This is a genomic window from Methylobacterium sp. 77, from assembly GCF_000372825.1.
Lineage (GTDB): Bacteria > Pseudomonadota > Alphaproteobacteria > Rhizobiales > Beijerinckiaceae > Methylobacterium.
This window is the reverse complement of sequence record NZ_KB910516.1, coordinates 3,891,857-3,946,699: the sequence shown is the minus strand read 5'-3', so window position 1 is coordinate 3,946,699 and position 54,843 is coordinate 3,891,857. Positions and strand designations below refer to the sequence as shown.

Genomic DNA, 54,843 nt, shown 5'->3' with positions numbered 1-54,843 from the left:
GACCGTCCCAGCCGTCCGGATCCCGTCTCCGTCGAGCACAAGGCCGCCTTCGACCTCTATGTCCGGGCGGGCGAGAGCGGCGGCCTCAAGCGGCTGGAGGAGAAGGCGCTCTCGGCCGGCTCCGGTCCCGATGGCGGCTATCTCGTGCCGCAGACGATTGAACGGGACGTGCTGCGGCGCCTCGCCAACCTCTCGCCGATCCGGGCGCTCGCCACAGTGCGGACCATCTCCGGCGGGCTCTACAAGCGCGCGGTCTCGGCGAGCGATGCCGTCTCCGGCTGGGTCGCCGAGACCGCGGCGCGGCCCCAGACCGACGCACCGACCCTGACGGAGCTGAGCTTCCCGGCCATGGAACTCTACGCAATGCCGGCGGCGACCCAGACGCTCCTCGACGACGCCATCGTCGATATCGACGCCTGGCTCGCCGACGAGGTCGAGACCGCCTTCGCCGAACAGGAGAGCGTCGCCTTCGTCACCGGCAACGGCGTCAGCCGACCGCGCGGCTTCCTCACCGTCGACACTGTGGCGAACGCGGCCTGGGTCCCCGGCAAGCTCGGCTTCGTCGCCACCGGCACGGCCGGAGCCTTCCCCGCCGCCAGCCCGTCCGACGTGCTGTTCGACCTCGTCTATGCTTTGCGCGCCGGCTACCGCCAGAACGCCAGCTTCGTCATGAACCGCAAGGTCCAGAGCACGATCCGCAAGATGAAGGATGCCGACGGCAACTACCTGTGGCAGCCGCCGCTCTCGGCCGACCGCGTCGCGACCCTGCTCGGCTTCCCCGTGGCGGAAGCCGAGGCGATGCCCGACGCGGCAGCGAACAGCCTGTCGATCGCCTTCGGCGATTTCAAGCGCGGATACCTGATCGTGGACCGTGCCGGACTCCGCGTCCTGCGCGATCCCTATTCCGCCAAGCCCTACGTGCTGTTCTACACCACCAAGCGCGTCGGCGGCGGCGTGCAGGATTTCGACGCGATCAAGCTGCTGAAGTTCGCCTGAAGACCGTCGTCCCCGGCCTGGAGAGTCCGGGGGCGGCCTTCCTGCCTGACGCTACCGCCGTGCCGGCCGCGCCATCCAGTCGGAGCGGTTGGAGCGGCGGAAGCCGCCGGTGGCGTCGCCCGACTGGAGTTGGGCCATCTCGGCGGCACGCGATGTAATCCAACTCGCATGCTCGCCGGTGGGCGTCACCGCCGTGAAGCCGCCGCAGGCGGTGCGGGCGCGCTTGTCCTGGCGCATGGCGCCGCTCGACCAGCTGACCACGCCGACGATCTGATAGCCGCCCGGGCCTCCGCGCAGGATCGGCCCGCCGGAATCGCCGAGGCAGGCGCCGGCTCCCGCCGTCTCGGCGAGTTTGCGGCGGTCGGTCACCACGGTGACCGTGTTGGCGACCTGGAGCGAGCCGATGGAGACGAGATGCGCCTGGCGCAGGGTGCGGGCGGTGTTGCGGCGGTTCTCGGCCACCACGCCGAAACCGGCGATGTCCACCGTCTCGCCGGTGCTGATGGCGCCGCCGCCGCGCGGGTCGAGGGGCTGGAAGTCGGCACCCAGCGGTTCGGACAGCTTGATCAGGGCGAGGTCGATCCCCGGCTGGTCCTCGGGTGTGGTGCCGGGCACGAAATCGGGGTGCATCGACGCGGCGATGGCGAGGATGCGGCGCTGGCGGAACGCGCGGTCGACGGCGACCACGCTGTAGCCGGCCTGATGCATGACGCAATGAGCGGCGGTGAGGACGAGATCGGGAGCGATGAGCGTGCCGGAGCAGATTTCGCCCTGGGTGCTCTCGATGCGCACCACGGACGCGCGCAGGCCATTGGGATCGCGCGAGACTTCGCCGTTGATCACGGCGAGCGCCGGAGCCGGAATCAGCCCGACCAGCGCCGTGACGACGGCCCTGCGGAGCGCGGTCGCGAACATCGTGTCTCTCCCGCGCCGGGCTTCAGTCCCGGACGTACATGAAATCGAGGCAACAAGTGGAAATCGAGCCTAGCGTAAGGCAATCACTCGGCCAAGCTCTGGGTTCCGTCGCGTCGGCGCCGCGTCCTCACGGCGTCTGCCAGCGGGCGGACGCCCCCCATCCCGCGAGCGTCCGGTCGATCCAGTCGCGCTGCGGCCCGAGCAGGACGCCCTGCGAGACGCCGCCGCAGGCTCCGCCCCCGACCCAGGCGGAGACCGCGAGCGGCGCGGCGCCGGCCTCGGCCGCGATCGGCCCGCCGGAATCGCCCTGGCAGGCTCCTGATGCCGCGCCGGACGGCTTCATCCAGACCAGGATCCGGCTCTGCCCATAGGGCTCGACCACGGGAAGGACGGCGTTGCGGAAGGTGCCGGTGGTGCGCGCCTCGCCGGGCTTCGACACACCGTAGCCGGCTAACACGAGGATCTCGCCGGCGCGCGGCATCGCCTCGCTCAACGCGGTCGGCCGGAAGCGGCCGGGCAGCGGCGTGGCGGTGCGGACGAGCGCCAGATCGATCGACCGCCGACGCCCGGCGATGGCCCCGGCATCGTAGCCGGGATGGACCGCGCGGGCCGCGAGATCGACCAGCACCGGCTGGCCCGCCTCGTCGCGAAAATGCACCCGGTGCTCAGCGCCGCCCTTTCGGGAGCCCGCCGCCACGCAATGGCCCGCCGTCAGCACCGCATCCTGCGCGATGACGATCCCGGTGCAGACGCCGCCCAGGGACGACAGCACCATCACGGCCGAGCCGGCCGATTCCGGCGCCTCGCGGCCGCCGACGACGGCATCGGCCGGCGCTCCGGCGAGCACCAGCATCAGCGCAATGCCGATCGAACGCGTGTCGAGACCCATTCCGCCCGCTCCCCTCCACCTCCCCACCCGGAGACGACGATGATTCCGATACGCGTCGATGCCGCCATCGTCGAGCCGGTCACCCTGGCCGAGATGCGCCGTCACCTGCGCCTCGACCCCGACATGACCGCCGAGGATGCGCTGGTGGAGAGCCTGATCGCCTCGGCCCGCGCCATGGTCGAACTCGCGACGCGGCGCGTCCTGGCACCGGGCCGCTACCGGATGATGCTCACGGCCTGGCCGGCGGATGGCTTCGTGCCCCTGCCCCTGAGCCCGCTCGTCGCCCTGGCGAGCGCCGGATCGGTGGATGCGACGGGCACCGTCACGGCCTTCGCCTCCGGCCTCGTTCGTCTTGGCGCCGACACGGTCGAGGCGCCGGGGTTGGTCGTCTCGCCCGCCATTCCTTCCCTGGCCCAGGCCGCCGCCCTCATCGAGGTCGATGCCGGCCATGGCGGAGCGGGGCCGCCCGTGCCCCCGGGACTCACCCAGGCGATCCGGCTCATCGCGGCACACGGGTTCGAGCATCGGGGCGACCTGCCCGTCACCCTTCCGCCGATGGTCGAGGCGCTGATCGCGCCGCACCGCCGGATGCGCCTCTAGACCCACGATCCCCGGAGCTTTGCCATGACGCATCCGCCCATCGGCGCGCGGCGGCGCCGCTACGTGCTCGAACGCTTCGTCGACGACCCGGACGGGTTCGGCGGGCAGCTTCGCCGCTACGTCGCCGGCCCGCTTCTATGGGGCACGCTGGACCCGACCGGCTATGCCGAGCGCGCGCGCGGAGGCCGCTCGGATGCGGTGGCGACACACCGCATCCGCATCGCCTACCGGGCGGACATCACACCCGCGATGCGGCTCGCCTCCGGCCCGCGCCGCTTCGTGATCCGCGCGGCGGGCGATCCAGACGGGCGCGGCCGCGACCTCGTCTGCGAGGTCGAGGAGCTGATCGACGCGGCGGCGATGGGGGAAATCCAGCCATGAGCGAGGCCCTGTCCCTCCCGGCCAACCCCCTGCTCGCCCTACGGGCCGCGATCCTGACCGCCCTCGCACCCGATGCCGAACTCGGCCGGCTCATGGGCGGCAACGTCCGTATTCACGACGAGCCGCCGCGCGGCGCCGCACCGGTCTACGCGCTGTTCGGGCCGGCGGAGATGCGCGACGATTCCGTGGACGGCGCCCTCCGTCACACCCATCGGCTCGGGCTGATCCTGTTCGCCAGGCCCGGTTCCAGCCGCGGTGCCATCGAGGCCGCCGGCCGCGCCGCCACTCTCCTGCACGAGGCCATCCTCGCCCCGGCCGGCCACGCCCTGTCGATCCTGCGGGTCGAATCCCTGGCCTGCGCACGCGACGAGCGCAGCGGCGAGACCCGCGCCACCATCACCCTCCAGGCCGTCACCGAGCGGCTGCCGACCTCGAACGGAGCGACCCCATGAGTGCCCAGAAAGGCAAGGACCTCCTCATCCGGATCAGCGAGGGAGCGGGTTTCGTCGCGGTGGCCGGCCTGCGCGCCCGGCAACTCGCCTTCAATGCCGAGACCGTGGACGTGACCTCGGCCGAATCCGTCGGGCGCTGGCGCGAACTCCTCGCCGGGGCGGGGGTGCGCCGCGCGGCGGTCTCGGGCTCGGGCGTCTTTCGCGACGAGGCGTCGGATGCGCGCCTGCGGCAGATGTTCTTCGACGGCACCGTCGACACGCTGCAGATCGTGGTGCCGGCCTTCGGCACGATCCAGGGCGCGTTCCAGATCACCAGCCTCGAATATCGCGGCGACCATGCCGGCGAGGTGACCTTCGACATGGCCCTCGACTCGGCCGGCCCCCTCACCTTCGCGAGCCTGTGATGGCGAACCGCAGGCGCGGAGAGGTCTCCGTCGAGATCGGCGACCGGCGCTACATCCTGTGCCTCACCCTGGGAGCCCTGGCCGAGCTGGAGGACGCGCTCGGCGCCTCCGATCTCACCGGCCTCGCGGCGCGGTTCGCCGAAGGCCGGCTCGCCAGCCGCGACCTCATCGCCCTGCTCGGCGCGACCCTGCGCGGCGGCGGCCACGACCTCGACGACGACGCGGTGGCGCGGCTGCCGCTGTCGGGCGGGATCGAGCCGATCGCGACGGCGCTCGGCGAGGCCCTCGCCGCCGCCTTCGGGGCGGACATGCCGGACCCTTGAGCCCTGCGGGAGGGACGGCGCCGGAGGCTCCCTCCGCCTTCCCGTGGGACGAGGCGATGGCGTTGGGCTTGAATGCCCTCGGCTGGAGCCCGCGCGACTTCTGGGCGGCGACGCCCCGCGAACTGACGGCCGCGCTCGGCCTCGACGGCCGCCGCGACGCCGCCACCGCCGCCGACCTGCGGCGGCTGATCATGGCCTTTCCCGATTCCTGAACGGAGGCTCGCATGGCCGAGACCGAGATCGACCGCGCCAACGCGGAGCGGGCCAAGCAGCTGACCATGCTGGACCGCCTCGCGCAGAAGTTCGGCGACAGCTTGAGCAAGGCGTTCACCAGCAATGTCGGCGCGGCCAAGCAGCTCGAAGGGGCGCTGGGCTCCCTCGTCTCCAAGCTCGCCGGCATGGCCGGCAAGGCACTGCTCGACCCGGTGAAGGGTGGCATCGAATCCCTGGTGCGGAGCCTCATCGGTTCCAGCGCATCGAGCGCGGCCTTCGCCAAGGGCGGGGTGTTCTCAGGCGGCCGGGTGCGGCCCTTCGCCAGCGGCGGCGTGGTGGCGGCCCCCACCTACTTCCCCATGCGCGACGGGATGGGCCTGATGGGCGAGGCCGGGCCGGAGGCGATCCTGCCGCTCACGCGCGGCAGCGACGGCAGGCTCGGGGTCGCGGGCGGCGCCTCGGGGCGGCCGGTCTCCGTCTCCGTCACCATCGCGACGCCGGATGTGGAGAGCTTCCGCCGCTCCGAGGCGCAGGTCGCCGCCGCCCTCGCCCGCGCCGTGGCCCGCGGCCGCCGCGCGTCCTGACCCCCCTTTCAAGGAGGCCCGCGATGGCCGGCGATTTCCACGACATCCGCTTTCCCCTCGACGTGGCCCTGCGCGGCAGCGGCGGGCCGAGCCGTCTCACCGAGATCGTCACGCTGGCCTCGGGGCGCGAGCACCGCAACAGCCGCTGGGCCGATTCGCGCCGGCGCTACGATGCGGGGTTCGGCATTCGCACCCTCGACGCGCTGCATGCGGTCCTCGCCTTCTTCGAGGAACGGCGCGGACGCCTCTACGGCTTCCGCTACCGCGACAGGATCGACCATCGCTCGGGACCTCCGAGCCAGGCGGTCGGTCCGGGCGACCAACCGCTCGGCCTCGGCGACGGCGCGACGCGGGTGTTTCCCCTCGCCAAGACCTACGGCACCGGGCCGTTGCCCTATCGCCGGCTCATCGCCAAGCCGGTGGCCGAGACAGTGCGGGTGGCGGTGGCCGGCGTGGAGCGCCCCTCCTCGGCCTTCACCTGCGACGCCACGACGGGGCTCGTCACCCTCGCGACGGCGCCCGTCGCGGGCGCGGCGGTGACGGCGGGGTTCTGGTTCGACGTACCCGTCCGCTTCGACACAGACGACCTCAGCGTGGACCTCTCGGCCTTCACCGCCGGCGAGATCCCGACCGTGCCGCTGATCGAGATCGTGCCCTGACCGGAGCGGCCGTTCGATCGAAGGACCGATCTCGAAGGAGCCCGCCATGCGCGACATCCCGCCCGCCCTCGCCGCGCATCTCGCCGGCGGGTCGACGACCCTGTGCCATTGCTGGTCGCTGACCCGGCGCGACGGACTGACCTTCGGATTCACCGACCACGACCGCGACCTCACCTTCTCCGGCATCACCTTCGCCGCGCGCTCAGGACTGGAGGCGGCCGAGGCGAGCGCTGAGCTCGGCTTCGCGGTCGGCGGCGGCGAGGTAGCCGGGGCACTGACTTCGCTCGGCATCGCCAATGACGACGTGGCGGGCGGGCTTTACGACGCGGCCAGCGTCGAGACCTGGCTCGTCGACTGGAGCGACCCGCAGACCCGCCTCCTCCTCGATCTCGGCACGATCGGCGAGGTGCGCCGGGCCGGAACCGCCTTCGTCGCGGAGCTGCGCGGCCTGATGCACCGCCTCGACGAGGAGCGCGGCCGGACCTATCGCGCCACCTGCGGCGCCGATCTCGGCGATGCGCGCTGCCGCGTCGATCTCGCCGATCCGCGCTTCCGCACCACCGGGACCGTTCTGGCGCGCGCCGCGCCGGGCGAGATGCTGGCGGAACTGGCGGGGTCCTTCGCGGAGGGCAGCTTCACCGGCGGGCGGCTCACCTGGATATCGGGACCGAATGCCGGGCTCGCCAACGACATCCGGGCCGAGCGGCCGGCCGATGGCGGCACCCGGATCGAGTTCTGGCAGGAGCCGCCCCACGCCGTCGCGGCGGGGGACGGCTTCACCCTGAAGGCGGGTTGCGACAAACGCTTCTCCACCTGCTCCGGCCGCTTCGCCAACGCGGCGAACTTCCAGGGCTTCCCGCACATGCCCGGCAACGACTTCGTCATCCGCACCGTCGCCGGGTCCGGCGCCGGCCTCGATGGCGGCAGCCTGTTCCGTTGAGCCGGCAAAGGAGAGCGGGATGCACGGCTCTGACCGGATCGTCGCGGAGGCACGTGGCTGGATCGGCACGCCCTACCGTCATCAGGCCTCGCTCAAGGGCGTCGGCTGCGATTGCCTCGGCCTCGTGCGCGGGGTCTGGCGCCACCTCCTCGGACCCGAGCCCGAGACGGCTCCGCCCTATTCCGCGTCCTGGGCGGAATCCGCTACCCATGGCACCGACCCGATGGCGGAGGCGGCCCGGCGCCACCTCATCGCCGTGCCAGACCGGTTGGTCGGATACCAGCCGCTGGCGGGCGACGTCCTGCTCTTCGCCTTCCGCGCGTATTTGCCGGCAAAGCATTGCGCCATCGCCTGCGGCGGCGGGACGATGATCCACGCCCATGACGGCGCGGCCGTGACGGAAGTGGCCCTGACGCGGTGGTGGCGCCGGCACTTGGCGCATGTGTTCCGGTTTCCGGGTGCCGTCACTCCGGCGAAACCTCACGCTGCCTTGCTGATGTGCATCTCCACATGAAGGCCGGCCGCACCGAGCATGTTGACCAGGGTATCGATCGCGAACAGGTCGATCTTGCCGCGCATCAGATCCGATACGCGTGGCTGCGTCACGCCGAGAATTTTTGCAGCTTCGGTCTGGCTTAAGCCTTCGCCCGTGATGTGGTTCTGCAAGGCAATCATGAGCGACGAGCGAATCTTCATGTTCTCGGCCTCGGCCGAACTGTCCTCGATCGCGTCCCAGACGCTCGTAAACGGCTGTGCACTCATCGTGTCATGTCCCTGATTAGACTGTCGTACCGGGTCTTTGCGATTGCGATGTCCCTTGGACTTGTCTTCTGCGTCGTCTTCTTGAAACAATGCAGGATGAAGACTGCATCCGCCAACTTCGCGATGTAGATCACCCGGTAGGCGCCGGTTGCCTCGTGCAGGCGAATCTCTCGGACACCGCCCCCAATCGAAGCCATCGGCTTCCAATCATTGGGGTCGTAGCCGGCCTGCACCCTGTCGATCTGGTGTCCGGCCTCGCGCCGCGCAGAAAGCGGAAACGCTCGAAGCTGATCGAGCGAATTTCCCACGAACACAACGTCTTTGGATCGCTCTGCCACGCCTTGTCATACAAGATTTTGTATGGCCGGCCAAGGCGGACGACAGACCGCACATCCCCTCCCGCCCGGAGCCCCGACCCATGGCCACGCTGATCCTGCAGACGGCCGGGGCGGCCTTGGGCACCGCGCTCGGCGGTCCGATCGGCGGGGCCGTGCTCAGCACCCTCGGCGCCGTGGCCGGGGGGGCGATCGACAACGCCCTGTTCGGGTCGCGCGCCGGCCCGCGCTTCGTGGAAGGGCCGCGCCTCGGCGACGTCGCCGGGCTCGCCTCCACCGAGGGCGAGCCGATCAAGCGGGTCTACGGCCGCGCCAAGGTCGGCGGGACGCTGATCTGGGCGACGCGGCCGCTGGAGGTCGCCAATACCAGCGTCCAGCGCGCCGCCTCCGGCGGCAAGGGCGGTTCCGGCCAGAAGACGGTGACGACGACCTATGCCTATTCCGTCGATCTCGCGGTGGGCCTGTGCGAGGGCGAGATCGCCCATGTCCGCCGGGTCTGGGCCGATGGGCGCGAGATCGACCTGACGACGCTCGACTATCGCCTGCACCGCGGCGGCGCGGACCAGGAACCCGACCCGCTGATCGTCGCCAAGGAGGGCGCCGACAGGGCACCGGCCTATCGCGGCCTCGCCTACATCGTGTTCGAGCGGCTGGCGCTCGCCGATTTCGGCAACCGGGTACCACAACTGGCCTTCGAGGTGATCCGCCCCGTCGAGGGGCTCGCCGGCATGGTCCGCGCCGTCTGCCTCATCCCCGGCTCGACCGAGTTCGGCCTCGATCCCGGCCTGGTCACCGAGGATGCGGGGTTCGGGACCACGCGGGCGGCCAACCGGTTCCAGTTCCAAGAGGCGACGGACGTCACCGCCTCCCTCGATGCGCTCCAGGCCCTATGCCCGCGTCTCTCGCGGGTCTCGGTGGTGACGAGCTGGTTCGGCAGCGATCTGCGCGCGGGCCATTGCACGGTCACGCCGAAGGTCGACCGGCCGAAGAAGGCGACCATCGGCGATACGTGGAGCGTCGCCGGCCTGACCCGCGATCAGGTCGAGACCGTCTCGACCGCGCCCGCCGGGGGGCCGGCCTATGGCGGCACGCCCTCCGATGCCGGGCTCGGCCGCCTCGTCGCCGAGTTGCGCCGCCGCGGTCTCGAGGTCGTGCTCTACCCGTTCGTGATGATGGACGTGCCTGCCGGCAACACCCTGCCCGATCCGCGCGACGCGGGCGCCGGCCATCAGCCGCCCTATCCCTGGCGCGGCCGCATCACCTGCACGCCGGCGCCCGACCATCCGGGCAGCCCGGACGGAACCGCCGCCGCCGGCGCGCAGGTCGCGGCCTTCTTCCACAACGCCGCCGGATACCGCCGCTTCCTCCTGCATTATGCCGATCTCGCCGCCGGGTGGGCGGCCGATGGCGTTCACCTGTCCGGCTTCCTCATCGGCAGCGAGTTTCCGAGCCTCACCCGCGTGCGGGCCGAGGCCGGCCGCTATCCGGCGGTGGAGGCGTTCAAGGCCCTGGCGCAGGAGGTGCTCGCCCGCCTCGGAGCCGGCGTCGCCCTGGTCTACGCGGCCGACTGGACCGAGTACGGCGCCCATGTCCGCGACGGCGGGGCCACGGTGCGGTTTCCCCTCGACGCGCTGTTCGCCGACCCCGCCATCGCGGCCGTCGGCATCGATTACTATCCGCCGATCAGCGACTGGCGCGACGGCGCGAGCCATGCCGACCTCGCCGAGACCGACAGCCTCTACGATCCGGCCTATCTGAAGCGCCGCCTCGGCGCGGGAGAGGCGTTCGACTGGTACTATGCCGGCGAGGCCGACCGGCGCGCGCAAATGCGCACTCCGATCACCGACGGTGCCGCCGGCAAGCCCTGGATCTACCGGGCCAAGGACCTCGTCTCCTGGTGGTCGAACCCGCATCGTGAGCGCGACGGAGGCGTCGAGACCGGTCAGACGGCCTGGATCCCGCAATCGAAGCCGATCTGGCTCACCGAGATCGGGGTCCCGGCGGTGGACAGGGGCACCAACGGCCCGAACGTCTTCCCCGACGCGAAATCCTCCGAGAACGCGGCACCGCCCTTCTCGACGGGTCTGCGCGACGACCTGATCCAGGCGCGCGGCCTCACCGCCATCCTGACCCGTTTCGACGCCGCCCTGCCCGGCTTCGAGCCGGCTCACAACCCGGTCTCGGCGGTTTATGGCGGCCCGATGGTGGCGCCCGGTTCGGTCTTCGTCTGGTGCTGGGACGCGCGGCCGTTCCCGGCATTCCCGGATTTCGACACGGTCTGGACCGATGCGGAGAACTGGTCCCTGGGTCACTGGATCACAGGACGGATCGAGGGTCTGGAACTCGACCGCCTGATCCGCACGATCCTCACCGATCTCGGCATCACCGCGCCGGCCCGGATCACCGCCGATGCCTGGCTCGACGGCTACGTCATCGACCGTCCCATGTCCGCGCGTGGTGCCTTGGAGCCCCTCGCCCAGATCTACGGGCTCGACGTCTCTGCGGTGGGCGGTAGGCTCGACATCCTCGGCCCGCGCCGCGAGAGCCCCGTCGTGCTCGCGGCCGGAGATCTCGTGCTCTCCGACCGGGAGCGGGCGCCGCTGAGTGTCGTCCGTGCCGAGGAATCCGAACTGCCCCGCGCCCTCACCCTCGCCTTCTGCGACGGCGAGAGCGCCGATTACAGAACCGCCAGCGCCTCGGCGATCCGCCCCACCGGGATGAGGCGGCGCGAGAGCAATGCCGAGGCGCCCATCGTCACCCGCCGGGAGAGCGCGGAGGCGCTCGCCGAAGCGCTCCTCGACACCGCCATCGCCGGGCGCGACAGCGCCACTTTCGGGGTGAGCCCGCGCCGGATCGAACTGGTGCCGGGCGACCTCCTGTCCCTGCCCGGCGCCCGCCAGCCCCATCGCATCGTGCGGATCGCCGACAGCGCCGGCGCGCGGCGGGTGGAGACGCGCGCCGTCGCGGTTCACGGCTTCCGGCCCGGCGCCTATCGCAACCCGGACGAGAAGATCCACAGGCCGCCGCCCTCCATAGCCGGGCCGCCCTTCGCCCGCGTGCTCGACCTGCCGGTGGACCGGGGCAATCCGACGATCCTGCAATACCTCGCCGTCTCCGCCGATCCCTGGCCCGGCGAGGTGGCGGTCTGGCGCTCCACCGGCACGGACGGGCCGCTCGGCCTGCATCGCATCGTCGATTATCCCGCCTGCCTCGGCGAGACGCTCACCGCCTTGCCGGCCGGGCCGCTCTGGCGCTTCGACCGGGGAGCCCGGCTCGACCTGCGCCTGCGCCATGCCGGCGCCCTGTCTTCGATCGAGGAGGTCGACGTGCTGGCCGGCGGCAACCTGTTCGCCCTGATCGGCACGGATGGCAGGGCCGAGATCATCGCCGCGGCTGGCGCCGAGCTGATCGGCCCCGGCACCTATCGCCTCAGCCGCCTGCTGCGCGGCCTGATGGGCAGTGAGGATCTCGCCACGCGCGAGAATCCGGCCGGCTGCCTCGTCGTGCGCCTCGACGACGGGGCGGTCGTGCCACTGGTGGAACGCCTCGACGAGGCCGGCCGGCCGTTCCGCTACAGGATCGGCTCTGCCAGCCGCGACCCGGCCGATCCGGGCTTCGTCGAATTGCAGGCGAGCGCGAACCTGATGCCGCTTCTGCCGCTCGCGCCGGTGCACGTGACCGCACGGCGCGAGGCCGGTGGGATCAGGCTCGCCTGGCTTCGCCGCGCAAGACGGGACGCGGATGGCTGGGAGCCGGTCGACATCCCGCATGACGAGGCGAGCGAGACCTACCTCGTCGCCATCCATGCGGCGGGCGGCTCCGTTCTGCGGACCGTCAGAACCGACGAGCCGGCGCTTCTCTACGCCGCCGCCGACGAGGCCGCCGATTTCGGCGCGCAGCAGATCCTGCTCGACGTGAGCGTCGCCCAGGTCGGGGCTCTCGCCGGACCCGGTCCGAGCCGCCGCGCCATCCTGCCCGTGCGCTCCGCCTGAGCGACCCACCGATCCGGAGCCCCACCATGTCGCAAACGACAGCCAACCTCGCTTTGCCGCTGATCGCGGCGGCGCAGGCGGGAAAGCACGTCACCTATAACGAGGCCCTGGCCGCCCTCGACACGCTCGTGCAGCTCGCCTGCCTCGACAAGGACCTGACGGCACCGCCGCCCTCACCGGTCGAGGGAGCCCGCTACCTGATCGCCGCCGCCGCGCCCACCGGCGCCTGGACCGGCCTGTCCGGCCGCATCGTCCACTTCCGTGACGGGGTCTGGGAGGGGTTCGCACCCAGGGCCGGGTGGCTCGCCTACGTGGCGGACGAGGACGCGTTCTACCATTTCGACGGCACGGGCTGGACCGGCCTCGCCCGGACGATCTCCGCGTTGCAGAATCTCGGACTCCTCGGACTGGGGACGAGTGCCGATGCGGACAATCCGTTCTCGGCCAAGCTCAACAAGGCTCTGTGGACCGCGCGCGGCAGCGGCGAGGGCGGCAGCGGCGATCTGCGGACCGTCCTGAACAAGGCGAGCGCGGCCAACGTCCTCTCGCTGCTGATGCAGAGCGGGTTCTCGGGCCGCGCCGAGATCGGCCTCGTCGCGGACGACAGCCTGACCGCGAAGGTCTCGGCCGACGGCACGAACTGGACCCATGCCTGGAGGGTCCAGCCGGGCAACGGCTATGTCGGCTTCGGTTCGGCCGCCGCGCCGGGCGGCCCGGTGGCGAGCGCACCGCTCTTCGTCTCGGGTTCGTCGAACGCCGCCTTGTTCCAGCTCGAATGCTACAGCGGCACGGGCTCGCCGGTGGTCAACATCACCACGCGCATCGCCCGCGGCACTCCGGCAGCCCCCACCGGCATCCTCGCCGGAGACCGGTTCTTCGGATTCTTCGGTCGCGGCTACCAGGCGACCGGCGGTTTCTCCAGCAACATGGTGACCTTCAACGGCGTCGCCGAGGAGGATTTCACCGCCACGGCACAGGGCACGCTCGTCGACTTCCAGACGACGGATATCGGCACGACGACGCGGCGATCGGTGGTCAAGTTCAGGGGAACCGGCGCCCTCGAACTCGTCAGCCGCGCCGGTACGCCCACCCTGGGGCTCGCGCCCGGCCAGATCGTGTTCGACGGCACGGCCGGCGCCTTCAAGGGCTATAACGGGACGCGCTGGTCGCGCCTCACGAACCTGCCGCGCTTCTCCGCCTCCATGAGCGCGGACGCGACGATCCCCGCCGCCACCTGGACCAAGGTGGCGTTCAACAATGCCGACGTGAACGACCAGAACGCCTTCGTGCCCGCGACGAACCGGTTCGTCGCGCCGGAACCGGGCACCTACACGTTCGGCGCGGGCCTCGCCTTCCGCAAGATCGGAAGCGCTTCCCCCAGTGCCCTCCAGGCCCGGTTCTACCGCAACGGCGCAGTGGCACCGCGCCATCGCGCCGGCGTGACCGGCCTCGTCGACGGCATCTCGACACTGGCCCTCACGGCGACGCTCGCCCTCAATGCCGGCGACACGGTGGAGGTGTTCGCCCATTTCACCGGCGCCGAGGGCGGAATCCTCGCCGCCGACAGCGCGTTCTGGGGCCTCGCCGTGCCCTGAATCGCCGGGGAGGCCTGCCTCCTCCCCGGTCTCACACCTCGCATCTCGCGGCGCCGGCCGGCGCGCATCCCCGTCTCAGCCCCGGAGTGAACCATGGACCTCAGCGCCATTGGCAGTGCCGTGCTCGTCGCCCGAGAGGGGCGGCGGTTGGAGGCCTATCGCGATGCCGTCGGCATCTGGACCATCGGCGTCGGCCATACCAGTGCCGCGGGGCCGCCCGCCGTGACGCCGACCTTGCGCCTGACGGCGGAGGAATGCGACGCCGTATTCGCCCGCGACGTAAGCCGCTTCGTCCGCATCGTCGGCGCCGTGGCGCCCCTCGACCTGCCCGAGCATGCCGTCGATGCCCTGGTCTCGCTCTGCTTCAATATCGGCGAGGGCGCCTTCCGCCGCTCGACGGTGGTGCGGCGCCTGAAGGCGGGCGACCGGGACGGGGCCGCCGAAGCGTTCCTGATGTGGAACCGGCCCGCCTCCCTGATCCCGCGCCGGCGGGCCGAATACGACCAGTTCCGCACACCCTATGCCCTCTCCCTGCCGCGCGCCCGCTCCACCGATCCCACGCCGATCCCGCGTCCGGCCGCAACGCCCCGATCTCCATCTGTGCGGATCGAAGGCCCTGCGGGGATCGTTCCGGGCCCCACCGCCGGTTCCGATCGCCGCCCGCTTCCCCGCGCGCCTTCGCTGCGGACCGGATCGCCCCAGCGGATCGGAGCGCCCGCTCCCGCCGGGACCTGGGCGCGCCTCAAGGCGTCGCTTCAGGCGCTTCTCGGCCTCGGCGCCTGACCGGACCGGCCAACTTCCCCCTGCCTCGTCTTGAAGTTTCCCGTGAAAATCCCGGAGACAACCATGAAACGCCGGTTCTTCATCCTCGGCGGCCTTGCCGCGATCCTCTCTTCCTGCGCCGCCTCGCCCTGCATGGCGTCGCCCGCCGAACCCGTCATCCTCCTGCCCTGGGGTGACGCGTTGATCGCGGTGGCGCAGGGCATCACCGCCATCCTGGTGCCCCTGGCGATCACCGCGGCGACGGCCGCCACCGCGCGGATCGCCGGTCCCCTGCGCATCCTGATCACCACCGCCCTCGTCGAACGCCTCGTGCGCAATGTCGGCGATTACGCGATCAATGCGGTGGCCGGGGCGGTGCGCGGGCGGGTTCTGTCCGTGCCGGTGGGGTCGGTGGTGATTGCCCGCGCGGTTCAGCGGGCGCTCGACCAGGCACCGGCCTGGTTGGTGACGGCTGCGGGCGGGGTCGACGGGCTCGCGGAAAAGGTCTTCCGCAGCCTGCCCCTCGATGAGGATGCCACCACCGCCAACACCCTGGCTCGCGCGCTCGACGCCGTGCGAGCGCGCGGCGACCAGACATCGCCCGCGTGAACTGCCCTCAGGGAGCAGCGAGAGGGAGGTCGGTCCCATGGACAGAATCGCTGTTGAAGGCATCCGCCTCCTGTTCTCGGAGGAAGGCGCGGGCTGGATCGTGGCCGCGTTGCTCGGCTTTTCCTGCCTGCACCTCTACCGGGAAACCGTGCGGTCGCAGGAAGCCCGGATCGGTGACGCCGGCGCCACCGCGACGGCTCTCGAACGAGCGTCCCAGGCGAACTCGGCCGTGGCCCTCGCCATCGAGAGCCGCACGCGGGTGCTCGAAGACCTCTCGCGCCTGGCGAGCGAGATCTCCCGCGGGGTCGACCGCAGCGACGAGCGGGCGCGGGAGAAGTTCGACGAGATCCTGCGCCGCCTGTCCGAGCCGCGCCACGAGGGGCGGTGAAGAGTGGCGGTGACGCCCCGTGCCACAGCATTCGGAGTTCCTGCCGATGACGCGCCTCGCCTGCCTGTTCCCGCCCTCGTCCCGGATGCTCGCCGCCTCCGGCCGCCTCCAGGCCGCCGAGACCGGGTTCGAGCGCTCGATGACCGCCCTACGCAAGGCGGCCCTTGACCATATCGACTGCCAGCACCTCCTCTGCATCGCCCTGCAGGCGACCTTGCGGCGTCTGGTTTCGCACGGTGCGGACAGCCCTTGATGCCGGATGGCGGGAACCGGACGGTCCGCCGCCGGCTTGCTCGCTGACGGCGTTTCACTCTGCCATCCGATCATCCCGGACCAACGTCCGGTCGAGCCCGCATTCAGGGCGCATTCAGTGCTCGAAGACCATTGACGTTATCCATGCGCATCCTCCTCGCCCTGCTGTTCATCGGTTTGACCGTCGCGGCCTTCGCGACGGGGCCGATTCGCACACTGGCGGAAGAGAAGGCGACGACCGGCACGGCCGAGGTCGCGGCACCGCTTCATCCGGTTCCGCCAAGCGAGAGTTGCCTCAGCCCGGCGGATCTGCGCGAGGCTGTGGCGGACAAGCGGGTGATCGAGCCGGTGGCCGCGATCCGGGCTGCACGGACGGTGATTCTCCGGGCCGAGATTCAGCGCGCCAGGCTGTGCCGGCACGAGGACGGCCTCGCCTATCTACTGACGGCCTTGCGCAGGGACGGGCAGTTCGTCCACGTGATGGTGGATGCCACCACCGGTCGGGTCATCGGCCAGTGACGACGGCGGACGTCACGGGTCTCCGTACCCGGTGCCTGACAGCCGCCTCATCTTGGGAGTGAATCGCAGTGCGTCTGCTCGTCGTCGAGGATGACCGGGATATCAACCGGCAAGTGGTGAACGCGCTCGAGGAGGCCGGCTACGTCGCCGACAAGGCCTTCGACGGCGAGGAGGGCGGCTATCTCGGCGAGAGCGAGCCCTACGACGCGATCATCCTCGACATGGGCCTGCCGAAGGCGGACGGCGTCAGCGTGCTGCAGAAATGGCGCCGCGCGGGGATCAAGACGCCGGTCATCATCCTCACCGCCCGCGACCGCTGGTCGGACAAGGTCGACGGCTTCGATGCCGGGGCCGACGACTACGTGACCAAGCCCTTCCACATGGAGGAGCTGATGGCCCGCGTGCGCGCGCTCCTGCGCCGCGCCACCGGCCATGCCACCAGCCAGATCTCCTGCGGGCCGGTCGTGCTCGATACCCGCTCGGGCCGCGTCTATGTCGACGGCAACCCGATCAAGCTGACCAGCCACGAATACCGCCTGCTCGCCTACCTGATGCACCATACCGGCCGCGTCGTCTCACGGGCCGAGTTGACCGAGCATCTCTACGACCAGGATTTCGACAGGGATTCCAACACGATCGAGGTCTTTGTCGGCCGTCTCAGGAAGAAGCTCGCGGTGGACCTGATCCAGACCGTGCGCGGCCTCGGCTACCTCGTCGACCCGAACCAGCCGCCGTCGCGGGTGTAGCGTCGGCGCGGTTCAGGCCAGAGCCTGGGCGATGTCGGTGTGGACGAAGTCCCGGCCATTGAAGAGGAGCGGGACGCCGTGGAGATCAGCCATGGCGTAAGAGAAGCAATCTCCCATGTTCAGCTGAGCGGGATGGCCAGTTCCTTTGCCAAATTGTTCAAAGGCGCTCAGGGCCCGATCCGCCGCCGAGCCAGGAACCGAAACCACCCGTGTATCCGTCGCGTCCAAGAACATCGCGATGTCGGCCTGGATCGTCACCATCGGCCGAAGCCGCTTGCGACGGATGGCGAGTGCGGCTTCGTATATGGCGAGCGCCGACGTGATGCGGTGAGTTGCTGCTTCGAGATGCTCTGATAGTCTCCGACCTTCCGGTTCGTCGGTCATCATCGCGACGATCGCAGAGGAATCGACGTACATCAGATGTCGCCACTGAGTTCGTCGTAGAACGCTTTGTCCGCCTCCAGACCCGTCGAGGGGGATTGGGCGATGCGCTCACGAATCGGGCGAATACGCTCCCACAGCGAGAGCTTCTCGTCCTCGCGCTTGAGCTCGTTGCCCACGCCGAGCTTGATGGCGTCCGTCAGCGAAATGTGCTTGCGCTCGGCGAGAAGCCGCACGAGGCGATCCGCTTCCTCGTCGCGAATATGAAGAGCCATGGTCCGTTCCCCTTCCGCGAGATGTGTACATAATATGGACAGGCCGTCTACACCAGCGCCGTGCTTCGCGCAGAGCGCGTTGCCGGCCTCTCTCACGCACCAGGGCACGGCCCCCATGACCGACACGCCGAGATGACCGCCTTTCCGTCCTGGCTGCCGTTCCGGCGCCGCTCCATCGCCGTGCGCCTGGCGGGCTCCGCGCTGCTCGCGAGTTCGGCGATCCTGCTGATCGCGGCCTGGATCCTCACCACGCTCTATCGCGAGAACACCGAGCGCTCCTTCGACAGCCGGCTTCTGGTCTATGCCAACAACCTCGCCACCGATCTCGTCTCGCCCAACGACCCGGAGAGCCGGTCCTTCAACCTGAGCGATCCGCGCTTCGACCTGCCGCTCTCGGGCTGGTACTGGCAGGTGGGACGGCCGGAAGCGCGCCCGCGCGACCTGCGCACCTCGCGCTCCCTCGTCGGCGTGCCGCTGAAGCCGGCGGGGACGCCGGACACCAATGCCGGGATCGGCCAGATTCGCCAGGGCTACGGCAAGGCCCAGGACGACCGCCCCCTGCGCATCATCGAGCGCGATGTCGATCTCGGCGAGGAGGGGCGCTACACCGTGCGCGTCGCCGGCCCGGCCGACGAGATCGAGAACGATGTCGGCCGCTTCCGCTTCTCGCTGATGGTGACCTTCGGCCTGCTCGGCCTGTTCCTGGCGCTGACGACGCTGCTGCAGATCCGCTTCGGTCTGGCCCCCCTGGCGAAGCTGCGCACGGCCCTCGGCGCGATCCGCCGGGGTGAGGCCGACCGCATCGGCGGGGAATACCCGCGCGACATCGCCCCCCTCGCCGGCGAGGTGAACCTTCTGATCGAGACCAACCGCGAAATCCTGGAGCGCGCGCGGACGCAGGTCGGCAACCTCGCCCATGCCCTGAAGACACCGCTCTCGATCATCGTCAACGAGGTCGGCGCCAGCGATGCGCAGGAAGACCTCGCCTTCAAGATCCGCGAGCAGGCGGCGGTGATGCGCGACCAGGTGAACTACCACCTCGACCGGGCGCGGGCGGCGGCGCTGGCCGGCACGCTCGGCACCTCCACCGAAGTCGAGCCGGCCCTCGCCGGCCTGGTGCGCACCTTCGGCAAGATCTACCGCGACAAAGACATCGCCTACGAGGTCCACGTGCCCGCCGGCCTGCGCTTTCGCGGCGAGCGCCAGGATTTCGAGGAGATGATCGGCAACCTCGTCGACAACGCCTCGAAATGGGCCCGCAGCCGCGTGTCGATCCGGGCGGAGACGGTGAGCGAGCACCATTATCCCCATCTCCTCGTTTCCATCGAGGATGACGGACCGGGGCTGCAACCCGAGGATCGCGCGGCGGTCCTCGGTCGCGGGCGGCGGCTCGACGAGACCAAGCCGGGCTCGGGCCTCGGCCTCTCCATCGTCGCCGATCTGGCGACCCTCTATCGCGGCCGCTTCCGCCTGGAGGACGCGACCCTCGGAGGCGTCAGGGCCGTGATCGAGGTGCCGGGCGACGCGCCGAATGCCAGCGTCGGATGATGCTTGCGACGGGCGGTACCCCTCCCCGCACTTCCCGAAACGCCGCGAATGGTGTTTCAAACGAGGGCGCCGCCGATGTCGGGGTCGGTCTTCGCCGTCTGAAACCGCACGGACTCGCGTGACACCGTGTCGCCGGACCGATCCCTGCGCTCAGGCCCGTCCGGCGTTTACATGCTGTGTTGTGATTCTGGGGTACGATGACGGCGATCTGGTTCATTCTGGCGGCGATGACGGGCGGCACCGTATTGGCCCTGCTCTGGCCGATGTCACTGTGGTCTAAGGCACGGCGGGCGAAGTCCGTCGCACAACCTCAGGCTGAGGCGCTCTCCACCGAGACCAGCTTCTACGAGGATCAGGTCCGCGAGATCGAGCGTGACCTCGCGCGCGGGCTGATCGCCCCAGGAGAGGCCGAGGCCGCCCGGACCGAAGCCGGCCGCCGCCTCCTGCGCGCCAGCCGCGAGAGCCCCGAGGCCGCCTCCGACGGCATGGCCGAACCCGCCTTGCGCCAGCGTCGCGCGGCATCGGCCTTCGCGCTCTCGACGATCCCTCTCGTCGCGCTCATCGCCTACGGCCTCTACGGCTCACCGCACATGCCGTCCCAGACGGCGGCGGACCGGCAGTCGGCGCAGGCCGGCGGCCAGGACATGCTGAAGGCCATCGGTCAGATCGAAGCGCGTCTCGCCAGCGACCCGAGCGACGGTCGCGGCTGGTCGGTTCTGGCACCGGTCTATGTCCGTCTCGGGCGTTTCGACGATGCGGCGCATGCCTACGAGGCGGCGACCCGCGTGCTCGGCGAGACGCCGCAGCGGCTCTCCGACTGGGGCGAGGCGCTGGTGGCCGGCGCCAACGGAACCGTTACGCCCCGCGCGAAGGAGATCTTCGAGCGCGCGGCGGAGCTCGATGCGAGTGCGGCCAAGCCGCGCTTCTATCTCGCGCGCGCCGCCGAACTCGACGGCGACATTCCCGGCGCGATCCAGCGCCTCTCGACCCTGTTGGACAGCGCTCCGGCCGATGCGCCCTGGCTGCCGCTGGTGCGCGAGACCCTGACCCGGCTCAAGGGCGAGCCGGCTCCGACGGAGAAGCCCGGCGCGCAGGGCCCCGACATCCCGCGCGCCAAGACTGCCGAATCCGGCCCCGCCGCCGCCGAGCCCGGCCCCGCCGCCGCGTTGCAGGCGATGCCGCCGGCCAGCCGTGACGCGGCGATCCGCGGCATGGTCGAAGGCCTCGACCGGCGCCTGTCGGAGAAGGGCGGCACGGCCGACGAGTGGGTGCGCCTCGTCCGTTCCTACGGCGTGCTCGGGGATCGCGAAAAGATGAAGGCGGTGCTCGACCGGGCTCGGACGGCGCTCGGCAGCGACGCGGACGCCACCGGCCGGCTCGACGAACTCGCCCGCGAGTTCGGCCTCGCCTCGGCGCCCGCGCCGACGACACCGCCGATCACCGCGGCGGACGCGGCCGAGCGCGCCGGGACGGATGCGGCCGTGGCCGCCGTGAAGGCGATGCCGGCGCCGGAACGCGACGCCGCCATCCGCAGCATGGTCGCCGGCCTCGACCGGCGCCTCGCCTCGAAGGGCGGCACGGTGGATGATTGGCTGCGTCTCGTGCGTTCCTACTCTGTGCTCGGTGAGCGCCAGCAGGCGAGCCATGCCCTCGATCGCGGGCGCATGGCCTTGAGCCCCGATCCCCGAGCCATGGAAAAGCTCGACATCCTGGCCCAGGAGCTCGGCCTGCGCGGAGGCAACGGCACGCCCTGATTCAAGCCGCGAGGAACGGCGCCCCTGACAATCCGCCCCGGCCGCGGCCCTTGACCCGGACTGCCATGGGGCCGAAACCCGAGACACGCCAGACGACGGGACAACCGGAACGAGACTTCCGCACGGCCTGAGCGCCCGATCATGAGGCGCGGACATAGAAACGGGACGAAACTCGTGACTCGCAAGAGCCGCCGCCTGATCCTGATCGCCGCCTGCGGCGCCGTGCTCGCTCTGGCGCTCGGCCTGATCCTCTCCGCCATGAGCGGATCGATCGTGTTCTTCCGGTCGCCGACCGAGGTGACCGCGCAGGGCGTGGCACCGGGCACGCGCTTCCGCCTCGGCGGCCTCGTGAAGGAGGGCTCACTCCAGCGCGGCCCCGACCAGAATATCGACTTCGCCGTGACCGACACCAATGCCACCGTGCAGGTGCAGTATCGCGGATTGCTCCCCGACCTCTTCCGCGAGGGACAGGGCATCGTCGCCGAGGGCCGGCTCGAACCGGGCGGCATCTTCCGCGCCGACACCGTGCTCGCCAAGCACGACGAATCCTACATGCCCCGCGAGGTCGCCGACGCGCTCAAGGCGCAGGGGCGCTGGCAGGAAGGCGGCTCCAAGGGCGCCGCTGCCGGCAAGCCGGGCGCCCCCGGCAAGGAGAGTCCGGCCGGCGTGACGACCGCCGACGGCGAGACCGGTCTCGGACGACGCAGCGAACGATGAGCCAAGTGGCTGCCAGGCAAGTCGCCATAGGGAAGGACAATCCGACGTGCTGATCGAGGTCGGACATTTCGCGCTGGCGCTGGCGCTGGCGCTCTCCCTCGTCCAGGCGGTGATGCCGGTCTGGGCCGCCCGCTCGGGCGACGCGGCCTTGCGCGCCGTGGCGACGCCGGCGGCGCTGGGCGCCTTCGGCTGCATCCTGTTCTCGTTCGCGGCGCTCACCTACGCGCACGCCACCTCGGACTTCTCGGTCCAGAACGTGGTCGAGAACTCGCATACGGCCAAGCCCTTCCTCTACAAGCTCTCGGGCGTGTGGGGGAACCACGAGGGCTCGATGCTGCTCTGGGTCCTCATCCTCGCCCTGTTCGGCGCGCTGGTCGCCGTGTCGAGGAATTCGGTACCGCCGGTGCTGCGGGCCAACACCCTGGCGGTCCAGGGCCTCATCACCTTCGTCTTCGTGCTGTTCATCATCACCACCTCGAACCCGTTCACGCGGATGAGTCCGGCGCCGGTGGAGGGCAACGACCTCAACCCGCTGCTGCAGGATTTCGGCCTCGCGATCCATCCGCCGCTGCTCTACGTCGGCTATGTCGGCTTCTCGATCACCTTCGCCTTCGCCATCGCCGCGCTCATCGACGGGCGGATCGACGCGGTCTGGGCGCGCGCGGTGCGGCCCTGGACGCTGACCGCCTGGAGCTTCCTGACGCTGGGCATCGCGATGGGCTCGTACTGGGCCTATTACGAGCTCGGCTGGGGCGGCTGGTGGTTCTGGGATCCGGTGGAGAACGCTTCGCTGATGCCCTGGCTCGCGGGTACGGCGCTGCTGCATTCCACCGTGGTCATGGAGAAGCGCGACGCGCTCAAGGTCTGGACGGTGCTGCTCGCCATCCTCACCTTCTCGCTGTCGCTGCTCGGCACCTTCATCGTGCGCTCCGGCGTCCTCACCTCGGTGCATTCCTTCGCGACCGACCCGACGCGCGGCGTCTTCATCCTCGCCATCCTGATCCTGTTCATCGGCGGCTCGCTCAGCCTCTTCGCCTGGCGCGCGCCGATGCTGCGGCAGGGCGGCCTGTTCGCGCCGATCTCGCGCGAGGGCGCGCTGGTGATGAACAACCTGTTCCTCGCCGCCGCCTGCGCCACCGTCTTCGTCGGCACGCTCTACCCGCTGCTGCTCGAATCCCTGACGGCGGAGAAGATCTCGGTAGGCCCGCCCTTCTTCAACTACACCTTCATCCCCCTGGCGATCCCGCTCCTCCTGATCGTGCCCTTCGGCCAGACCCTGGCCTGGAAGCGCGGCGACGTGCACGCCGCCTCCCAGCGCCTGTTCGCCGCCATGGGGGTCGCGCTCGTCGTCGGCCTCGCCGTTCTGGCCTGGACCTGGGGCGGCCCGATGATGGCGCCCATCGGCATCGGCCTCGGCGCCTACCTGATCATCGGCTCGGTGATGGAGATCGTCTCGCGCGCCCGCGGCTATGGCAACAGCCGCGCCCGGACCGCCAGCGCCGTGTTCCGCCGTGCCATCGGCCTGCCGCGCTCGTCCTGGGGTACGGCCCTGGCCCATGCCGGCGTCGGCGTCGTGGTCCTGGGCATCGCCGCGCAGGGCTGGGCCACGGAAGGATTGAGCACGGTGAAGCCGGGCGAGTCCCTCGCCTCCGGCCCCTATGTCGCCACCCTCGACCGGGTCGGCCCGCGCGCGGGCGAGAATTACGAGGAGACGACGGCCTTCCTGACCATCCGCAACGCCGCCGGCGACTTCGTCGGCACGGTGGAGACGGGCAAGCGCTTCTATCCCAGCCGCAAGATGACTGTCACGGAATCGGGCCTCCTGACCCTCGGCGTGAGCCAGGTCTATGCCAGCCTCGGCGAAGTCGTTCCCGGCGGCGCCATCGGGCTGCGGCTCTACTACAAGCCCTTGGTGCTGCTGATCTGGCTCGGCGCCGTGGTGATGGCGCTCGGCGGAGCGGTGTCGCTCACCGACCGCAGGATGCGTGTCGGGGCACCGGCGCGGGCGAAGGAGAAGGCCAAGGCCTTGCCGGGCAACATGGCACCGGCCGAATGAGCGCCGGGGCTCTTCCTCGGGCGTGGCTCGCCTTGGCGCTCCTCGTCACCTCTTCGGGTCACGTCCTCGCGGTCCAGCCGGACGAGGTGCTGCCGGATGCCAGGCTCGAAGCCCGGGCGCGCGACATCTCCTCCGGCCTGCGCTGCCTCGTCTGCCAGAACCAGTCGATCGACGATTCCGACGCCCCCCTGGCGCGCGATCTGCGGCTGATCGTGCGGGAACGGCTCAAGGCCGGAGATGACGACAAGCAGGTCCAGGCTTACGTCGTCGGTCGCTACGGCGAGTATGTCCTGCTGCGCCCGGTCCTCGCCTTGCACACGCTGCTGCTCTGGCTGACACCTCTGGCGGCGCTCGGCCTCGGCGTCTTCGGGATCTGGCGGCTGTCGCGTCGTCGGGCCGATGGCGAGGCCGCGCTGACCGCGAGGGAAGAGGCCGAGATCGCGGCGCTGACCCGTCGCGACTGACGCGACCTTTTATATTGCACCGCAACATGACGGCGACGTGGCGTCGCGGCGCTGGCCGAAACGCGCCTGTGCCCGTCGAGGTCTGACGATCAGGCGGGCTTGAGGGTCGTAAACTCACCGCCTTCATGATCTGTCGGCATATCTAACCGGATAAATCCCACAGACATGCATTCAGCGCATTTATGCGTTGCAATATTTCCATCTTCGCAGCGCAGCATGAAATCCGCATATGTCGGTCTCCCGGTGCAACCGGCTCTCCGAACGGGCACTCCCGGCGGACAGTAACCGCACAGGTTCTCCTCATCATGCGCATCTCGTCCAAAACTCCCCTCGCCACCGCCCTCATCGCTACCGCCCTCACGCTCGCTTCCGCCACCGCCTCGATGGCGACGGAGCTTCAGCCGGCGAGCGCCCGCAGCGTCGATCTCGGCGCGTATCGCGGCTCGGCCTATTACACGGTCGAGAACGGCCGCTACCGCGTCGTCGCGACCCTGGCCAGCGTCAATTCCGGCAGCGATCAGCCGCAGGTGATCCGTCTCGTGACCACCCTCAACCCCGAGCAGACGGTGCATCTCTCGGTGCCCGGCACCCTCGGTTCCGATGGGCGCGAGACCACCATCGCCTTCTCGCGCAATGGCGACCGTGTCGACGTCGCCTCGGCCGACGCGACGGCCTACTGAGCTGACGATCGGGCGGCTCCCGGTTCCTCCGGGAGCCGCCACTGCTTTTTAGACTGCCTCCGGAGTGCGGCTCCGAGCAATCTTCGTTAGACATTTCAATCTGTTAGCCGCCTCGATTTAAGCTCCCCGCAAGGTTCGGAACGTCATCAGCATCGCAAAAGCGACAGATGACGGACCGGATCGATGCGGCTCTCCCTCGGTAACAAGCTCGCGGCGGTGATGGGGCTTCTCGCCCTCGGCGCCTGCGCTCTGTCCCTGCTCCACGACCGGGTCGTGCTGCATCGGCAGACACGGGCGACGGAGATGGATGCGGTCTGGGAACGGGCCCTGTCGGCGCAGGGCCTCGCCCTCGCGATCGAACGCACGGTCGTCGCGGCCAATTCTGTCTACACCGCCGAGAATACCGAGGATGCCAAAGGCAGGTTCGGCGCTCTGAAAGGCGCTCTCGCCGCTGTCGGCCGGCAGAGAGAGGCCTTCCTGGCTCAAATCCAGGGGCATGTCCCCGACACGGAACGCCTCACGCTCGATCTCATGCTGAAGGAGTTCCTGGCCTATCAGACCGATACGGCGGAACTCGGCCTCACCATTTCCCCCAAAGCCGCCCTCATCCAGGGCACGGACGAAGCGACCGTGGCGAGCCGCATCGGGATGGTATCGGCGATCACGCGCATCGGCGAGAACACCTTGGCTCGCCTGGCCGACGAACGGACCGAGGTCACGGCGGAAATCCGGCGGACACGCATCGTCAGCCTCGCCGCCTCCGCCGTCGTGATCCTGTCGACCCTCGCTTTGGCCCTCTGGCTGGTCCGGAAGGAAATCCGCCAGCCGCTGGCTCGTCTGGGTTCCGCGATCGACGCCCTCGCCGCCATGGATCTGGCGCGTCCCATTCCGCTGACGGACCGCCGCGACGAGATCGGGACCATGGCCCGCTCCATCGCCGTGCTTCGGACCGTCCTCGTCGAGAAGGTCGACGGAGACGCGACGGCACTCGCCCGGTCCGCCTTGGACACGGAGCGGGCCACCCGCCTCGAAGCGGCGGCCCAGGCCTTCGAGGAAGACGCGCGCCTCGTAGCGCAGGATCTGTCGAGCGCCGCGGACGCCATGGCGGGGGCCGCCGAGGCGGTCTCGGACGCCGTGCGCCTCACGCGGGATCAGACCACCATCGTCTCGCACGGGGCCGCCGGCGCGGGTCGGCAGGTGCGCAGGGCCGCGGCGGCCAGTGCGGAGGTCGCCGAGGGTGGCGAGGCGATCGACCGGCAATCGCGCATCCGCGACGGTCTCGGCGATCTGGCGCAACGCGACGTCACGGCCACGCGCCGGGCTGCCGTATCGCTCACCGAGGCAGGACGCGAGATCGGCACGGTGGTGGAAACCATCGCCACCGTGGCCGCGCAGACCAACCTCCTCGCCCTCAACGCCACCATCGAGGCGGCCCGCGCCGGCGAGGCTGGACGGGGTTTCGCGGTGGTCGCCGGCGAGGTGAAGGCGCTCGCCGCCCAGACCGCTGGTGCCACGGAGGCGATCAAGAGGCAGATCGAGGCCATCCGTGCCGCTGCGGACGACACCCTTCGGGCGGTCGAGGCGATCGGCGGGACGATGGAGCAGATGGCGGGCGCGGATGCCGCCGTCGCCCTCGCCCTCGACGCCCAGCGGATCGCGGGCGGCCGCGTCTCGGAGAGCGTCGCCGATGCCGAGGCCAGCGCGGATGCGGTGTCCGGGGGCATCGCCACCGTCGAGGAGGCGGCCGCTTCGAGCGCCAGGGCAGCCGAATCGGTGAGGATCATCGCGGGACGCGTGGCAGCGGCGAGCCTCGCCCTCGATGCACGGATCGCCGGGTTCCTCGCCAGCGTCCGGGCCGCGTGATGCGGGGACGCGCCTCGCTTTCGCCCCAGTGACATCGGAGGAGATCGAAGCGGTGGGCGGTGTTTCCGTCGGCAACGCACCACGTGTTGAGATTTTCTTTACCTTGAATCGCGAGCGTCCAGCATGGCTTCGCCGATCGCTCGTTCCCTCGCATCCCCCTGTGCAGCGGCTCTCGCTCTCAGCCTGGGTCTGGCCGCTCCGGCGCAGGCCCATCCCCATGTCTGGGTGACCTCGAAGGCGGAGATCGATTACGGCGAGGGTGGCAAGGTCACCGGCATCCGCCACGCCTGGACCTTCGATGCGAACTATTCCGCCTTCGTCACGCAGGGCCTCGATGCCAATGGCGACGGCAAGCTGTCCCCGGACGAACTCGCCGGGCTGGCGGCCGAGAACACCACGAATCTCGCCGAATTCGCCTATTTCACCAAGCTCAAGGTCGGCGGCAAGGAGCAGAGCTTCGGTGACCCGACCGAGCCGCGCATGGCGATGAATGGCGACACCCTGACACTCAGCTTCCTGCTTCCGCTGAAGTCGCCAGTGGCGCAAGGCCGGGGCGTCGCGGCGCTGGAAGTGTACGATCCGAGCTATTTCGTCTCGTTCAGCCTCTCCGAGGATGCGGATACCGCCCGCCTCGTCGGCGCGCCGGCCGGCTGCGCCGCCACGGTGACCCGGCCCAAGGCCGAGCAGCCGAAGACGGCGGACGCCAAGCCCGGCATGTCGGAGGCCTTCTTCGAGGCTCTCACCAGCGCTTCGAATTACGGCGTCCAGTTCGCCAACCGGATCATCGTCGCATGTCCGTAGGCACAGCCATCGCCGGCCCCGACGGCACGCGCGCCCGGCTCGCATGGCAGGTGGCGCTCGCAGTCGCGGCGGTCGGCATCGTCGCCCTGGTACTCACCGGGCTGATGCTGTGGCTCGGCTCCGGTGCGGTTCCGCCGCCGTCGCGCTCGCCCTTCGGCATCGGCTTTCGCGAGGCCGCGCCCTCGGCCAATGGACTCGGCGGCTGGCTGCTCGCCATGCAGTCGAGCTTCTCGCGCAGCCTGCAGGCCACCGTCGCCGCGATCAAGGATGGCGGAAGCTGGGGGCCGATGATCCTCATCGGCTTCAGCTACGGCGTGTTCCACGCAGCAGGGCCGGGCCACGGCAAGGCGGTGATCGCCGGCTACATCGTCGCCGGGGAACGGGCGCTCGTCCGTGGCTTCTCCCTCAGCGCCGCCGCCGCGCTGCTTCAGGCCATCGTCGCCATCGCCATCGTCGGGATCGGCAGCCTGCTCCTCAACGCCACGGCCGCCGGCATGACGCGCGCGGGCACGCTGATTGAGACGGTGAGCTTCGCCCTCGTAGCCCTCCTCGGCCTCTCGGTGACGTGGAGAAAGGCCGGCCGCCTCGCCGCCCTGGCACTGGCCGGCGAGCCCGCCACCTGCGCCCCCGGCTGCGGACATGTCCACCTCACCGACGCCACCGTCATCGGCCGGCTCGAATCTTGGCGGGAGCGGGCCGGCGTCGTGATCGCCGCCGGGTCCCGCCCCTGCGCCGGGGCGGTGCTCATCCTCGTCTTCTCCGCCTCGCAGGGCATCCTCGCGGCCGGCATCGCGGCGACCTTCGCGATGGCGCTCGGGACCGCCCTCACCACGGGCGCGCTCGCGAGTTTAGCGGTCTTTGCAAAGGCGATGGCCCTGAAGCTCGCCGGCGGACGCGGCTCTGCGGGAGCCCTCGCGGTGGGTGGACTCGAACTCCTTGCCGGCGCGTTCGTCCTCGTGCTCGGCCTCGCCATGCTGTCGGGCCTCGCTGTCGGGGTCGGCGGATAAGATTTCCCTCGTCAGGCCTCGCCGTCTCGTGGCAGATTTCCCAGGCCTACTGGTTTCGGTGCGAACGCCGCCGGGGGCCGCAGGGTGGGTTTTCCCGTGAAACCGGAGGGGGCCGTCAGGCATGGCAGCGGGTTTCGAGCATATCCTCAACTGGCGCCTGCTCGCCGGTTCTCACCCTTTCCCGGGGCCCGATGGCGGGACCTGCATCAACGAGGCGGCGATCGTCGCCGCGGGATTGCCCTACCGGACGATCCGCTCGTCCGCCGATTGTCCGCCCTGTTTCTCGACGCCGCTCGCGGCCTACGCGCTCGGCCTCAACGACGCGATGCCGGATGACGAACGCCCCCGCCTGATGGCCTTCGTCCTGCGCCTGTCCGGCTCGGCCGACAGGGCCGAGATCGAGGAGCGACGCACCCGGTTTCTGGCACTGGAGAGTATCCGCCGCATCCTGCCGCCCCTGCTCGACCGCGCGGGCTTCGCGGACCTCGCCGCCCGCTGCGACGAAGCGAGCGATCTCGATGAGGGCGTCTCGGCCGCGCGAGCCGCCGCATGGCGTGGAGGCGCCGCTGCGCAGCAGGCGTCGCAGCGGAGCGACTGGACGCGCGGTGCCCTGGCCTCGTCCGTGGCCCGCAGCGCCGCCGCAGCAGTAAAGGCGGCGAAAGATGCCCGCTGCGCGGCCGAAGTCGCGGAGGGTGCGGCGCTCTTCACCGAGGGCATCTGGGGCAGCGCCGTCACGATCCTCGAGGACGCGCTCGCCATCGGAAGGCAGGCACCCGACATCGACCTCCTTCAGGCGCGCGAACGCCTGGACGCGGCGAGGGCCGGCGCCGCTTGAGGAAGCGGTGACCCGGATCGATCGGCGAACGGGGCGATCAGCCTGTGACGGGTCCCGAGGCGAGATCGAGTTCGGTGGTCTCGCAGTTGTCGAGCCAGATGCCGGTGAGGTGGAAGAAGAAGGTGCCGTGGCCGACGACGGCGATGGTGCGCTCATGCCGCTCCGCCAGCCAGTCACGGAAGCTCGCGACCCGCCGGTCGAACAGCCGGCGCGGCTCGACATGGACCCCCTCGGCGATCGGCTCGCCTTCGGCATGCCACCAGATCTCCGGCAGGTGGTCGACATCGAGATGCGGGAACTCGGCCTTGAGCACGGAGGCCGCGCGACCGACGTCGCAGCTGCTCTCCTGGCACTCGCGATGGAGCACCTCCACCAGGATCTCGGGCTTTGCCGGATGATCGGCGAAGATGCCGGCGGTGGTCTGGATGGCGCGGGTGAGCGGCGAGGTCACCACGAGATCGAAGGGAATGTCCAGCAATCCCTCCCGCGCCGCCGCGACCTGGGCGAGGCCCCTCTCCGTCAGGCGGGCATCGATATGGCCGGGATCTCGCCCGGTGAGGCGGTGGGCTGCGTTGAAGGTCGATTCGCCGTGGCGGATGCAGACGATACGTGTCTCGGGCATGCAGGCTCGGATCGGGAGGATGGGAAGCGGGACGGAAGCGGCGTTGGACAAGCGCTTAGCCGCCGCGCCGTTCCTCGGAAAGGTTGGCCATCGTCGCGGTGACGTCGACCGACCGGCAACGCTCCGTCAACTTCGATGGCGTTGAGTGGGCTTTTCGCCCCTGGATCGCCGCGCGATGCTCCATGTCCTGCCGCCTCCCCCCCATGGGCCTCCGCCAGCCGCTCCGGCTTGCGCGCCCGCCTATCCCGGCGACGACGCGCTTCGAGCCCTCGCCCTGGCCTGGGAGGACAGCCTCCTGCGCGAAAGGCGGATGGCCGCGAACACGGTGGAGGCCTATTCCCGCGACCTGAGGCAGTTCCTCGCCCATCTGCAGAGCCGCAACGGCACCGTGCGGATCGCCGGTCTCGTCGCCCTCAAGCCGCGCGACATCCGCGGGTTCATGGCCGCGCGACGGGCGGAGAACGTGAACGGGCGATCGCTGATGCGGGCGCTTGCCGGCCTGCGCTCCTTCGCGCGGCATCTCGAGCGCGAGGGCCATGGCAGCGTCTCCGCCCTCGGGGCGATCCGCTCGCCCAAGGTCGAGCGGCGCCTGCCGCGACCGATCCCGATCGCCGCCGCGCGCGCCCTCACCGAGGTGGATTCCCGCGCCGGAGAAGCGCGGGAGCCCTGGGTTCTGGCGCGGGACGCGGCCGTCCTTGCCCTGCTCTACGGGTCCGGCCTGCGTATCTCCGAAGCGCTCGGCCTCGCCTGCCGCGATGCGCCGGTGCCGGGACGGGATTCGGTCACGGTGACGGGCAAGGGCGGCAAGGACCGGATGGTGCCGATCCTTCCCGTCGTGGCCGAGGCGGTGGCGGCCTATCTCGCGGCCTGCCCCTACGCTCTCGATCCCGAAGGGCCTCTCTTCGTGGGCGTGAAGGGCGCCAAGCTCTCTCCGCGCATCATCCAATATGCGGTGGCGTCCCTGCGCGGTGCCCTCGGCCTGCCCGACAGCGCCACGCCCCATGCCCTGCGGCACTCCTTCGCCACTCATCTCCTGGCCCGCCAGGGAGAGATGCGCGCGATCCAGGAACTGCTCGGCCACGCCTCCCTCTCGACGACGCAGCTCTACACCAAGGTCGATGCCGCCCGGCTGCTGGATGCGTTCGACCAGGCGCATCCCCGCGCGGGCGCGAGAGCTACAGGTCGAGTTCGGGATAGCGCCGAAAGATCCCCTGCTCGTTGAAGGGGATGCGGCGCGGGCTCGCGAGATAGGCGGCGATCCTCGGCCGTCGCCGCACGGCATCGTGCAGGGCGGCGACCTTGGGATTGTCGGCGAGCACCCGTCGCGTCGACCCCGGAAAGGCATGGAGCAGCCCCTCGACGAGCTGGAACAGCGAGAGATCGGCATAGGTCACGGCATCGCCGACGAGGTGGCGGCCGCCGTTGCGGCTGAGCACATGGTCGAACCAGGCGAGATATTCCGGGATCCGGTTCGCCTGGAAATCCCTGGCGCGGCGAGCGGCCTCGGGCTTCTGCTCCTCGTAGGTGAGGCTCACCGCGATGGGATGATGGGTATCGTGCGCCTCGGCCACGACATCGGCGACGGTCAGCTGGATCTGGTGGGTCCAGATGCGATCGGCCTCATGGGTGGGCGCGAGGCCGAGCCGGGGACCGAGATACAGCAGGATGGCCGCGCTCTGGCCGATGGTGACGTCGCCGTCGCGAAGAAAGGGCGGCGCGTAGGAAGGCCGGGCGATCGCGGGATCTTCGAGAAGCGCGGTCATGGCGCCCAGGCCCTGCCCGTCCTGCTCCCGTCCGCGGGCGATATCGACATAATCGGCGCCGGCATCCTCCAGGGCGAGACGGACGAACTCGCCCCGCCCCTGGATCGTCGGCCAGTAATAGAGCTCGTAGGTCATCCGTCCGCTCCGGTTTTCAGGCCGGGACGATAGCGACTCCGGCCGCATCGATCACCTCGTCCCGAGGCGAGCGATGCGGCGATGAGGGGTCCGTCAGATGTGGATGGCCCGCTTGCCGACCGCGAGAGCGGCTTCCTTCACCGCCTCGGTCAGCGTCGGGTGGGCGTGGCAGGTCCGGGCCACGTCCTCGGCGCTGGCGCCGAATTCCATGGCGACCGCGACTTCGGCGATGAGGTTGCCCGCATCCGCGCCGACGATGTGGACGCCGAGAACCCGGTCGGTCTTGGCATCGGCCAGGATCTTCACGAAGCCGTCCGTGGTGTGGTTGACCTTGGCGCGGCCATTGGCGGTGAAGGGGAATTTGCCGGAATTGTAGGCGATGCCGTCCTTCTTGAGCTCTTCTTCGGTCTTCCCGACCGAAGCGACCTCCGGATAGGTGTAGACCACGTTCGGGATCACCCCGTAATTCACGTGGCCGGATTGCCCGGCCATCAGCTCGGCCACGGCGACGCCCTCGTCCTCCGCCTTGTGGGCCAGCATCGGCCCAGCGATCACGTCGCCGATGGCATAGATGCCGGTGACGTTGGTGGCGTAGTGGCTGTCGGTCTGGATGCGGCCTTTGTTGTCGAGCTGGACGCCGACCGACTCGAGGCCGAGTTTCTCGGTATAGGGCACGCGGCCGATGGCCACGAGCACCACGTCGGCCTCGATCTTCTCGGCCTCGCCGCCGGCGGCCGGCTCCACCGAGACGGTGGCGGCACCGTCCTTCACCTCGACGCCGGTGACCTTCGAGGACAGCTTGAAGACGATGCCCTGCTTGCCGAGGATGCGCTGGAACTGCTTACCGACCTCGCCGTCCATGCCAGGGAGGACGCGGTCGAGATACTCGACCACGGTGACCTCGGAGCCAAGGCGACGCCAGACCGAGCCGAGTTCGAGACCGATCACGCCCGCACCGATGATGAGGAGCTTCTTCGGCACGGCCTTGAGTTCGAGGGCGCCGGTGGAGGAAACGACGATCGTCTCGTCGATCGTCACGCCGGGCAGCTTCGTCACGTCCGAGCCGGTGGCGATGACGATGTTCTTCGTCTCGAGCATCTGGTTGCCGCCATCCTCGGACAGCACCTCGACGCGGCCCGCGCCGGCGACGCGGCCGAGGCCGTGATAGGCGTCGATACCGTTCTTCTTCAGCAGGAACTCGACGCCCTTGGTGTTGCCGTCGACGCCGTCCTGCTTGAACGTCATCATCTTGGCCAGATCGAGTTCGGGCGCGCTGACGATCACGCCCATATCGGCGAAGTGCTTGGACGCGTCCTCGAAGGCCTCGGAGGCGTGCAGCAGCGCCTTCGACGGGATGCAGCCGACATTGAGGCAGGTGCCGCCATGGGTCGCCCGCTTCTCGACCACGGCGGTCTTGAGGCCGAGCTGGGCGGCGCGGATGGCGCAGACATAGCCGCCGGGGCCGGTGCCGATGACGACGAGATCGTAGGACATAGGCGTGTGACTCGCTTGTAGGTTCGGCGGGTCAGGCCCCACCATCTGGATTTACGCACGCGGAAGCGTCCGGCCACCCTGCGGCGGCCGGCTGACGGCAGCTGCCGGGTGTCTCAGAGGTCGAGCACGAGACGTGCCGGATCCTCCAGGGCCTCCTTCACGCGCACCAGGAAGGTCACGGCTTCCTTCCCGTCGACGATGCGGTGGTCGTAGGAGAGCGCGAGATACATCATCGGCCGCGCCTCGATCTTGCCGTTGCGGACCACCGGGCGCTCCTCGATGCGGTGCATGCCGAGGATGCCGGATTGCGGCGCGTTGAGGATCGGGGTCGACATCAGCGAGCCGTAGATGCCGCCATTGGTGATGGTGAAGGTGCCGCCCTGCATCTCCTCGATGGAGAGCTTGCCGTCCCGCGCCTTCTTGCCGAAGCCCGAGATCGTCTTCTCGATGCCGGCGATGGAGAGGTCGTCGGCATTGCGCACCACCGGCACGACGAGGCCCTTATCGGTGCCGACGGCGATGCCGATATGGTAATAGTTCTTGTAGACGAGCTCGGTGCCGTCGATCTCGGCATTGACCGCCGGCACATCCTTGAGCGCGCCGATCACCGCCTTGGTGAAGAAGCCCATGAAGCCGAGCTTGGTGCCGTGCTTCTTCTCGAAAATCTCCTTGTACTGGCTGCGCATGGCCATGACGGCCGACATGTCGACGTCGTTGAACGTCGTCAGCATCGCCGCCGTGTCCTGGGCGTCCTTGAGGCGGCGCGCGATGGTCTGGCGCAGCTTCGTCATCTTCACGCGCTCTTCGCGCGCGGCATCGTCGGGCTTGGAGGCCGGGCGCGGCGGAGACGGCGCCTTGGCCTGCCGGGCCGGCTCCTGGGCCGGGGCGGACGAGCCCTTCGAGGTCGCCTCGATCATGTCGCCCTTGGTGACGCGGCCATCCTTGCCGGAGCCGTTCACCGTCGAGGGATCGATGCCGGATTCCCGCGCCATCTTCGCGACGGCCGGGCCGTTATCGCCGGCGGGACGATCGGATTTCGGAGCGGCGGCATCGCCGTGATTGCCGTAGGCGGCCGAGGACCCTTCGGCGGGCGCCGTCTCGGCCCCTTCGGATGTCGGCTTCGCCGGCTCTTCGCTCCGGCTTTCGGCTTTGGTCTCGGCCTTCTTGGCGGCGGCCGGCTTGGCGCCGCCACCGGCCCCGGCCTCGACGATGGAGCCGAGCAGCGCACCGGGCTCCACGGTCTCGCCGTCCTTCACCAGGATCTCGCCGAGTTCGCCGGCGGCGGGAGCGTTGACTTCGAGGGTGACCTTGTCGGTTTCCAGCTCGACCAGGGGCTCGTCCGCTGCCACCGCGTCGCCCGGCTTCTTGAACCAGCGGCCTATGGTGGCCTCGCTCACGGATTCGCCCAGCGTGGGAACGAGGATATCGGTTGCCATGGTGTTCTGTCCGCCCGAATGGATTGGTCGCGTCGGATGAGGGGGAGTGCCGGGGCCGTCAGACCGCCAGCGCTTCGTTGAGGAAGGCCTGGAGCTGGGCCTGATGCTTGGAGAGGAGGCCCACCGCCGTCGAGGCCGAGGCCGGGCGGCCGACATAGCGGGCGCGCTTCACCTGAGACTGGGCCTGGCCGAGCACCCATTCGAGGTAGGGATCGACGAAGGACCAGGCGCCCATGTTCTTGGGCTCTTCCTGGCACCACACCACCTCGGCGTTGCGGAACCGCGACATCTCGTTGGCCAGGGCCTTGAGCGGGAACGGATAGAGCTGCTCCACGCGCATCAGGTAGACGTCGTTGACCCCGCGCTTCTCGCGCTCGTCGAAGAGGTCGTAATAGACCTTGCCCGAGCAGAGGACGACGCGACGGATCTTGTCGTCCTTCACGAGCTTGACGCCGTCATCCTCGTGCTCGGCATCGTCCCAGAGCACGCGGTGGAAGGTCGAGCCTTCGGCCAGCATGTCGAGGCTCGACACCGCCCGCTTGTGGCGCAGCAGCGACTTCGGGGTCATCAGCACCAGCGGCTTGCGGAACTCGCGGTTCAGCTGCCGGCGCAGGATGTGGAAGTAATTCGAGGGCGTGGTGCAGTTGGCGATCTGCATGTTGTCCTCGGCGCACATCTGCAGGAAGCGCTCCAGGCGCGCGGACGAGTGTTCCGGCCCCTGGCCCTCGTAGCCGTGCGGCAGCAGCAGCGTCAGGCCGGACATGCGCAGCCACTTGCGCTCGCCCGACGAGATGAACTGGTCGATCACCACCTGCGCCCCGTTGGCGAAGTCGCCGAACTGCGCCTCCCACAGCACCAGCGCGTTGGGCTCGGCCAGCGAGTAGCCGTATTCGAAGCCGAGCACGGCCTCCTCGGAGAGCATCGAGTTGATGACCTCCAGATTCGCCTGCCCGTCGCGGATCGAATTCAGCGAGGTGAAGCGCTGCTCGTTCTCCTGATCAATCACCACGGCGTGGCGCTGCGAGAACGTCCCGCGCTCCACGTCCTGGCCGGAGAGGCGGACCCTGTGGCCGTCGATGAGGAGCGAGCCGATCGCCAGCGCCTCGGCGGTGGCCCAGTCGATCCCCTTGCCGGTCTCGACCGCCTTGGCGCGGTTGTCGAAGAAGCGCTGGATGGTGCGGTGGAGATGGAAGCCGGGCGGCGGCGTGGTGATGCGCTTGGCGATCTCGCGCAGGGTATCGGCCGGCACGCCGGTCTTGCCGCGGCGCGGATCGTCCACGTCCTCGCGCACCGCCTTGAAGCCGGACCAGCGCCCGTCGAGCCAATCGGCCTTGTTGGCCTTGTAGGTGCCGGCGACTTCGAGCTCGCCGTCGAGCATGGCGCGGAACTCGGCCTTGCGCGCGTCGAACTGCTCCTGCGTCAGCACGCCCTCGGCGACGAGCTTCTTGCCGTAGGTCTCCAGCGCCGTCGGGTGCTTGCGGATGCGCTGATACATCTTCGGCTGGGTGAAGGCCGGCTCGTCGCCCTCGTTATGGCCGAAGCGGCGGTAGCACAGCATGTCGATGACGACGGGCTTGCCGAATTTCTGGCGGTACTCGATCGCGATCTTGGCGGCGAAAGTCACGGCTTCCGGGTCGTCGCCGTTGCAGTGGAAGATCGGCGCCTCCACCATCTTGGCGACATCGGACGGATAGGGCGACGAGCGCGAGAAGCGCGGATCGGTGGTGAAGCCGATCTGGTTGTTGATGATGAAGTGGATCGAACCGCCGGTGCGGTGGCCCTTCAGCCCCGAGAGGCCGAGGCACTCGGCCACGACGCCCTGGCCGGCGAAGGCGGCATCGCCGTGGATGAGGAGCGGCACGACGCTGGTGCGCTGGACGTTCGGCTTGGCGCGCTGGTCCTGCTTGGCGCGCACCTTACCCAGCACCACCGGATCGACGATCTCGAGGTGGGACGGGTTGGCCGTGAGCGAGAGGTGGACGTTGTTGTCGTCGAAGGCGCGATCCGACGAGGCGCCGAGGTGATACTTCACGTCGCCCGAGCCTTCGACCTCAGCGGGAGATGCCGAACCGCCCTTGAACTCGTTGAAGATTGCCCGGAACGGCTTGGCCATCACGTTGGAGAGCACGTTGAGCCGGCCGCGATGGGCCATGCCCATGACGATCTCCTTGGCCCCGAGCGCTCCGCCGCGCTTGATGATCTGCTCCAGCGCCGGGATCATCGATTCCGAGCCGTCGAGGCCGAAACGCTTGGTGCCGGTATATTTGAGGTCGAGGAACTTCTCGAAGCCTTCGGCCTCCACCAGCTTGTTCAGGATCGCGCGGCGGCCTTCGGGCGTGAACGAGATTTCCTTGCCCTTGCCTTCGATGCGCTCCTGGATCCACGCCTTCTCCTCGGGATTGGAGATGTGCATGAACTCGACGCCGAGCGTCTGGCAGTAGGTGCGCTCCAGAATCTCGACGATCTCGCGGATCGTCGAGGATTGGAGGCCGAGCACGTTGTCGAGGAAGATCGGACGGTCCCAGTCCTTCTCCTCGAAGCCGTAATGCTGGGGATGCAGTTCCTCGTGGTCGCCCCGGGGCGCGAGCCCGAGCGGATCGAGCTTGGCGTGGAGATGGCCGCGCATGCGGTAGGCGCGGATCAGCATGATCGCGCGGACCGAATCCTTGGTCGCCTGCTCGACGGAGACGCCGCTGGCCGCGACGACGGCGGCGCCGTTGGCGACCTTGGCGCCATCGCCCTTGGCCGTGTCCGACTTCGCGCGGATCTTCTCGCCGACCGCCTTCTCGACGGTCGCCCAGTTGCCGTCCAGCGCCGAGACCATCTCGCCATTGGCATGAACCGGCCAGTTCGGCTTCTGCCAGGAGGCCCCGGCGGCGTTCTTCTCGGCCAGTCCGCTCTCGTCACCGAGGGACTTGAAGAAATCCTGCCACTGCTGATCGACCGAGTGCGGATCGCGGGCATAGGCCGCCTGCAATTCCTCGAGATAGGCGGCGTTGCCGCCGGTGAGGAACGAGGTTTCGAGGAGCGCGTCCTGGCGTGCCATCGTCGATCATCCTGCCGCTTGGCGGGGAAGCCGCCCCTGCGGCGGGCCCCTGCTCCCCCCGTCACGCCGATAAGCGCTTCGATGGGGATGTTCGTCTCGACGCGACAATCGGGCCGCGTCGTGTCTCAGATAAGTGTTGCGGGGCGATTTTGCACCGCAACACGAGTGACAGATTTCCGCCGGCCTCAACCCTTGAGGACGTCGACCAGCGTGCTGCCGAGGCGCGCCGGCGACGGCGAGACCCGGATTCCGGCGGCTTCCATCGCCGCGATCTTGTCCTCGGCGCCGCCCTTGCCGCCCGAGATGATGGCACCGGCATGGCCCATGCGGCGCCCCGGAGGCGCCGTGCGCCCGGCGATGAAGCCGACCATCGGCTTGCGTCGGCCGCGCTTGGCCTCGTCGGCGATGAACTGCGCCGCCTCTTCCTCGGCCGAACCGCCGATCTCGCCGATCATCACGATCGACTCGGTGCGGTCGTCGGCGAGGAACAGTTCGAGCATCGAGATGAACTCGGTGCCCTTCACCGGATCGCCGCCGATGCCCACCGCCGTGGTCTGGCCGAGGCCCGCATTCGTGGTCTGGAACACGGCCTCGTAGGTCAGGGTGCCGGAGCGCGAGACGATGCCCACCGAGCCGCGCTTGAAGATGTTGGCCGGCATGATGCCGATCTTGCACTCGCCGGCGGTGACGACGCCCGGGCAGTTCGGGCCGATGAGGCGCGACTTCGAACCTTCGAGCGAGCGCTTCACCCGCACCATGTCGAGGACCGGAATCCCCTCGGTGATGCAGACGATGAGGGGGATCTCGGCGGCGATCGCCTCGCAGATGGCGTCGGCGGCGCCCGGCGGCGGCACGTAGACCACGGATGCGTCGGCGCCGGTCGCCTCGCGGGCCTCCGCCACGGTGTCGAAGACCGGCAGGCCGAGATGGCTCGCGCCTCCCTTACCCGGAGAGGTGCCGCCGACCATCTTGGTGCCGTAGGCGATGGCCTGCTCGGAATGGAAGGTCCCGTTCTTGCCGGTGAAGCCCTGGCAGATGACCTTGGTGTTCGCGTCGATCAGGATGGACATGGGGGTTACTCTCAGCCCTTCTTCACGGCGGCGACGATCTTCTGCGCGGCATCGTCGAGATCGTCGGCGGGGATCACGTTGAGACCGGAATTCCGGATAATCTCCTTGCCCTTCTCGACGTTGGTGCCCTCGAGCCGCACCACCAGGGGTACCTGCAGGCCGACCGCCTTCACCGCCGCGATCACGCCGTTGGCGATCACGTCGCACTTCATGATCCCGCCGAAGATGTTGACGAGGATGCCCTTCACCTGCGGATCGGCGGTGATGATCTTGAACGCCGCCGTCACCTTCTCCTCGCTCGCGCCGCCGCCGACATCGAGGAAGTTCGCCGGCTCCTCGCCGTAGAGCTTGATGATGTCGAGCGTCGCCATGGCGAGGCCGGCGCCGTTGACCATGCAACCGATGGTGCCGTCGAGGGCGATGTAGGCGAGGTCGAATTTCGAGGCCTCGATCTCCTTGGCGTCCTCCTCGGTCTCGTCGCGGAGCGCGACGATGTCGGGATGGCGGTAGAGGGCGTTGGAATCGAAGGAGATCTTGGCGTCCAGGCACTTGAGATGGCCGTCGCCGGTGAGCACCAGCGGGTTGATCTCCAGCATGCTCATGTCCTTGGCGGTGAACGCCGCGTAGAGCTTGTTGGTGACGTCGGCCGCCTCCTTGGCCTCGCTGCCGGTGAGGCCCAGAGCCTTGGCGACCGCGCGGCCGTGATGGGGCATGATCCCGGTGGCCGGATCGACCGAGAAGGTGACGATCTTCTCGGGCGTGTCGTGCGCCACGGTCTCGATATCCATGCCGCCTTCCGTCGAGACGACGAAGGCGACCTGTCCGGTCTCGCGGTCCACCAGCATCGACAGGTAGAACTCGGCCGCGATCTGGGCGCCCTCCTCGATATAGAGGCGGTTGACCTGCTTGCCGGCCTCGCCGGTCTGGATCGTGACCAGCGTCTGACCGAGCATCTCGCCGGCGAATTGCTTGACCTCGTCGATGGACTTGGTGACGCGCACGCCGCCCTTGGCGCCGGCCGGCGCGCCCTTGAAGGTGCCCTTGCCGCGACCGCCCGCATGGATCTGCGACTTCACCACCCAGACCGGGCCGCCGAGTTCCTTGGCGGCCGCCTCGGCCTCCTCCGGCTTGAAGATCGGCACGCCGCGCGAGACGGGCAGCCCGAATTCCTTGAGGACCGCCTTGGCCTGATATTCATGGATGTTCATGGGAATTTCCTCGCTTCGTCCCGACGCCGGGCGCGGGGTTGGAAGACACGACACCGGCATCGTTCGCGCCGGCCACGAGACGGCCGGCGCGCGACGCTTCTCGTCAGGGTCAGGCCAGGGCCGGGTTCACGCTCTTGCAGGCTTCGATCAGCGTCTTCACGGCGCCGACCGACTTGTCGAACATGACCTTCTCATCGGCGTTGAATTCCACCTCGAGGACGCGCTCGACGCCACCTGCGCCGATCACGATCGGCACGCCGACATACATGCCGTCGATGCCGTACTCGCCGCTGAGATAGGCGGCGCAGGGCAGAACGCGGCGCTTGTCGCGCAGATAGCTCTCGGCCATGGCGATAGCGGAGGCGGCCGGCGCATAGAAGGCCGAGCCGGTCTTGAGCAGGTTCACGATCTCGCCACCCCCCTTGCGGGTGCGCTCGACCATGGCGTCGAGCTTCTCCTGGGTGGTCCAGCCGAGCTTGACCAGATCGGGGAGCGGCACGCCGGCCACGGTGGAGTAGCGCACCAGCGGCACCATGTCGTCGCCGTGGCCGCCGAGCACGAAGGCGGTGACGTCCTCCACCGAGACCTTGAACTCATCGGCGAGGAAGTGGCGGAAGCGGGCCGAATCGAGCACGCCGGCCATGCCGACGACCTTGTTGGTGGGCAGGCCCGAGAATTTCTGCAGGGCCCAGACCATGGCATCGAGCGGATTGGTGATGCAGATCACGAACGCGTCCGGAGCATGCTCCTTGATGCCGGTGCCGACGGCTTCCATGACCTTCAGGTTGATGCCGATCAGGTCGTCGCGGCTCATGCCGGGCTTGCGCGGCACGCCGGCGGTGACGATCACCACATCCGCTCCGGCAATCGCCGAATAGTCGCTGGCGCCGCTGAAGCTCGCGTCGAACCCATCGACCGGAGCCGATTCCGCGATATCGAGGGATTTGCCCTGCGGCACGCCATCGACGATGTCGAACAGGACGACGTCGCCGAGTTCCTTCAGCCCGGCCAGATGCGCGAGGGTTCCGCCGATCTGCCCGGCGCCGATGAGCGCGATCTTGCTACGTGCCATGGAAAACGAACCTCCAGTATCTGTGCCGACCAGCGATTGCCCCGCCCGCGTCGGAACGGGCGTAGGGCCGGGGTCGCGATCGCACGTTGATTTCGCCGCGACGGTGTGGCGGAAAAGTCTCCATGCTTCAACCCGACGCCATCGACGCCAAGCAGAGTTCGGGCCAGAGGAGGAGCGAGCCGCAAGACTGCGCCTCGGAGAAAATCTTTTGCCACGAACGATTTAGGCGGCGGATCGAGCGGCCCGTTCGACGGCAAAGCTTTGGTGACAGGTTTCGATAATTGTCACTTCACCTAAAGCGCCCCCATTCGCAGCACTTTCTGGATGGCCTGGATCACCGCTCCGAAGCGGGCCTGGATCAGATCGACGGGCAGATCGGAATCGTGCTGCATCGCGAGCGGATGGGTGAAGCGGTAGCTCGCATCGAAGATGTAGGCGATCGCCCGCTCACGGTCGCGGGCGATGAAGGCGCCGGCCGCGATCCCCTCTTCGACGACGCGTTCGACCAGGCTGCGCAGGCGAACCCGGTGGCGCCGGGCGATCGGTCGGGCGGCCACGGTGGCGTCGAGATGCACGGCGAACAGGTGGGGTTCCCGCAGGAGCACCTCGCGCTGGGCGCTAGCCAGGGCCATTAGCAGGCGCTCGATCTTGTCGTCGGCGGGGTCCGGCGCATCGGCGATGCGGGCGAGTTCCGCTTCCACGTCCCTGAGCCAGCGCCCTGCGACGGCGTCGAGGAGGGCGTCCTTGGAGGGAAAATAGCGATAGACGTTGGCGTGGGTCATGCCGGCTTCGGCGGCCACGGCCACGACCGTCACACGTTTGTGTCCGAGGCGCGCGAGGTGCTCTGTCGCAATGGCGAGGAGGCGTGCATCCACCGAGAGTGGTGCCGGACTGGACCGGCCGATTCGGACCTTGGACCTATCGGGGGGGCGAATACCCATCATGGGTGTGGCATCATCGCTGCCGGCAGATTCAAAGCCGGCCACAAAGAACGTACCTGCCGTCTCCATCGATACTCCCGCCGGCGCTGATAAGGAGAGCGGGCCGTATCCGGAGTCGGCGTCGCTCCCGCATGTCCCGCCGAGGCCGAGACAGCCAGAGGCCCATAGCCGGTCAGAAGCTGTTCTTCCAGGCCCTTAATGCAATAAAGACCACCCCTGATGGTGAATTGGGTGGAAGATGCACTGCTTTAGCGAGCGCAGGCTCGGTGGAACGCAGAAAAGGATTGGTCGCGCGCTCATGTCCCATTGTCGTGGGCACGAGAAAGTGCCCCGCGCGCCCGGCCTCTTCGGCCTCGACCATGCGATTCTGCAGCGCTCGGTTGTCAGGATCCGCGGCGAGGGCGAAGCGGGCGTTGGAGAGTACGTAATCGTGGCCGCTGAAAACCCGGGTATCGTCCGGCAGCGGTAGAAACCGCTCCAACGACCGCCACAGCGTCTCGGGCTGCCCCTCGACCACCCGGCCGCAACCGAGGGTGAATAGGGTATCGCCCGCGAACACGATCTCGGCATCGGCGAACCAGTAGGTGACGTGGTCGTTGCAATGGCCCGGCGTCTCCCAGACCTGCGCCTCCAGGCCGCCGACCCGGACACGGTCGCCCTCGACGACGGTGACGTCGACCTCGGGCACCTCGGCGCCGGCCTTGCGCGGTGCTGTCACCCGCGCGCCCGTGCGGCGCTTCACCTCCGGAATGCCCTCGACATGGTCGAGATGGCGGTGGGTGACGAGGATGTCGGTGAGGGTCCAGCCCGTTTCATCGAGCGCCTTCAGCACGGGAGCGGCCTCGGGAACGTCGATGGCGGCGCAGGCGCCCGTGGCGGGATCGCGGATCAGCACGCCGATATTGTCGCTGCGGCAGAGGAAGGTGCGGATTTCCGGGCGGGAAATCGCGGGACGGGAGTTCTCGGAGGGGGAAGCGGTCACGAGGCATTCCTGTCGATGACGCGCCTGTCGATGACGCGGGTCGCGTGAGGCAGAACCGGATGCGGCGCCGGGGGTTCCCGCTTGTGGGCGAGCCGTCTCGTCCCCATTGATCCGATCCGAGCCCTGCGTCAAAGAAACCTGCCTGCGCCGCAGAATTCTGCAACCTCGAAAACGTCCGGCCGCGCCGGAGCCAGCCGCCCCATGCGCCTCGACGTGACCGACCTGCGCGCCTTCTATGCCAGCCCCCTCGGCGGCGTGACGCACCGTATCGTGGCCCGTGCGATCCACGGGCTCCTCGGTTCGGTCTCGGGCCTGAGGGTTCTCGGCCTCGGTTACGCGACGCCCTATCTCGGGCCGGTCCACGTGATCGCCGAGCGCACCTTCGCCTTCATGCCGGCCACGCAAGGGGTAGTGAACTGGCCCGGCAGCGGGCGCTCCTGCTCGGCGCTCGCCGACCCGACGATGATGCCCCTGCCGGAAGCGGCGGTGGACAGGGTGATCCTGGTCCACGCCCTCGAATCGGTGGAGAGCCCGACCGAATTGCTGCAGGATGTCTGGCGCGTGCTGACGCCGGGTGGCCGGATGATCCTCGTCGTGCCCAACCGGCGCGGCGTCTGGGCCCGGCGTGATGCGACGCCGTTCGGCCACGGGCAGCCCTATAGCCGCTCCCAGCTCGCCCGCCTGATGCGAACCACCCAGTTCTCGCCGGAAGGATGGGCCGAGGCGCTCTACATGCCGCCCGTCGAGAGCCGGCTCTGGCTGAAGACGGCCGGTGCCTGGGAACGTTTCGGCACCGGGCTGTCGCTTCCCTTCGCCGGCCTCCACGTGATCGATGCCACGAAGCAGCTCTATCGTCCGGTCGCGGTACGGCCTGTGCAGCGGGCTGCCCGCCTCGCGCCGACGCGGGTGCTAGTTCCCGCCCCCTCCCCGGGTTGAACCGGAACCCGCGCTTCGAGACCCCGGACAAGGCATCCGCATCCATGCTCAGCCTCATCGACCCGGAAGCCGCGCTCCGCAGCTTCGTCTTTGCGTTCTCGAGCCTCTTCTCGATCGTCAATCCGATCGGCTCGGCGCTGATCTTCTCGCAGATCACCGCGCGGAACTCCCATTCCGAGCGGGTGGAGATCGCCAAGCGCATCGGCTTCTACTCCGCCCTGATCATGCTCGCCGCCCTGTGGGCGGGCGCGCCGATCCTCAACTTCTTCGGCGTCTCGCTGGGGGCCTTGCGGATCGCCGGCGGACTCGTGGTCGCGGCCTCCGCCTGGACCCTCCTCAGCGCCCCCGAGGCCCGCGAAGCCCGCAAGCATGCCGAGGCGACCCAGGAGACTCCCGACAGCGTCTCCGACATCGCGTTCTTCCCCCTGACCCTGCCCTTCACCACCGGCCCCGGCACGATCGCGGTGGCGATCGCGCTGGGCTCGAACCGGCCCGCCCCCGGACCCGACCGGATCGGGTTCTACCTCGGCATGTCGCTGGCGGCCCTCGCCCTCGCGATCATGGTCCGTTTCACCTACGGCTCGGCCGACAGGGTGGTGACGGCGATCGGCCCGGTCGGCGCGCGGGTTCTGGGGCGGCTCTTCGCCTTCCTTCTGCTGTGCATCGGCACGCAGATCACCGTGAACGGCATCGGCGACGTGCTCGGGCCGATCCTCGCCTCGGCCAAGCACTGAGTTCAGCGGATATCCACGCCCCGACGACCCCGTCGTCGACACCCTCGCCTTGGCATGGCAGGGCCGAGGCTGTACCGCAGGCTCGACTTTCGCGGAAGGACGACAGGGATGCGGCTCGCAGTGGTCGGCGCCGAGGGGCGCATGGGGCGGATGCTCATCCGGGCGGTCACGGAGACCGAGGGATGCACCCTGAGCGGTGCCGTTGAGCGCGAAGGCTCCGCGGCTCTCGGCCAGGATGCGGGTAGCCTCGCCGGCCTGCCGCCCCTCGGCGTCCCCGTCACCGACGATCCGCTGACGGTCTTTGCCGCCACCGACGGCGTCCTCGATTTCACCGCCCCCGTGGCCACGACGTTCTTCGCCGAACTCGCGGCCCAGGCCCGGATCGTCCACGTGATCGGCACGACCGGCCTCGTCGAGGCCGATCTGCGCAAGCTCGCCGCCGCAGCGCACCATGCCCGCATCGTGCGCTCGGGCAACATGTCGCTGGGCGTCAACCTGCTCGCGGGTCTGGTGCGCAAGGTCGCCGCCGCCCTCGGCGAGGATTTCGACATCGAGATCGTCGAGATGCATCACCGCATGAAGGTGGATGCGCCCTCCGGCACGGCGCTCCTCCTCGGCGAGGCCGCGGCGGAAGGTCGGGGCGTCAGCCTCGCCGAGACCCGCGTCTCCACCCGCGACGGCCATACCGGCGCGCGGCGGCCCGGCGATATCGGCTTCGCCACCCTGCGCGGCGGCACGGTGGTCGGCGACCACAGCGTGACCTTCGCCGGCCCCGGTGAGCGCATCACCATCGGCCACCACGCGGAAGATCGCGCGATCTTCGCCCGCGGCGCCGTGAGAGCGGCCACTTGGGCCTACGCGAAACCTCCCGGCCTGTATGGCATGGCCGACGTCCTCGGTCTCTGATACGAGCGCCCGGTCATCGATCATTCAGGTTGGCGCGTACAACAGCCCCGCAGGCGCGGATCTTATTGCGCCGCACCATTCACCGAGAAATAGGATGGACGTCTGATGGAGCGCCTGCTTGTCCTCGCTCGCCACGGCCAGAGCGAGTGGAACCTCAAGAAGCTTTTCACCGGCTGGCGCGATCCGGAACTCACCGAACTCGGCGTCACCGAGGCCAGGACCGCCGGCCGCTGGCTCAAGCAGCAGGGCTACGCGTTCGACGTCGCCTTCACCTCCAACCTGCAGCGCGCGCAGCGTACCTGTTCCTTGATCCTCGACGAGATGGGCCAGGGCGGCATCGAGACGCTCCGTTCCGAGGCGCTCAACGAGCGCGATTACGGAGACCTGTCGGGCCTCAACAAGGACGACGCCCGCGAGCGCTGGGGCGATGCCCAGGTCCATCAGTGGCGCCGCTCCTACGACATCCCGCCTCCCGGCGGCGAGAGCCTGAAGGACACCGCCGCGCGCGTGCTGCCCTATTACATCCAGACCATCCTGCCGCGGGTCATGGCCGGTGAGCGCGTTCTGGTGGCCGCCCACGGCAATTCGCTGCGGGCCCTGGTGATGGTGCTCGACGGCATGACCACGAAGACGATCGCGAGCCTCGAGATCGCCACCGGCATCCCGCTGGTCTACCAGCTCAAGGCCGACACCACGGTGGAGAGCAAGGCCGTGCTCGAGCGGGACATCGACCACGACGCCTGACGGCGGGTCGCGTCACCGCGGCGCAACCGGCATCGTCGCGCATACGGCATTCGGAAAGACGTTTCAGGTCGTTGTTCCACAACGACTTTACCGGCCAGTCGGCGGCGCTGCGGCTCCAGGGCCTCGCCGCCGAACTGCCGGGACGCTTGACAGCGGGAGGGCCTGGGCCGACCCATCGTCGGCGAGCTTTCGGTCCGGAGGCCGCGCGCGAGGCCTTCGCCCCATCCGGAGATCTCTCGCATCCGAACACCTGAACCGGCGCCACGATGTTTGGCTCCGTCGCGGAGAACCGATCCGATGCGTCTGCGTAACCTCGTCCGTCCGGTCGCGGCACTGGCCCTGATCGCCGGGCTCTCGTCAGGCGCCATCTCCACGGCCATGGCGGCCGATCCGATCTTCCCGCCGAGTTCCCGCTTCGGGTTCACCCCGCCCTCGGACATGACGCTGTCGAAGCGCTTCTCGGGCTTCGAGCGGCTGGAGGGCGGTGCGACGGTCTCCGTCGTCGAGTTGCCGTCCACGGCCTTCGTCGATCTGGAGAAGAGCTTCACCGACGAGAACCTTCGCACGCAGGGGTTCGTCGTCACCACCCGCGAGGCCATCAAGGTCGCGGGCGACGTGGACGCGGTGCTGTTCACGGGGGATCAGCCGGCCCCCGAAGGAGCCGGCACGCCCACCATCAAGAAGTGGCTTCTGCTGATCGGCGACACCTCGGTCACGGGCATCATCATCGCCCAGACCGTGCCCGATGCCGAGACGCCGGAATCCATGCGCGACATGCTGACCAGCGTGAAGATCCGGCCGGAGCTGACGCTCGACCAGCAGGTCGCGGCCCTGCCCTTCCGCATCCGCGAGACCGCCGGGTTCCGTCCGGTCCGGGTGCTCGCCGGCAATTCGGTGCTGATGACGCAGGGGCCGAAGGACCAGATGCTCAACCTCGAACAGCCCATCCTGGTCCTGGCTCAGGCGGTTCAGCAGCCGCCGCAGCCGGAACAGCGCGACGCCTTCGCCCGCGCCGCGCTCTACTCGAACCAGACGATGAAGGATTTCGCGGTCGAGCGCTCGCAGACCTACCGCCAGAACGGCGTCGATTGGCACGAGATCGTCGCGCGCGCCGTCGACGGGCCGTCGAACACGCCGGTGGTGGTATCCCAGACCATCCGGTTCGCGCCGGACGGCTACCTTCGGGCGCTCGGCGTGGTGCGCGCCGATCAGCGCAGCGCGATGCTCTCGAAGTTTCGCGAGGTCATCGACAGCGTCGAGGTGAAGTAGCCGGCGCAGCACATCGTCCCGGATGCGATATCCGGGACGATGCTATGAAGTCCCGTAACACGCCGCCCCTGAAGGACGACGCCGGCTCGGCCGGCCGATGGCGTCAGGCCGCATCCGCCGGATTGGCCGCGGACGCCTTGGGTCCGCCCTTGGCGACACCGACGAGGGCCGGACGCAGGACGCGGTCGCCGATGACGTAGCCGGACTGCATCACCTGAACCACGGTCCCGTTCGGGACCTCGGCATTGGGCACCTCGAACATCGCCTGGTGGCGATTGGGGTCGAAGCGCTGGCCCTGCGGCTCGATGAGCTTCACCCCGTGACGCTCCAGGGTCTTGGCGAGATCGCGCTCGGTCAATTCGATGCCGTCGATCAGCGCCTTCAACGGCCCTTCCGCCGACGCGACGGCATCGGCCGGTACGCTCTCGAGCGCCCGGCGGATGTTGTCGGCCGCGTTCAGCATGTCGCGCGCGAAGTTCGTCACCGCATAGGTCCGCGCATCGGCGACTTCGCGCTCGGTCCGCCGACGCAGGTTCTCCATCTCGGCCAGGGTGCGCAGGACGCGGTCCTTGAGCTCGTCACGCTCGGTGATCAGGCTCGCCAGAGCCTCGCCCGTCTCCGTTGCGTGCGCTTCGGATTTCACGTCGGTCTCGGCCGCCGCTTCGGCCCGCTGCCCGTCATGCTCCATGTCGTTCGCCATCATCGTTCTTCGTCGATCGCAGGTTGCTCGCTCCGCGCCTGTCGCCGGTCGCATGCGCCGGAGACCGTCAGCACGCGGCCGATCGGAATGGGGTCGGGCCACGACGCCGAGACCCGCGCGAGGGGGTTCAGGATCATGCTCCGGGGTCGGGCCTGATATCAGACGCTCGCGGGACGAAATCAAGCCGAGGGCCGCCCTGCCCTCCTCTCCACCTCAGCCCCCCGCGAGATTTATGCCTGCAGGGGGCTCAGGCTTCCCGTGGAGGCGGCGACTCCACGAGCGCTTCCAATCCCTCCGCCCTCAGGGCGGCGACGTCGCCGGCGAAGATCTCCATGACCGCGTTACGGATCGCAGCCTGCCGGTCTGGCTGGGTGACCCGGGTCCCGGTGAGATCGGTGACGTAGAAGACGTCCACCGCCCGCTCGCCGAAGGTCGCCACATGAGCCGAGGTGATGTTGAGGCTGAGGCGCCCGAGCGCGGTCGTGAGCTCGTAGAGCAGGCCGGGCCGGTCGAGGCCGGTCACCTCGACCACGGTCTCCCGGCTCGACAGGGCGTTGTCGATCGCCATGTCCGGGGGGATCAGGAAGGTGTTGGAGCGGTTGCTCGGCGGGTGGCGGTCCGCCACGAGATCGGCGATGCGGATCTCGCCCCGGAGCGCGCGCTCGATCGCGGTAGTGATGCGCTTGGCCCGGCGCAACTCGTCGTCGTCCCGGTCGAAGGCGCGCGAGATGAAGATCGAGTCGAGTGCGAACCCGTCGGTGGTGGTGAAGATCTGCGCATCGACTATGTTGCCGCCGAGGGCCGCGCAGGCGCCGGTGACGATGGCGAGCAGACGCGGGTGGTCGGGCGAGTAGACCGTGATCTCCGTCACGCCCCGCGTCGGGTCGGTCTCGTAGACGGTGGCGACGGTGCGACCGTCTTCCATGAGTCCCTTGACGAAACCCGCATTCTTGAATTGCCGGATGGCATCGACCTTGAGCCAATAGGCCTGGTTGTGGCGGGCGGCATAGGAGTCGAAGAAGGCCGGATCCCAGTCGGTGAGCTGCTCGCGCAGGCCCATCTGGATGAGGCGGACCCTGTCGGTCCGGGCGATCTCGGAATGGCCGCCGGACAGGAGCACCTCGGTCTCGTCGTAGAGGGTGCGCAGCAGCGTTCCCTTCCAGGCGGTCCACACCCCCGGTCCCACCGCCTTGATGTCCGCGACGGTGAGGATCATCAGGAGCTTCAGCCGCTCCATGGTCTGCACCACGGAGGCGAATTTCTGGATCGTCTTCGGGTCGGAGAGATCGCGGCTCTGCGCGGTCATCGACATCAGCAGGTGGTGTTCCACGAGCCAGGCCACGATCTCGGTCTCGGCCTGGGTCAGGCCGAAGCGCGGGCCGATCTTCTCCGCGATGGCCGCCCCGGCGATGGAATGGTCCTCGGGGCGCCCCTTGGCGATGTCGTGCAGGAGCACCGCGACGTAGAGCGCGCGCCGGTGGCTGATCGTATCGAGGAGCCGGGTGGCGATGGGATGGTCTTCGGCGACCTGGCCGGAATCGATCGCTGCCAGGACGCCGATGGAGCGCAGCAGGTGCTCGTCCACCGTGTAGTGGTGGTACATGTTGAACTGCATCAGCGCGACGATGCGGCCGAAATCCGGGATGAACCGGCCGAGCACGCCGGCCTCGTTCATCAGCCGCAGGATCGTCTCCGGCGAGTTCTTCGAGGTCAGCACGTCGAGGAACAGGGCGTTGGCGTCCGGGTCCGAGCGCAGCGAATGTCCGATGAGCCGGAGCGAGCGGGTGGCGACCCGGGTGGCATCCGGGTGGATCGGCAGGTTGTGGCGGTCGGCGAGCCAGAACAGGCGGATCAGGTTCACCGGATCGCGCGAGAACGCGTCGCCGGTGCGCAGGTTGATCCGGCCGTGATCGTCGGTGAAATCCTCCGCCTCGATGGCGGTGGCGCGGAAGCGGTCGCGGAAGCGGCCGATCCAGCGGTCGAGGACGGGCGTGCGCTTGGCGTGCCGCGCTTCGAGGGCGGCGCAGACGATGGCGGTGAGATCGCCCACTTCCTTCGCGATCAGGAAATAGGCCTTCATGAACCGCTCGACGCCGGACAGGCCGCCGCGCGGCTCGTAGCCGAACCGCTCCGCGATCTTCGGCTGCAGACCGAACGACAGGCGCTCCTCGGACCGGCCGGTGACGAAGTGCATGTGGCAGCGGACCCGCCAGAGCAGTTCCTCGCAGCGCTCGAACACCCGGTATTCCTCCGGCGTGAACAGGCCGGCGGGGACGAGCTCGCTCTGGTTGCGGACACGGTAGGTGTATTTCGCGATCCAGAACAACGTGTTGAGGTCGCGCAGGCCGCCCTTCCCGTCCTTGACGTTGGGCTCGACGAGGTAGCGCGAGGCACCCGATTTGGAGACGCGGGTATCGCGCTCGCGCAGCTTGGCCTCGACGAATTCCGGCGCCGTCCACATGACGAGTTCGGTATCGAACCGCGTGACCAGCTCCTCGAACAGCGCCCTCGCGCCGAAGAGGTAGCGCGCCTCGAGGAGGGAGGTGCGGATGGTCATGTCCGCCCGCCCCTCGCGCAGGCATTCCTCCACCGAGCGCGTGGCGTGGCCGACCTTCAGCTTGAGGTCCCACAACACGTAGAGCATCGCCTCGACGACGCTCTCGGACCAGGCGGTCTGCTTGTAGGGAAGCAGGAACAGGAGATCGATGTCCGAACCCGGTGCCATCGTACCGCGACCGTAGCCGCCGGTCGCCACCACCGCGAGCTGCTCGCCGGTGGAGGGGTTGTCGTTCGGATAGAGCCGCCACACCACCGCGTCGTGGATCGTGCGGATCACCGCGTCGGTGAGGTTGCTGATCCGTTGCGCGCAGGCGGTGCCGTTGCGCTCCTCCATCAGCCGGGCTTCGGCATCGGCATGGCCGAGCTCGATGATGCGACGCAGCTCCGGCACCAGGAGCGCGCGCAGCTGCGTCGCCTCGCGCACGTCGCGGTCGAGATTGGTGAGGACCGTTTTAAGGGCGGCGCCAGCGTCGAACATGCGCAAACCCGTTATCATGTTCCCGTAGGGACGCCAGAGACAACGCTAGGCAGCGGCGCAGATGTGATGGGCAAACGCCGAGACATCGTTCTCTGTGCCGGAAAAATCGTTTGACGAAACGAACGAGGTTGGCTAGCTCGAATGCCCCGCGTTGCCGCGAAGACCTTGGAGACCGTTAGATCATGCCTCTGTCTCGTCGTGCCATCCTGAGTGCAGTCTGCGGCGTCGCGTCGCTCCTGCTCATGCCTCGGCAGGGCGAAGCGGCGGACGTCAAGGAGGTCCGGCTCGACTGGGCGACCTACAACCCGGTGAGCCTGATCCTGAAGGAGAAGGGGTTCCTGGAGGAGGCCCTGAAGGACAAGGGCATCAAGGTGCGCTGGACCCAGTCGCTGGGTTCCAACAAGGCGCTCGAATTCCTCAATGGCGGCGCCATCGATTTCGGTTCCTCGGCCGGCGCCGCGGCCCTGCTCGCGCGCATCAACGGCAACCCGATCAAGGCGGTCTACGTCTTCTCGCGGCCGGAATGGACCGCTCTCGTCACCCGCAAGGACAGCGGCATCGCCAAGCCCGCCGACCTCAAGGGCAAGCGCATCGCGGTGACCCGCGGCACCGACCCGCACATCTTCCTCATCCGCGCGCTCCAGGGCGCCGGGCTGACCGAGAAGGACGCCAAGCTCGTCCTGCTCCAGCATGCCGACGGCCGCACCGCCCTCGACCGCGGCGACGTCGATGCCTGGGCCGGCCTCGACCCGATGATGGCGGCCTCCGAGATCGAGAACGACGACGTGCTGTTCTACCGCGATGCCGCCGCCAATACCTGGGGCGTCCTCGACGTGCGCGAGGATTTCGCCGCCGCGAACCCGGACCTCGTGCGCACCGTCATCGCCGCCTATGAAACCGCGCGCGACTACGCGATCAAGAACCCGGACGCCCTCAAGAGCGCCCTCGTCGCTGTGACGAAACTGCCGGAGCCGGTGATCGCCCGCCAGATCGAACGGACCGACCTCACCCAGCCCGCCATCGGCAAGGCCCAGGCCGAGTCGATCGCCGCCGCAGGCATCGCCCTGCAGCAGGCGGGGGTCATTCCCGCCGGCACCGACGTGAAGGCGGCGGTGGACGGGCTGATCGATCCGCAATTCGCGCCTGCCGCCCGCTGATCCGTGGACGAGGCCAATTCGACCGCAAGACACGCCGCGATCGGAAGACCCGCCGTGACCGAGCCGACGGCATCGGCCGCGCCCGGCGCGGATGACGTGAAGGCGTCACTGAGGCCTCGGGGAGACTCGGTCTGGCATCGGGGCGGCCGCTTGGCGCTCGGCCTGATCCTGCCCCTGGTCTTGGTGGTGGGCTGGGAGTTCGCCGTCCGCACCGGCCTCGCCCAGGGGCGGTTGATGCCGCCGCCGAGCCGGATCGCGGCGACCCTCTACGACCTTTCCGCCTCCGGCGACCTGTGGCTCCACGTTCAGGCGACGCTGGTGCGGGTCGCCCTCGGCTTCGCCTTCGGCGCGGTGGCCGGCATCGTGGCGGGCGCCCTCACCGGGGCGCTTCCCACCGCCCGCCACATCCTCGATCCGTCGCTTCAGGCGTTGCGCGCCGTGCCGTCCCTCGCCTGGGTTCCGCTCTTCATCCTCTGGCTCGGCATCCTCGAGACGCCGAAAGTGGCGCTGATCGCGGTGGGCGTGTTCTTCCCGGTCTATATCGGGGTGGCGGGGGCCATCGCCTCCGTCGACCGCAAGCTCATCGAGGTCGGCCGCATCTTCCGGCTGTCGAAGCTGCAGCTCGCCCGGCGCATCCTGCTCCCCGCCGTCCTGCCCGCGACCCTGACCGCCCTGCGCACCGGCCTCGGCCTCGGCTTCCTGTTCGTGGTCGCGGCCGAGCTGATGGGCGCCTCGGAAGGCCTCGGCTACCTCCTCATCGACGGCCAGCAATTCAGCAAGGCCGACCAGATCCTCGCGGCGATCATCGCCTTCGCCATCCTCGGCAAGCTCGCCGATACCGTCCTCGTCGCCGTGACCCGGCCGCTCACGCGCTGGCAGGACACGGCGCGGGAGACGTTGTAGGATCGGAAATGCATCGCTTCTGCCTGGATCGGACACCCGCGTGACCCGCGCCGACGTCATCGCCCGCCTGTCGTCCCTCGAGCCGCGGCTTCGTTCCAGCGGCGTGGACGCCCTGTACCTGTTCGGGTCTCATGCTCGCGACGAGGCGGGTGCCGGGTCCGATGTCGACGTGTTCGTCGACCCCATCGACGAGAACGCCTTCTCGCTGACCGAGTACAGCGCGACCTACGACGTCATCGAGGACGCCCTTCCCGGCGTGGAGATCGGTTACTCGACACGTGACGGCCTCGTGCCCGTCTACCGGGCGCATATCGAGCGCGACGCGATCCGCATCTTCTGATGACCTCCGCGAAGGCCCCCGACATCCGCCTGCGGCACATCCTCGACCAGATCGACGGGATCGTCGCCGCGACACACGGCAAGGATTTTGCCGAGGTCCAGGGCAACTTTCTCTATGAGCGCGCGGTCGAGCGGGCGGTCCAGATCATCTCCGAGGCCGCCAAGGAATTGCCTGCCGATCTGCGCGGCCGCTACCCGGATGTTCACTGGGATCCGATCATCCGAATCGGGAACCTGCTTCGAGACGAATACTACCGCATTCGCTCGCGCGACATGTGGGACATCGCGACCGTGCACCTGCCCTTACTGCACCCGGTGATCGTCCGGATGCTGGAAGACCTCGATGCTCACCCTCGATAGCCTGTCCAAAACCTATTCCGACGGCACGCGGGCGCTGGAGCGGATCGACCTCTCGGTGCCGCAGGGCGAGATCGTCGCGCTCATCGGCGGGTCCGGCTGCGGCAAGACCACGCTGCTGCGGCTCGTCGCCGGGCTCGACCGGGCGAGCGAGGGCCGCATCGTCCTCGACGGCGAGGCGATCGTCGAGCCGCATCCGGGCGTCGGGTTGGTCTTCCAGGAACCGCGGCTGCTGCCCTGGCTCGGTGTGGCGGAGAATGTGGGCTTCGGCCTCGACCACCTGCCCCGGTCGGAG

59 protein-coding genes (2 of these 59 only partly in view) are annotated in these 54,843 nt (G+C 69.2%); 40 read left to right on the top strand and 19 right to left on the bottom strand.

Annotated features, from left to right (window positions below; genetic code table 11):
- Nucleotides 1-996: the 3' portion of a phage major capsid protein gene (locus A3OK_RS0118800; protein WP_019906444.1), read on the top strand. It extends 312 nt beyond the left edge of the window; the window shows 996 of its 1,308 coding nt (coding positions 313-1,308); its start codon lies off the left edge, out of view; it ends in the stop codon at nt 994-996.
- Nucleotides 997-1,047: 51 nt separating this feature from the next.
- Here A3OK_RS0118800 and A3OK_RS0118795 read toward each other — a convergent pair whose 3' ends face one another.
- Both A3OK_RS0118795 and A3OK_RS0118790 read right to left on the bottom strand, forming a co-directional pair.
- Nucleotides 1,048-1,911, bottom strand: a complete 864-nt coding sequence (locus A3OK_RS0118795; RefSeq protein WP_019906443.1) for a trypsin-like serine protease — start codon at nt 1,909-1,911, stop codon at nt 1,048-1,050.
- A 127-nt stretch (nt 1,912-2,038) separates the two neighbouring features.
- Complete coding sequence (locus tag A3OK_RS0118790) at nt 2,039-2,800, bottom strand: trypsin-like serine protease (RefSeq protein ID WP_019906442.1); 762 nt, start codon at nt 2,798-2,800, stop codon at nt 2,039-2,041.
- A 39-nt stretch (nt 2,801-2,839) separates the two neighbouring features.
- Between A3OK_RS0118790 and A3OK_RS0118785 the strand changes: the two genes are divergently transcribed.
- From A3OK_RS0118785 to A3OK_RS0118740, 10 genes are read left to right on the top strand one after another with little or no spacing between them, the layout of a single operon-like run.
- Nucleotides 2,840-3,400: a head-tail connector protein gene (locus A3OK_RS0118785; RefSeq protein ID WP_019906441.1), complete on the top strand. Its 561-nt coding sequence runs from the start codon at nt 2,840-2,842 to the stop codon at nt 3,398-3,400.
- A 24-nt stretch (nt 3,401-3,424) separates the two neighbouring features.
- Entirely contained in the window at nt 3,425-3,781 is a 357-nt protein-coding gene (locus tag A3OK_RS0118780) for a head-tail adaptor protein (protein WP_019906440.1), read from the top strand.
- A complete protein-coding gene (locus A3OK_RS0118775; protein ID WP_019906439.1) occupies nt 3,778-4,233 on the top strand; it encodes a DUF3168 domain-containing protein in 456 nt (151 codons plus the stop codon). Before A3OK_RS0118780 ends, A3OK_RS0118775 begins: the two co-directional genes overlap by 4 nt.
- Entirely contained in the window at nt 4,230-4,637 is a 408-nt protein-coding gene (locus tag A3OK_RS0118770) for a phage major tail protein, TP901-1 family (RefSeq protein WP_019906438.1), read from the top strand. Before A3OK_RS0118775 ends, A3OK_RS0118770 begins: the two co-directional genes overlap by 4 nt.
- Nucleotides 4,637-4,960: a gene transfer agent family protein gene (locus tag A3OK_RS0118765; protein ID WP_019906437.1), complete on the top strand. Its 324-nt coding sequence runs from the start codon at nt 4,637-4,639 to the stop codon at nt 4,958-4,960. The genes A3OK_RS0118770 and A3OK_RS0118765 overlap by 1 nt, the downstream gene beginning before the upstream one ends.
- Nucleotides 4,957-5,172, top strand: a complete 216-nt coding sequence (locus A3OK_RS0118760) for a phage tail assembly chaperone (protein WP_026597425.1) — start codon at nt 4,957-4,959, stop codon at nt 5,170-5,172. Before A3OK_RS0118765 ends, A3OK_RS0118760 begins: the two co-directional genes overlap by 4 nt.
- Nucleotides 5,173-5,184: 12 nt before the next feature.
- Nucleotides 5,185-5,757, top strand: coding sequence for a phage tail tape measure protein (locus tag A3OK_RS0118755; RefSeq protein ID WP_019906435.1), 573 nt, complete (start codon nt 5,185-5,187; stop codon nt 5,755-5,757).
- 23 nt (nt 5,758-5,780) lie between these two features.
- Complete coding sequence (locus tag A3OK_RS0118750) at nt 5,781-6,416, top strand: DUF2460 domain-containing protein (protein WP_019906434.1); 636 nt, start codon at nt 5,781-5,783, stop codon at nt 6,414-6,416.
- Nucleotides 6,417-6,462: 46 nt separating this feature from the next.
- Nucleotides 6,463-7,356 (top strand): DUF2163 domain-containing protein, encoded by an 894-nt coding sequence (locus A3OK_RS0118745; protein WP_019906433.1) that lies wholly within the window; start codon nt 6,463-6,465, stop codon nt 7,354-7,356.
- 19 nt (nt 7,357-7,375) lie between these two features.
- Nucleotides 7,376-7,870 (top strand): NlpC/P60 family protein, encoded by a 495-nt coding sequence (locus A3OK_RS0118740; protein ID WP_019906432.1) that lies wholly within the window; start codon nt 7,376-7,378, stop codon nt 7,868-7,870.
- Here A3OK_RS0118740 and A3OK_RS0118735 read toward each other — a convergent pair.
- Nucleotides 7,837-8,118, bottom strand: a complete 282-nt coding sequence (locus A3OK_RS0118735) for an XRE family transcriptional regulator (protein WP_019906431.1) — start codon at nt 8,116-8,118, stop codon at nt 7,837-7,839. The genes A3OK_RS0118740 and A3OK_RS0118735 overlap by 34 nt on opposite strands.
- Nucleotides 8,115-8,456, bottom strand: a complete 342-nt coding sequence (locus tag A3OK_RS0118730; protein ID WP_026597424.1) for a type II toxin-antitoxin system RelE/ParE family toxin — start codon at nt 8,454-8,456, stop codon at nt 8,115-8,117. The genes A3OK_RS0118735 and A3OK_RS0118730 overlap by 4 nt, the downstream gene beginning before the upstream one ends.
- Nucleotides 8,457-8,536: 80 nt before the next feature.
- On the opposite strand from A3OK_RS0118730, the gene A3OK_RS0118725 reads away from it, so the two are divergent.
- From A3OK_RS0118725 to A3OK_RS0118690, 8 genes are all read left to right on the top strand, one after another.
- Entirely contained in the window at nt 8,537-12,445 is a 3,909-nt protein-coding gene (locus A3OK_RS0118725) for a glycoside hydrolase/phage tail family protein (protein WP_019906429.1), read from the top strand.
- Nucleotides 12,446-12,471: 26 nt separating this feature from the next.
- On the top strand, nt 12,472-14,040 hold the full coding sequence (locus tag A3OK_RS0118720) for a DUF2793 domain-containing protein (RefSeq protein ID WP_019906428.1): 1,569 nt from the start codon (nt 12,472-12,474) through the stop codon (nt 14,038-14,040).
- Between the two features lie 93 nt (nt 14,041-14,133).
- Nucleotides 14,134-14,823 (top strand): lysozyme, encoded by a 690-nt coding sequence (locus A3OK_RS0118715; protein ID WP_019906427.1) that lies wholly within the window; start codon nt 14,134-14,136, stop codon nt 14,821-14,823.
- A 63-nt stretch (nt 14,824-14,886) separates the two neighbouring features.
- Entirely contained in the window at nt 14,887-15,411 is a 525-nt protein-coding gene (locus A3OK_RS0118710) for a hypothetical protein (RefSeq protein ID WP_019906426.1), read from the top strand.
- Nucleotides 15,412-15,448: 37 nt separating this feature from the next.
- On the top strand, nt 15,449-15,799 hold the full coding sequence (locus A3OK_RS0118705) for a hypothetical protein (RefSeq protein ID WP_019906425.1): 351 nt from the start codon (nt 15,449-15,451) through the stop codon (nt 15,797-15,799).
- Nucleotides 15,800-15,818: 19 nt separating this feature from the next.
- Nucleotides 15,819-16,052, top strand: coding sequence for a hypothetical protein (locus A3OK_RS0118700; protein ID WP_019906424.1), 234 nt, complete (start codon nt 15,819-15,821; stop codon nt 16,050-16,052).
- A 143-nt stretch (nt 16,053-16,195) separates the two neighbouring features.
- Nucleotides 16,196-16,570, top strand: a complete 375-nt coding sequence (locus A3OK_RS0118695) for a PepSY domain-containing protein (protein WP_019906423.1) — start codon at nt 16,196-16,198, stop codon at nt 16,568-16,570.
- A 68-nt stretch (nt 16,571-16,638) separates the two neighbouring features.
- On the top strand, nt 16,639-17,316 hold the full coding sequence (locus tag A3OK_RS0118690) for a response regulator transcription factor (RefSeq protein WP_019906422.1): 678 nt from the start codon (nt 16,639-16,641) through the stop codon (nt 17,314-17,316).
- Between the two features lie 12 nt (nt 17,317-17,328).
- Here A3OK_RS0118690 and A3OK_RS0118685 read toward each other — a convergent pair whose 3' ends face one another.
- Both A3OK_RS0118685 and A3OK_RS0118680 read right to left on the bottom strand, forming a co-directional pair.
- Nucleotides 17,329-17,733 carry a type II toxin-antitoxin system VapC family toxin gene (locus A3OK_RS0118685; protein WP_019906421.1) on the bottom strand — a complete coding sequence of 135 codons (405 nt, stop codon included), beginning with the start codon at nt 17,731-17,733 and terminating at the stop codon, nt 17,329-17,331.
- Nucleotides 17,733-17,972, bottom strand: coding sequence for a type II toxin-antitoxin system VapB family antitoxin (locus A3OK_RS0118680; RefSeq protein WP_019906420.1), 240 nt, complete (start codon nt 17,970-17,972; stop codon nt 17,733-17,735). The genes A3OK_RS0118685 and A3OK_RS0118680 overlap by 1 nt, the downstream gene beginning before the upstream one ends.
- A gap of 132 nt (nt 17,973-18,104) precedes the next feature.
- Here A3OK_RS0118680 and A3OK_RS0118675 point away from each other — a divergent pair, with 132 nt between their 5' ends.
- The 10 genes from A3OK_RS0118675 (at nt 18,105) to A3OK_RS0118630 (ending at nt 29,697) form a co-directional block, all read left to right on the top strand.
- Nucleotides 18,105-19,520 (top strand): sensor histidine kinase, encoded by a 1,416-nt coding sequence (locus A3OK_RS0118675; RefSeq protein WP_019906419.1) that lies wholly within the window; start codon nt 18,105-18,107, stop codon nt 19,518-19,520.
- A 197-nt stretch (nt 19,521-19,717) separates the two neighbouring features.
- Nucleotides 19,718-21,274, top strand: a complete 1,557-nt coding sequence (gene ccmI, locus A3OK_RS0118670) for a c-type cytochrome biogenesis protein CcmI (protein WP_019906418.1) — start codon at nt 19,718-19,720, stop codon at nt 21,272-21,274.
- A gap of 174 nt (nt 21,275-21,448) precedes the next feature.
- Entirely contained in the window at nt 21,449-21,991 is a 543-nt protein-coding gene (ccmE, locus tag A3OK_RS0118665; protein ID WP_019906417.1) for a cytochrome c maturation protein CcmE, read from the top strand.
- Nucleotides 21,992-22,037: 46 nt separating this feature from the next.
- Complete coding sequence (locus A3OK_RS0118660; protein ID WP_019906416.1) at nt 22,038-24,047, top strand: heme lyase CcmF/NrfE family subunit; 2,010 nt, start codon at nt 22,038-22,040, stop codon at nt 24,045-24,047.
- Nucleotides 24,044-24,511, top strand: a complete 468-nt coding sequence (locus A3OK_RS0118655; protein ID WP_026597423.1) for a cytochrome c-type biogenesis protein — start codon at nt 24,044-24,046, stop codon at nt 24,509-24,511. The genes A3OK_RS0118660 and A3OK_RS0118655 overlap by 4 nt, the downstream gene beginning before the upstream one ends.
- A gap of 305 nt (nt 24,512-24,816) precedes the next feature.
- Nucleotides 24,817-25,191, top strand: coding sequence for a hypothetical protein (locus A3OK_RS0118650; protein WP_019906414.1), 375 nt, complete (start codon nt 24,817-24,819; stop codon nt 25,189-25,191).
- Between the two features lie 183 nt (nt 25,192-25,374).
- Nucleotides 25,375-27,054 carry a methyl-accepting chemotaxis protein gene (locus A3OK_RS0118645; RefSeq protein ID WP_019906413.1) on the top strand — a complete coding sequence of 560 codons (1,680 nt, stop codon included), beginning with the start codon at nt 25,375-25,377 and terminating at the stop codon, nt 27,052-27,054.
- A gap of 123 nt (nt 27,055-27,177) precedes the next feature.
- The gene (locus tag A3OK_RS0118640; protein WP_019906412.1) at nt 27,178-27,855 is read left to right on the top strand and encodes a DUF1007 family protein; all 678 of its coding nucleotides are present in this window, start codon (nt 27,178-27,180) and stop codon (nt 27,853-27,855) included.
- Nucleotides 27,846-28,862, top strand: a complete 1,017-nt coding sequence (locus A3OK_RS0118635; protein WP_019906411.1) for a hypothetical protein — start codon at nt 27,846-27,848, stop codon at nt 28,860-28,862. The genes A3OK_RS0118640 and A3OK_RS0118635 overlap by 10 nt, the downstream gene beginning before the upstream one ends.
- Before the next feature lie 121 nt (nt 28,863-28,983).
- Complete coding sequence (locus A3OK_RS0118630; protein WP_019906410.1) at nt 28,984-29,697, top strand: hypothetical protein; 714 nt, start codon at nt 28,984-28,986, stop codon at nt 29,695-29,697.
- A 37-nt stretch (nt 29,698-29,734) separates the two neighbouring features.
- On the opposite strand, the gene A3OK_RS0118625 is transcribed toward A3OK_RS0118630, so the two are convergent.
- Nucleotides 29,735-30,319, bottom strand: a complete 585-nt coding sequence (locus A3OK_RS0118625; RefSeq protein ID WP_026597422.1) for a histidine phosphatase family protein — start codon at nt 30,317-30,319, stop codon at nt 29,735-29,737.
- 274 nt (nt 30,320-30,593) lie between these two features.
- On the opposite strand from A3OK_RS0118625, the gene A3OK_RS0118620 reads away from it, so the two are divergent.
- Nucleotides 30,594-31,541, top strand: a complete 948-nt coding sequence (locus A3OK_RS0118620) for a tyrosine recombinase XerC (RefSeq protein ID WP_348625434.1) — start codon at nt 30,594-30,596, stop codon at nt 31,539-31,541.
- On the opposite strand, the gene A3OK_RS0118615 is transcribed toward A3OK_RS0118620, so the two are convergent.
- The 9 genes from A3OK_RS0118615 to gloB all read right to left on the bottom strand — a co-directional run bounded on the left by A3OK_RS0118615 (nt 31,495) and on the right by gloB (nt 43,430).
- Nucleotides 31,495-32,217, bottom strand: coding sequence for a glutathione S-transferase (locus tag A3OK_RS0118615; protein WP_019906406.1), 723 nt, complete (start codon nt 32,215-32,217; stop codon nt 31,495-31,497). The genes A3OK_RS0118620 and A3OK_RS0118615 overlap by 47 nt on opposite strands.
- Nucleotides 32,218-32,310: 93 nt before the next feature.
- Nucleotides 32,311-33,711, bottom strand: coding sequence for a dihydrolipoyl dehydrogenase (gene lpdA / locus A3OK_RS0118610; RefSeq protein ID WP_019906405.1), 1,401 nt, complete (start codon nt 33,709-33,711; stop codon nt 32,311-32,313).
- Nucleotides 33,712-33,824: 113 nt separating this feature from the next.
- Nucleotides 33,825-35,147 (bottom strand): 2-oxoglutarate dehydrogenase complex dihydrolipoyllysine-residue succinyltransferase, encoded by a 1,323-nt coding sequence (gene odhB / locus A3OK_RS0118605; RefSeq protein WP_019906404.1) that lies wholly within the window; start codon nt 35,145-35,147, stop codon nt 33,825-33,827.
- A 58-nt stretch (nt 35,148-35,205) separates the two neighbouring features.
- Nucleotides 35,206-38,193 (bottom strand): 2-oxoglutarate dehydrogenase E1 component, encoded by a 2,988-nt coding sequence (locus A3OK_RS0118600; RefSeq protein WP_019906403.1) that lies wholly within the window; start codon nt 38,191-38,193, stop codon nt 35,206-35,208.
- Between the two features lie 185 nt (nt 38,194-38,378).
- Nucleotides 38,379-39,263 carry a succinate--CoA ligase subunit alpha gene (gene sucD, locus A3OK_RS0118595; RefSeq protein ID WP_019906402.1) on the bottom strand — a complete coding sequence of 295 codons (885 nt, stop codon included), beginning with the start codon at nt 39,261-39,263 and terminating at the stop codon, nt 38,379-38,381.
- Between the two features lie 11 nt (nt 39,264-39,274).
- On the bottom strand, nt 39,275-40,471 hold the full coding sequence (gene sucC, locus A3OK_RS0118590) for an ADP-forming succinate--CoA ligase subunit beta (RefSeq protein WP_019906401.1): 1,197 nt from the start codon (nt 40,469-40,471) through the stop codon (nt 39,275-39,277).
- 109 nt (nt 40,472-40,580) lie between these two features.
- The gene (gene mdh / locus A3OK_RS0118585; RefSeq protein ID WP_019906400.1) at nt 40,581-41,543 is read right to left on the bottom strand and encodes a malate dehydrogenase; all 963 of its coding nucleotides are present in this window, start codon (nt 41,541-41,543) and stop codon (nt 40,581-40,583) included.
- Between the two features lie 293 nt (nt 41,544-41,836).
- The gene (locus tag A3OK_RS0118580) at nt 41,837-42,487 is read right to left on the bottom strand and encodes a TetR family transcriptional regulator (RefSeq protein ID WP_348625427.1); all 651 of its coding nucleotides are present in this window, start codon (nt 42,485-42,487) and stop codon (nt 41,837-41,839) included.
- Between the two features lie 169 nt (nt 42,488-42,656).
- On the bottom strand, nt 42,657-43,430 hold the full coding sequence (gene gloB / locus A3OK_RS0118575; protein WP_026597420.1) for a hydroxyacylglutathione hydrolase: 774 nt from the start codon (nt 43,428-43,430) through the stop codon (nt 42,657-42,659).
- A gap of 237 nt (nt 43,431-43,667) precedes the next feature.
- On the opposite strand from gloB, the gene A3OK_RS0118570 reads away from it, so the two are divergent.
- The 5 genes from A3OK_RS0118570 to A3OK_RS0118550 all read left to right on the top strand — a co-directional run bounded on the left by A3OK_RS0118570 (nt 43,668) and on the right by A3OK_RS0118550 (nt 48,055).
- Nucleotides 43,668-44,402 carry a methyltransferase domain-containing protein gene (locus A3OK_RS0118570; RefSeq protein ID WP_019906397.1) on the top strand — a complete coding sequence of 245 codons (735 nt, stop codon included), beginning with the start codon at nt 43,668-43,670 and terminating at the stop codon, nt 44,400-44,402.
- 44 nt (nt 44,403-44,446) lie between these two features.
- On the top strand, nt 44,447-45,136 hold the full coding sequence (locus tag A3OK_RS0118565; RefSeq protein ID WP_026597419.1) for a MarC family protein: 690 nt from the start codon (nt 44,447-44,449) through the stop codon (nt 45,134-45,136).
- A 108-nt stretch (nt 45,137-45,244) separates the two neighbouring features.
- The gene (gene dapB, locus A3OK_RS0118560) at nt 45,245-46,042 is read left to right on the top strand and encodes a 4-hydroxy-tetrahydrodipicolinate reductase (protein ID WP_019906395.1); all 798 of its coding nucleotides are present in this window, start codon (nt 45,245-45,247) and stop codon (nt 46,040-46,042) included.
- 105 nt (nt 46,043-46,147) lie between these two features.
- Nucleotides 46,148-46,786, top strand: coding sequence for a 2,3-bisphosphoglycerate-dependent phosphoglycerate mutase (locus tag A3OK_RS0118555; RefSeq protein WP_019906394.1), 639 nt, complete (start codon nt 46,148-46,150; stop codon nt 46,784-46,786).
- Between the two features lie 297 nt (nt 46,787-47,083).
- Entirely contained in the window at nt 47,084-48,055 is a 972-nt protein-coding gene (locus A3OK_RS0118550) for a hypothetical protein (RefSeq protein WP_019906393.1), read from the top strand.
- Between the two features lie 103 nt (nt 48,056-48,158).
- Here A3OK_RS0118550 and grpE read toward each other — a convergent pair whose 3' ends face one another.
- The 3 genes from grpE to A3OK_RS0118535 form a co-directional block, all read right to left on the bottom strand.
- Nucleotides 48,159-48,758, bottom strand: coding sequence for a nucleotide exchange factor GrpE (gene grpE / locus A3OK_RS0118545; protein ID WP_026597418.1), 600 nt, complete (start codon nt 48,756-48,758; stop codon nt 48,159-48,161).
- Nucleotides 48,755-48,892, bottom strand: a complete 138-nt coding sequence (locus A3OK_RS24180; RefSeq protein WP_019906391.1) for a hypothetical protein — start codon at nt 48,890-48,892, stop codon at nt 48,755-48,757. The genes grpE and A3OK_RS24180 overlap by 4 nt, the downstream gene beginning before the upstream one ends.
- A 110-nt stretch (nt 48,893-49,002) precedes the next feature.
- On the bottom strand, nt 49,003-51,792 hold the full coding sequence (locus A3OK_RS0118535; RefSeq protein WP_019906390.1) for a [protein-PII] uridylyltransferase: 2,790 nt from the start codon (nt 51,790-51,792) through the stop codon (nt 49,003-49,005).
- Between the two features lie 182 nt (nt 51,793-51,974).
- On the opposite strand from A3OK_RS0118535, the gene A3OK_RS0118530 reads away from it, so the two are divergent.
- The 5 genes from A3OK_RS0118530 to A3OK_RS0118510 all read left to right on the top strand — a co-directional run.
- On the top strand, nt 51,975-52,949 hold the full coding sequence (locus A3OK_RS0118530; protein ID WP_019906389.1) for an aliphatic sulfonate ABC transporter substrate-binding protein: 975 nt from the start codon (nt 51,975-51,977) through the stop codon (nt 52,947-52,949).
- A 96-nt stretch (nt 52,950-53,045) separates the two neighbouring features.
- Nucleotides 53,046-53,852, top strand: coding sequence for an ABC transporter permease (locus A3OK_RS0118525; RefSeq protein WP_245259450.1), 807 nt, complete (start codon nt 53,046-53,048; stop codon nt 53,850-53,852).
- A gap of 40 nt (nt 53,853-53,892) precedes the next feature.
- Entirely contained in the window at nt 53,893-54,192 is a 300-nt protein-coding gene (locus tag A3OK_RS0118520) for a DNA processing protein DprA (protein ID WP_019906387.1), read from the top strand.
- Nucleotides 54,192-54,551 (top strand): HepT-like ribonuclease domain-containing protein, encoded by a 360-nt coding sequence (locus tag A3OK_RS0118515; RefSeq protein ID WP_019906386.1) that lies wholly within the window; start codon nt 54,192-54,194, stop codon nt 54,549-54,551. The genes A3OK_RS0118520 and A3OK_RS0118515 overlap by 1 nt, the downstream gene beginning before the upstream one ends.
- Nucleotides 54,535-54,843: the 5' portion of an ABC transporter ATP-binding protein gene (locus tag A3OK_RS0118510; protein WP_019906385.1), read on the top strand. It continues 465 nt past the right edge of the window; only the first 309 of its 774 coding nucleotides appear in the window; the start codon lies at nt 54,535-54,537; its stop codon lies beyond the right edge, outside the window. The genes A3OK_RS0118515 and A3OK_RS0118510 overlap by 17 nt, the downstream gene beginning before the upstream one ends.

Bases quoted from the DNA above. Each gene is read 5' to 3' on its own strand.
- A3OK_RS0118795 (WP_019906443.1), bottom strand. From the start codon at position 1,911: ATGTTCGCGACCGCGCTCCGCAGGGCCGTCGTCACGGCGCTGGTCGGG.
- A3OK_RS0118790 (WP_019906442.1), bottom strand. From the start codon at position 2,800: ATGGGTCTCGACACGCGTTCGATCGGCATTGCGCTGATGCTGGTGCTC.
- A3OK_RS0118785 (WP_019906441.1), top strand. From the start codon at position 2,840: ATGATTCCGATACGCGTCGATGCCGCCATCGTCGAGCCGGTCACCCTG.
- A3OK_RS0118780 (WP_019906440.1), top strand. From the start codon at position 3,425: ATGACGCATCCGCCCATCGGCGCGCGGCGGCGCCGCTACGTGCTCGAA.
- A3OK_RS0118775 (WP_019906439.1), top strand. From the start codon at position 3,778: ATGAGCGAGGCCCTGTCCCTCCCGGCCAACCCCCTGCTCGCCCTACGG.
- A3OK_RS0118770 (WP_019906438.1), top strand. From the start codon at position 4,230: ATGAGTGCCCAGAAAGGCAAGGACCTCCTCATCCGGATCAGCGAGGGA.
- A3OK_RS0118765 (WP_019906437.1), top strand. From the start codon at position 4,637: ATGGCGAACCGCAGGCGCGGAGAGGTCTCCGTCGAGATCGGCGACCGG.
- A3OK_RS0118755 (WP_019906435.1), top strand. From the start codon at position 5,185: ATGGCCGAGACCGAGATCGACCGCGCCAACGCGGAGCGGGCCAAGCAG.
- A3OK_RS0118750 (WP_019906434.1), top strand. From the start codon at position 5,781: ATGGCCGGCGATTTCCACGACATCCGCTTTCCCCTCGACGTGGCCCTG.
- A3OK_RS0118745 (WP_019906433.1), top strand. From the start codon at position 6,463: ATGCGCGACATCCCGCCCGCCCTCGCCGCGCATCTCGCCGGCGGGTCG.
- A3OK_RS0118740 (WP_019906432.1), top strand. From the start codon at position 7,376: ATGCACGGCTCTGACCGGATCGTCGCGGAGGCACGTGGCTGGATCGGC.
- A3OK_RS0118735 (WP_019906431.1), bottom strand. From the start codon at position 8,118: ATGAGTGCACAGCCGTTTACGAGCGTCTGGGACGCGATCGAGGACAGT.
- A3OK_RS0118725 (WP_019906429.1), top strand. From the start codon at position 8,537: ATGGCCACGCTGATCCTGCAGACGGCCGGGGCGGCCTTGGGCACCGCG.
- A3OK_RS0118720 (WP_019906428.1), top strand. From the start codon at position 12,472: ATGTCGCAAACGACAGCCAACCTCGCTTTGCCGCTGATCGCGGCGGCG.
- A3OK_RS0118715 (WP_019906427.1), top strand. From the start codon at position 14,134: ATGGACCTCAGCGCCATTGGCAGTGCCGTGCTCGTCGCCCGAGAGGGG.
- A3OK_RS0118710 (WP_019906426.1), top strand. From the start codon at position 14,887: ATGAAACGCCGGTTCTTCATCCTCGGCGGCCTTGCCGCGATCCTCTCT.
- A3OK_RS0118705 (WP_019906425.1), top strand. From the start codon at position 15,449: ATGGACAGAATCGCTGTTGAAGGCATCCGCCTCCTGTTCTCGGAGGAA.
- A3OK_RS0118695 (WP_019906423.1), top strand. From the start codon at position 16,196: ATGCGCATCCTCCTCGCCCTGCTGTTCATCGGTTTGACCGTCGCGGCC.
- A3OK_RS0118685 (WP_019906421.1), bottom strand. From the start codon at position 17,733: ATGTACGTCGATTCCTCTGCGATCGTCGCGATGATGACCGACGAACCG.
- A3OK_RS0118680 (WP_019906420.1), bottom strand. From the start codon at position 17,972: ATGGCTCTTCATATTCGCGACGAGGAAGCGGATCGCCTCGTGCGGCTT.
- A3OK_RS0118675 (WP_019906419.1), top strand. From the start codon at position 18,105: ATGACCGCCTTTCCGTCCTGGCTGCCGTTCCGGCGCCGCTCCATCGCC.
- ccmI (WP_019906418.1), top strand. From the start codon at position 19,718: ATGACGGCGATCTGGTTCATTCTGGCGGCGATGACGGGCGGCACCGTA.
- A3OK_RS0118655 (WP_026597423.1), top strand. From the start codon at position 24,044: ATGAGCGCCGGGGCTCTTCCTCGGGCGTGGCTCGCCTTGGCGCTCCTC.
- A3OK_RS0118650 (WP_019906414.1), top strand. From the start codon at position 24,817: ATGCGCATCTCGTCCAAAACTCCCCTCGCCACCGCCCTCATCGCTACC.
- A3OK_RS0118645 (WP_019906413.1), top strand. From the start codon at position 25,375: ATGCGGCTCTCCCTCGGTAACAAGCTCGCGGCGGTGATGGGGCTTCTC.
- A3OK_RS0118640 (WP_019906412.1), top strand. From the start codon at position 27,178: ATGGCTTCGCCGATCGCTCGTTCCCTCGCATCCCCCTGTGCAGCGGCT.
- A3OK_RS0118635 (WP_019906411.1), top strand. From the start codon at position 27,846: ATGTCCGTAGGCACAGCCATCGCCGGCCCCGACGGCACGCGCGCCCGG.
- A3OK_RS0118630 (WP_019906410.1), top strand. From the start codon at position 28,984: ATGGCAGCGGGTTTCGAGCATATCCTCAACTGGCGCCTGCTCGCCGGT.
- A3OK_RS0118625 (WP_026597422.1), bottom strand. From the start codon at position 30,319: ATGCCCGAGACACGTATCGTCTGCATCCGCCACGGCGAATCGACCTTC.
- A3OK_RS0118615 (WP_019906406.1), bottom strand. From the start codon at position 32,217: ATGACCTACGAGCTCTATTACTGGCCGACGATCCAGGGGCGGGGCGAG.
- lpdA (WP_019906405.1), bottom strand. From the start codon at position 33,711: ATGTCCTACGATCTCGTCGTCATCGGCACCGGCCCCGGCGGCTATGTC.
- odhB (WP_019906404.1), bottom strand. From the start codon at position 35,147: ATGGCAACCGATATCCTCGTTCCCACGCTGGGCGAATCCGTGAGCGAG.
- A3OK_RS0118600 (WP_019906403.1), bottom strand. From the start codon at position 38,193: ATGGCACGCCAGGACGCGCTCCTCGAAACCTCGTTCCTCACCGGCGGC.
- sucD (WP_019906402.1), bottom strand. From the start codon at position 39,263: ATGTCCATCCTGATCGACGCGAACACCAAGGTCATCTGCCAGGGCTTC.
- sucC (WP_019906401.1), bottom strand. From the start codon at position 40,471: ATGAACATCCATGAATATCAGGCCAAGGCGGTCCTCAAGGAATTCGGG.
- mdh (WP_019906400.1), bottom strand. From the start codon at position 41,543: ATGGCACGTAGCAAGATCGCGCTCATCGGCGCCGGGCAGATCGGCGGA.
- A3OK_RS0118580 (WP_348625427.1), bottom strand. From the start codon at position 42,487: ATGATGGGTATTCGCCCCCCCGATAGGTCCAAGGTCCGAATCGGCCGG.
- A3OK_RS0118570 (WP_019906397.1), top strand. From the start codon at position 43,668: ATGCGCCTCGACGTGACCGACCTGCGCGCCTTCTATGCCAGCCCCCTC.
- A3OK_RS0118565 (WP_026597419.1), top strand. From the start codon at position 44,447: ATGCTCAGCCTCATCGACCCGGAAGCCGCGCTCCGCAGCTTCGTCTTT.
- dapB (WP_019906395.1), top strand. From the start codon at position 45,245: ATGCGGCTCGCAGTGGTCGGCGCCGAGGGGCGCATGGGGCGGATGCTC.
- A3OK_RS0118555 (WP_019906394.1), top strand. From the start codon at position 46,148: ATGGAGCGCCTGCTTGTCCTCGCTCGCCACGGCCAGAGCGAGTGGAAC.
- A3OK_RS0118550 (WP_019906393.1), top strand. From the start codon at position 47,084: ATGCGTCTGCGTAACCTCGTCCGTCCGGTCGCGGCACTGGCCCTGATC.
- grpE (WP_026597418.1), bottom strand. From the start codon at position 48,758: ATGATGGCGAACGACATGGAGCATGACGGGCAGCGGGCCGAAGCGGCG.
- A3OK_RS24180 (WP_019906391.1), bottom strand. From the start codon at position 48,892: ATGATCCTGAACCCCCTCGCGCGGGTCTCGGCGTCGTGGCCCGACCCC.
- A3OK_RS0118535 (WP_019906390.1), bottom strand. From the start codon at position 51,792: ATGTTCGACGCTGGCGCCGCCCTTAAAACGGTCCTCACCAATCTCGAC.
- A3OK_RS0118530 (WP_019906389.1), top strand. From the start codon at position 51,975: ATGCCTCTGTCTCGTCGTGCCATCCTGAGTGCAGTCTGCGGCGTCGCG.
- A3OK_RS0118515 (WP_019906386.1), top strand. From the start codon at position 54,192: ATGACCTCCGCGAAGGCCCCCGACATCCGCCTGCGGCACATCCTCGAC.